Genomic DNA, 56,555 nt, shown 5'->3' on the forward strand with positions numbered 1-56,555 from the left:
AGGTCGGGCGGCCGATTCGCTACGGCTATGTCCCGCGCGCGTGGCCGTTGCCGAACTACCAGACTGTGTTCGCGCTCGACCCGGGTTCGGCGGAGATGCCGAGCGCGGCACGGCCGTTCACTGCGGAATTGGTCACACAACTCGTCTCGCGCGGCGTGTTGTTCGCGCCGATCTTGTTGCACACCGGCGTCTCGTCGCCGGAAGCCGGGGAACCGCCGTACGGTGAGCGATTTCGCGTTCCGGCGACGACTGCCGCGTTGGTCAATTGGGTGCGTGACCAGGGTGGACGCGTTATCGCAGTAGGGACAACGGCGGTGCGCGCGATCGAATCGGCCGCGAATCCCGGCGGGCTCGTCACCGCGGCGGCGGGCTGGACCGAACTGGTGCTCGGTCCGGACCGGCCGGCCCGCGCGGTCGACGGTTTGCTCACCGGCCTGCACGCGCCGCAGGCGTCTCACCTGCTGCTTCTCGAAGCGGTGGTGGGTCCGGAGCTGGTGCAACGGGCTTACGACGCGGCGGTGCGACGCGAGTATCTGTGGCACGAGTTCGGTGACGTCTCGCTCCTGACAAGCAGGTGAGGCCCACGCCTGTCAAGTAATCCCACACAATTTCCCGGGATGCGGATGCATATGCAGTCTCGCGGGTGAACGTGTCATTCTCGCCCCGTTCCGCTGACCGCGAAAGGGCCATTTGTGCGTACATTTCCGCGAACCCGATTGCTCGCTTCCGCACTCGCCGCGCTGACGGTGCTCGGGGCGCTCGCCGGGTGTTCCCGCGCGGACCGCACCGAGGCCGCGACCAACGAGGGCGCCGCCGGGGAGGTGCGCGTCGGCTTCTTCCCGAACGTGACGCACACGCCCGCGCTGATCGGGGTCAAGAAGAACTTCTTCGCGCAGAACCTCGGCAGCACGAAACTCACGACTCAGACTTTCAACGCCGGTCCGTCCGAAGTGAACGCGCTGCTCGGCGGTTCGCTCGACGTCGCGTTCATCGGCTCCGGACCGGCGATCAACGCTTTCACCAAGTCCAAGGGCGAGATCCAGCTCGTGTCCGGCGCGGTCACCGGCGGCGCGCAGCTGGTGGTGAAGCCCGGCATCACCTCGGTCGACCAGCTCAAGGGCAAGACGATCGCGACGCCGCAGCTGGCCAACACCCAGGACGTCGCGCTGAAGAAGTTCCTCGCCGAGAAGCATCTGACCGGCCAGGTGAACGTGACCAACCTGGACAACCCGAAGACCCTCGACGCGTTCCGCAAGGGCGAGGTCGACGGCGGCTGGCTGCCCGAACCGTGGTCGTCGCGGCTGGTGACCGACGCGGGCGCGAAGGTCCTGGTGGACGAGAAGTCGCTGTGGCCGCAAGGCCGGTTCCCGACCACCGTCGCGATCGTGCGCAGCGAGTTCCTCAAGCAGCACCCGGACACCGTGCGCGCGCTGCTGAAGGGCGAGCTGCAGGCGATCGACTGGGCGAAGAAGAACCCGGCCGAAGCGAAGACCGTGGTCAACGGCGCGCTCAAGGAGCTGTCCGGCAGTTCGCTCAGCCCGGCCGTGCTCGACCGCTCGTTCGCGAACATCGAACTGACCACCGACCCGGTGCCCGCGCAATTCCCGCAGCTGGCCAAGGACTCGGTGACCGCGGGCGTGGTCGACAAGGTGGTGGACCTGAAGGGGTTCGCCGACTTCGGCCCGCTCAACGAAGTCCTCAAGGCGCAGCAGCTGCCCGTCGTCAACGCGCCCGAACTGGCCAAGTGACCTCCCGACCGGAAGGCGATCCGCGATGACCACCACCCTGGCGCGACCAGTGACCGCCGCCGTCCACCTCGACCGCGTGGGCAAGGTGTTCGGCTCCGCCGGCAGCGCGGTGACCGCTCTCGACGGGGTCGACCTCACCGTCGAACCGGGCGAGTTCGTCTGCCTGCTCGGCGCGTCCGGCTGCGGTAAGAGCACGCTGCTGAACCTCGTCGCCGGTCTCGACCGGCCGTCCGCCGGTGAGATCACTCTCACCACTTCGCGGCCCGCGGTGATGTTCCAGGAAGCCGCGCTGATGCCGTGGCTGACCGCGTCCCGGAACGTGGAACTGCCGTTGCGGCTCGCCGGCTTCGGCCGCTCCGAGCGTCGGCAAAAAGCCGCTGAGCTGCTGGACCTGGTCCGGTTGAGCGACGCGGGGCGCAAGCGTCCGCACGAGCTGTCCGGCGGGATGCGGCAGCGGGTCGCGCTGGCCCGGGCGCTCGCCGCGACCCACCGCGTCGGCGGCGACGACGGCAACGCGTTGCTGCTCATGGACGAACCGTTCGCGGCGCTCGACGCGATCACCCGCGACGTGCTGCAGAGCGAGCTGCTGCGGGTGTGGCGCAGCACCGGCACCTCGGTGCTGTTCGTGACGCACGACGTGCGCGAGGCTGTCCGGCTTGGACAGCGAGTGGTGCTGCTGTCGTCGCGTCCGGGCCGCGTCGTGCGCGAATGGCACGACGTCCCGTCCGCCGACGCCGAACTGCTGGCCGACGAGATCACGGCCGATCTGCGAAAGGTGATCAGCACCCATGCCGCAGCCTGACCAGGCGGCCCCCGACCTCGACGAAGCCGTCGGCGCCGGCCTGGACCGGCTCGACACCCCCGCCGGCGCGCGACCGGCGTCGCTGCGCCGCCGGTTCGTGCGCGGATTCCTGCCGCCGCTCGGCGCGCTCGTGCTGCTGGTGATCCTCTGGCAGATCCTGTGGGCCGCCGCGTTCTGGCCGGAGACGACGCTGCCCGCGCCGCTGGACGTCTGGGCCGAGTTCTGGAGCACGGTCACCGACGGTTCGGTGTTCGGCTTCATCTGGACCTCCGTGCACCGCGCCGCGCTCGGCTTCGCCGCCGGGGTCGTGATCGGCACGCCGCTGGGCATCCTGGTGGCGAAGGTCCGCGTGGTGCGCGCCGCGATCGGCCCGCTGCTGAGCGGGTTGCAAAGCTTGCCGTCGGTGGCCTGGGTGCCCGCCGCGGTGATCTGGTTCGGCATCAACGACGCGGCGATCTACTTCGTCGTGCTGCTCGGTTCGGTCCCGTCGATCGCGAACGGCCTCGTGTCGGGCATCGACCAGATCCCGCCGATCCTGCCGCGCGTCGGCAAGGTGATGGGCGCCGGGCGGTTCGCCGCGGCCCGGCACATCCTGCTGCCCGCCGCGCTGCCCGGGTTCCTGGCCGGGCTGAAGCAGGGCTGGGCGTTCTCGTGGCGCTCGCTGATGGCCGCGGAACTGATCGCGCGCTCGCCGAGCCTCGGCGTCGGGCTGGGCACGTATTTGAACGACGGTTCGTCGTACAACTCGATGCCCAAGGTGATCGCGGCGATTTTCCTGATTCTGTTCGTCGGGGTGGCGATCGAGCTGATCGTGTTCCGTCCGCTGGAGCGGTCGGTGCTGCGCGCGCGGGGCCTGACGGCGTCACTCTGAGTACCTGCCCGCGCGACGCGCGGGCGTGCCCGACAGAATGCACGACCATGACCTCCGGGCTGTTCGCGCTGGTTTCCGTGCTCGTGTTCGCCGTACGGTTCGCGCGCGAGCCGCGGCGGGTCGGCAACGCGGTGTGGTTCCTGATCGCGCTCGGCTTCACCGGATTGTGGCTGCTGACGTTCTTCAAACACGTCGAATGGGCGCAGATCGCGATCATCGTGGTCGTGGCGCTCGTCGGCGGGCTCGGCGCTTTGGCGCTGCCGTGGGCACTGATCGCGAACGGCGTCGTGATGCTGCGCCGCGAGGGGCGGCGGCTGGCGAACCTGCTGTCGCTGCTGGCGGGGCTGGGACTGCTCGCCGTGTTCGCTCTCGCGGTGAGTTCGCTGGTCTTCGACGATCAGCCGTTGCTGCGGGTGGCCGCGATGGCCGTGCTGTTCGTGACCGGTTATCTGGCGTTTTTGTTCACCGCGCTGCTGCTGTACTCGATCCTCTACAGCCGGGTCACCCGCCGCGCCAGCGCCGGAGCGGTGGTCGTCCTCGGCTCCGGGCTGCAAGGCGACCGGGTTCCGCCGCTGCTGGCCAGCCGACTCGACCGCGCGGTGCAGGTGCAGCAGCGGTCGCCAGGGGCGTTGCTGGTGGTGTCCGGCGGGCAGGGCGCGGACGAGCTGACGTCTGAGGCGGACGCGATGGCGCGGTATCTCCGGGCGGCCGGGGTCCCGGCGGACCAGATCGTGCGGGAGGACCGGGCGACGGCCACCAGCGAAAACCTGCGATTCAGTGTCGCTTTGCTTGAGCAGCGCGGGTTTTCCGGGCCGATTCTGGCCGTGACGAACAACTACCACGTCTTTCGCACGGCGGTGCTGGCGCGGCAGTTGGGGTTGCGGCTCAACGTGATCGGGGCGAAGACGGCGTCGTACTTCGTGCCTAGCGCGTTCCTGCGGGAGTTCGTGGCGTTGCTGCTGCAGTACCGGAAGACGAACGCGGCTGTGGTGCTGTTTTTGGGCGTGGGCCCGTTTTTGCTTTTTCTGATCAGCTGATCAGAGGGAGTGCACCCGGATCGCGCGCCAGTGGCAGCCGTCCTGTTCGGCACGCTCGACGGTGAACCGCACGTCTTCCCCGGCGGTCAGCGACCGGAAGCCGTCGGCTTCGATCATCGAGAAATGCGCCCAGACCGGACCGTCGACGGCGGGTGATTCGAGGATTCCCCAGCCCTCGTCGACTTCCCAGCGCACGACTTTCCCGCGATGCTCCACGACGGCCAGCGTAAAGAGGGATCGCCGTGCCGCACAGCGAATTTCGGCACGACGATGCGATGCCGCCCTCGCCGATCACCGGGTCGTGGGTGTTGTTGCCGAGGAGAACCGGCGACAACACCCACTCCCGAAGGCCGCTCAGGACTCCGACTGCCGCCGTCCGCCGGAACCGTTCCTGCGGTTTCGCGACGGCTGGCTCGACCCGCGGCGGCCAGCGCCCTCCGCGCCTCGGCGACCGGCGCCCGTACCGCGGCGCTGGTCTTCCCGGCGGGCCTGCCCCGGCTGCCGCTCCGAACCGGAACCAGCCGGTGACCCAGCCCGAGCGGCGCGCGGTTCCGTGCCCTGCCGGGGACCGCCCCGGCCGCCACCGGAACGGCGGGGCTGCGAACCGGTCCGTGCCCCGAGCCCGCCTCGGTTCTCCGAGGGCGCGCGACGCCGTCCCGTGCCCGGTGCGGCACCGGAAGCGGTCACCGTCTTGGGACGGTTGTCCACCACCGGGCGACGCGGCGAAGCGGTGAACGACCGGTCTCCCGGAGCCAGTTCGGCCAGCAGCGGGTGCGAAGGCGAGATCCGCGTGGTGGTCGGCGAGATCCCCGCCTTCCGGGTCAGCGCGCGGACGTCCGAGACCTGCTCGTCGGTCATCAGGGTCACCACGGTGCCCGACGCGCCCGCCCGCGCGGTGCGGCCGGAACGGTGCAGGTACGCCTTGTGCTCGACCGGCGGGTCGGCGTGGATCACCAGCGTGACGTCGTCCACGTGGATGCCCCGGGCGGCGATGTCCGTGGCCACCAGGGTTTTCGCGGTGCCCGACGAGAACGCTTCCAGGTTGCGCGTGCGCGCGTTCTGGCCGAGGTTGCCGTGCAGTTCCACGGCCGGGACGCCGCTCGCGACGAGTTTGCGCGTGAGGGCCTTCGCGCGGTGCTTCGTGCGGGTGAAGACCAGGGTGCGGCCGGGAGCCGCGGTCAGGTCGACCAGGACTGGCAGCCGGTGGGTTTCCTTGAGGTGCAGCACGTGGTGCGTCATCGTCGAGACCGGGCTCTGCGCCGAGTCGACGCTGTGCAGCATCGGGTCGTTCATGAAGCGCTTCGCCAGCACGTCGATGCCGTTGTCGAGCGTCGCGGAGAACAGCATGCGCTGGCCGCGCTCGGGGGTGGCCGCCATGATGCGCCGGACCTCGGGCAGGAAGCCCAGGTCGGCCATGTGGTCGGCCTCGTCGAGCACGGTGATCTCGATCTTGTCCAGCTTCGCCTCGCCGGTGCGCATGTGGTCGGCGAGCCGTCCGGGACAGGCGACGACGATGTCGACGCCGTCGCGCAGGCGGGTGATCTGCGGGTTCGCGCTCACGCCGCCGAAAATCGTGGTGGCCTTGAGGCCCAGCGGACGCGCCAGCGGCACGATCGCGGCCTCGATCTGGGTGGCCAGTTCGCGGGTCGGGGCGAGGATCAGCGCCCGCGGACGGCCGGGGCGGCGCCGCGTCGGGCCGGCGGCGAGGCGGGCCAGCACGGGCAGGACGAAGCCGTAGGTCTTGCCGGAGCCGGTGCGGCCCCGGCCGAGCACGTCGCGGCCCGCGAGCGTGTGCGGGAGCGTGGCGGCCTGGATCGGGAAGGGCTCGGTGACGCCCTGCGCGGCGAGTGCGTCGACCAGGGGTTTGGGCAGGCCGAGTTCAGTGAAAGTCGTCATGGGCTGGTGCGGACGCGAAAGCGTCCCGTATCTCCGTACGTAGCGCGGTTGTCCTGCCCGGCGCGGCCTCGGGTGGCTGCGGCGCGTGGTCGTCGACAACAGTGAAACGCGGCCCGAGGCAGAACTGAGCGGACCGCATGGCCGACTATACCGTCCCAAGATCGAGCGGGCTACGTGATATCGCCCGCAGGCCGCCACGCGCGAACCGACGAAGCGCGTGCGCGAGGTTCGTTCGTTTCCACCACCGCCGCCGCGCCGGCGGGTGCGAGGCTGGCCGCATGAGCGCAGACGAACTCCGCGGACTGCTGGGCGAATGGGCGCGGGAGGCCGGGGTTCCCGGCGTCTCGGTCGGGATTTTCCACGAGGGCAAGGAAACCCTGCTGACCGCAGGAGTGTCCAGTGTGGACACGGGAACGCCGGTGGACGACGGCACGCTGTTCATGATCGGCTCCACCAGCAAGACGTTCGCCGCCACCGCGGTGCTCGTGCTGGTCGAGGACGGCGTGCTCGAACTGGACCGGCCGGTGGTCGAGTACCTCCCGGATCTGAGACTCGCCGACCCGCTCGCGCGCAAGACCGTGACGCTGCGCCACCTGCTCACGCACTCGCCCGGCTTCCTCGGCGACATCGAGGTCGACACCGGCTGGGGCGACGACGCGCTCGCCCGCGCGGTGGAGCAGTTCGACGAACTGCCGCAGGTGTTCCCGGTCGGCGAGGTGGCCTCCTACTGCAACGCCGGATTCCTGCTGGCCGGCCGGGTCGCCGAGGCGGTGTCCGGCGGCACCTACGAGGACCTGGTCCGCACCCGGCTGCTGGAGCCGCTCGGCATGACCGACTCGTGCTTCCAGCCCTGGGAGGTGCTGACCCGGCGGCACGCGGTCGGGCACGCGCTGCGCGAGGACGGCCCGGCGGTCGCGCACACCGTTGGCCTCGCCCGGGCGGACGCTCCGGCCGGCGGTCTCTGGTCGACTGCCCGTGACCAGCTGAAATGGGCTCGATTCCAGCTGTCCGGCGGGGAGGTGCTGAGCGACGAGACCCGCCGCCTGATGCACGCCGCGCAGCGCGAGGGCGCGCTGCCGTTCGAGGAAATCGGGCTGTCCTGGCTGCGGCTGAGCCACGGCGACGCACAGCTGGTGCGGCACGGCGGCAACGTCAGCAACCTGCAGCTGTCGGAGTTCGTCATGGTGCCGAGCGAGAACTTCGCGGTCACCGTGCTCACCAACAGCGCGGGCGGCGGCGCGCTCGGCCCGCGGGTCGTCGACTGGTGCCTGGAGAACGTGGCTGACCTGCCGAAACTGGGCAATCGTCCGATTCAGGCGATCGACCCGGGCGACTGCCCTGGACGGTATCGGACGGGCTCGCTCATCTTCGAATTCACCGAACGCGACGGCTCGCTCTGGGCGCAGATGATCCTCGACACCGATCAGCCGGACGTCCTCTCCGCGCCGCCGTTCGAGGTCGCGTTCGTCGCCGAGGACGTGCTCGCCCGTGCCTCCGACACCCGCAGGCCGAGCGCGCGTTTCCGGCGCGACAGCCTCGGCCGGGTGGACGCGGTGGAGTCCGGGGGCCGCACCGCGCTAAAGTTACCGGGCAGTAATATCGGCTGACCTGGAGATGCGATGAGCGAAACGGCGACAGCGCTGCTGAACCCGCGCGACTACGACGCCCGGAAGTTCGACCCGGAAACCCGGCGGCTCCTGCGGGCGACGATCGACTGGTTCGAAGCGCGCGGCAAACGCCGTCTCGCGCAGGCGTATCACGACCGCGAGTTCTACGCCGACTTCCTGGAGTTCGCGGGCAAGGAAGGCCTGTTCGCCACGTTCCTCACCCCCGCCGCGGATTCGGCCGGGGATCCGGATAAACGCTGGGACACCAGCCGGATCGCCGCGCTGGCGGAAATTCTCGGCTTCTACGGCCTCAACTATTGGTACCCGTTCCAGGTCACCGTTCTCGGCCTCGGACCGGTGTGGCAGAGCGGGAACGCGGCCGCCCGCAAGCGGGCCGCGGAAGCGCTCGCCGAGGGCGGCGTCGGCGCGTTCGGACTGTCCGAAAAGGAGCACGGGGCGGACATCTACTCGTCCGACCTCGTGCTCACCCCGGACGGCGAGGGCGGCTACCGCGCGAACGGGTCGAAGTACTATATCGGCAACGGGAACTGCGCGCGCACGGTTTCGGTGTTCGGCCGGATCGACGGCGTCGAAGGACCGGAGCAGTACGTGTTCTTCTACGCTGATTCCGAGCACCCGAACTACCACGTCGTCAAGAACATCGTGCCGTCGCAGATGTATGTCGCGGAGTTCCGGCTCGAGGACTACCCGGTGCGCGCCGAGGACATCCTCCACACTGGACCGGAAGCCTTCAGCGCCGCGCTGAACACGGTCAACATCGGCAAGTTCAACCTGTGCTTCGGCGGCATCGGAATGGCGACGCATTCGCTGTACGAGGCGATAACGCACGCGCAGAACCGGATCCTGCACGGCAACCCGGTCACCGATTTCCCGCACGTGCGCCGCGAATTCGTCGAAGCCTACGCGCGGCTCACCGGGATGAAGCTGTTCTCCGACCGCGCGATCGACTACTTCCGCTCGGCGAACCAGCAGGACCGCCGCTACCTGCTGTACAACCCGATCACCAAGATGAAGGTGACCACCGAGGCGCAGAAGGTGATCGGGCTGGTCGCGGATGTCGTGGCGGCCAAGGGTTTCGAGGCCGACACCTACCTCGCGATGGCCAAGAACGACATCGACGGCCTGCCCAAGCTGGAGGGCACGGTCGCGGTGAACCTCGCGCTGATCGCCAAGTTCATGCCCGCGTACCTCTTCGCGCCGCAGGAATACCCGGCGGTGCCGACCCGCGACGACGCCTCCGACGACGATTTCTTGTTCCGCCAAGGCCCGGCACGCGGGCTGTCGAAGATCCGGTTCCACGACTGGAAACCGGCGTACGAGAACGCGAAGCACCTGCCGAACGTCGCCCGGTTCACCGAACAGGCCGAAGTGCTGGTGCGGCTGCTTTCCGAGGCGACGCCGGACGAGGCGCAGCAGAAGGACCTGGACTTCGGGCTCGCGCTGACCGAACTGTTCACCCTCGTCGTGTACGGCCAGCTGATCCTGGAGCAGGCTGAGCTGACCGGCGTGTCAGACGATGTGCTGGACCAGCTGTTCGCGGTGCTGGTGCAGGACTTCAGCGTCGCGGCGGTCGAACTGCACGGGAAGCCGAGCTCCACCGAGAAGCAGCAGGAGCTGGCGCTGGCCGGACTGCGGAAGCCGGTGGTGGACCACGAACGGTTCACTCGCGTGTGGGGGACGGTGCGCGAGCTTTCCGGCGCGTACGAAATGAATCCCTGATACGCGCCGCTCGCTAGAGCCCCTCTGGCTCTCCGATTTCGCCGAGGTCCGTGAAGGGCTCCTTGCGGGAATCTGATTCCCTCAAGGAGCCCTTCACGGACGTTCGCTGCTACTTGCCGAATCCGGCCCGTCGGAGAGCGTCCGCCATCGCGCCGCCGCCTCCGGAGTCGCGACGGTCCCGGCCACCGCGCTGCTGCGGCTGGTTCCGGCGCTGACCGCCGCCGCCCTGACCGCCGCCCTGGCCGCGGTCCCGTCCGCCGCCACCGCCGCGGTTGGCGCCCGCGCCGGGCTCGTCGTCCAGGCGCAGCGTCAGCGAGATCCGCTTGCGCGGCACGTCGACGTCCAGCACCTTCACCTTGACGATGTCGCCCGGCTTCACGACGTCGCGCGGGTCCTTCACGAAGTTCTTCGACAGCGCCGAAACGTGCGCGAGGCCGTCCTGGTGCACGCCGACGTCGATGAACGCGCCGAACGCGGCCACGTTCGTCACCACGCCCTCCAGCCGCATGCCCGGCTTGAGGTCGGCGATCTTCTCGACGCCCTCGGCGAAGGTCGCGGTCTTGAACGCCGGACGCGGGTCGCGGCCCGGTTTCTCCAGTTCGGCCAGGATGTCGGTGACCGTCGGGAGCCCGAACGTATCGTCGACGAACTCGGCGGGCTTCAGCGCCTGCAGGGTCCGGGCGTTGCCGATCAGCTCGCGGATGCCGACGCCGGTGCGGTCGAGGATCCGCCGTACGACCGGATAGGCCTCCGGGTGCACCGAGGACGCGTCGAGCGGGTCGTCGCCGTCCGGGATGCGGAGGAAGCCCGCGCACTGCTCGAACGCCTTCGGGCCGAGCCGCGCGACCTCCTTGAGCGCGGTGCGGGTGCGGAACGGGCCGTGGGAGTCGCGGTGCGCCACGATGTTCTCCGCGAGCGACGTCGTGATGCCCGAAACCCGCGTCAGCAGCGGGGCGGACGCGGTGTTCACGTCCACGCCGACCGCGTTCACGCAGTCCTCGACCACCGCGTCCAGCGAACGCGACAGCGACACCTCGGACAGGTCGTGCTGGTACTGGCCGACGCCGATCGACTTCGGGTCGATCTTCACCAGTTCGGCCAGCGGGTCCTGCAGCCGGCGCGCGATCGAGACCGCGCCGCGCAGCGAGACGTCCATGCCCGGCAGCTCCTGCGAAGCGAACGCCGACGCCGAGTACACCGACGCGCCCGCCTCGGACACGACCGCCTTGGTGAGCTTCAGCTCCGGGTGCTTCTTGATCAGCTCGACCGCCAGCTTGTCGGTCTCTCGCGACGCGGTGCCGTTGCCGATCGAGATCAGGTCGACGTTGTGCTTCTTGGCCAGCACCGCCAGTTCGGCGATCGACTGGTCCCATTTGTTCGCCGGCTGGTGCGGGTAGATCACGTGGGTGTCGACGACCTTGCCGGTCGCGTCGACCACGGCCACCTTCACGCCGGTGCGGAAGCCCGGGTCGAGGCCCATCGTCGCGCGGGTGCCCGCCGGGGCGGCCAGCAGCAGGTCGCGCAGGTTCGCCGCGAACACGCGCACGGCGTCGTCCTCGGCCGACTGGCGCAGCCGCATCCGCAGGTCGATGCCCAGGTGCAGGAGGATCTTCGTGCGCCAGGCCCAGCGCACGGTGTCGCCGAGCCATTTGTCCGCCGGGCGGTCCTGCTGGCTGATCCCGAACCGGGCGGCGATGCGCTGTTCGTACTCGGTCGGCCCGACGCGGGGCGGAGCGTCCTCGGCGGGCGGCTCGGAAGGCTCCATCGTGAGGTCGAGGATCTCTTCCTTCTCGCCGCGCAGCATCGCGAGGATCCGGTGCGAGGGGAGTTTGGTGTAGGGCTCGGAGAAGTCGAAGTAGTCGGAGAATTTGGCCCCGTCGGTCTCCTTGCCCGCGCGGACCTTCGACACGAGGTGGCCCTCGGCCCACATCTTCTCGCGCAGCTCGCCGATCAGGTCGGCGTCCTCGGCGAAGCGCTCGACCAGGATGGCGCGCGCGCCGTCGAGGGCGGCCTGCGCGTCGGCGACGCCCTTGTCCGCGTCGACGAACACCGCGGCGGCCGCCTGCGGGTCGGTCGACGGGTCGTTCAGCAGGCCGTCGGCCAGCGGCTCCAGACCGGCCTCGCGGGCGATCTGCGCCTTGGTCCGCCGCTTCGGCTTGTACGGCAGGTAGATGTCCTCCAGCCGCGACTTCGTGTCCGCGGCGAGGATCTGCGCCTCGAGCGCTTCGTCCAGTTTGCCCTGGCTCCGGATGGACTCCAGGACCGCGGCGCGGCGTTCGTCCAGCTCGCGCAGGTAGCGCAGCCGCTCCTCGAGCGTGCGCAGCTGGGCGTCGTCCAGCTCTCCGGTGACTTCCTTGCGGTACCGGGCGATGAACGGCACCGTGGACCCCTCGTCGAGGAGGGTCACGGCGGCCTTGACCTGCCCTTCGCGCACCCCCAGCTCTTCGGCGATCCGCTGCTCGACCGACTGCACGCTCAAAACCAGGCTCCTGCTTCGTCTCGGGTTGCTCCGAGCCTGCATTCTGCCGCTGCCCGCCCGGCCCGCTGCGGATGGCCCGCCGAAGCACCTCCGGAAGTTCCTTGACATCCGTATTGGTCTAGTCCATTTTGAGGTGATCTGGCTCACTGCCCCTGCGGAGGTCTGCCCGTGTCCCCACACCCGTCCCCCCGGCGGCTGCCTGCCCTGGTGTCCTTGCTGGCCTCGGTCGCGCTCGCGCTCGGAGTCACGCTCGCCCTCGGCACCACCAGCGCGTCGGCCGCGAACATCCTCGCCAACCCCGGCTTCGAGAGCGGCTCGCTCTCCGGCTGGACCTGCACCGGCACCGCGTCGGTCGTCTCGACCCAGGCGCACGGCGGCAGCCATTCGCTGAGCGCGGTGCCCTCCAGCTCCGACACCGCGCAGTGCTCCCAGCAGGTCACCGTGCAGCCCAACACCGCGTACCAGCTGTCCGCGTGGGTCCAGGGCAGCTACGTCTACCTCGGCGTTTCCGGCTCGGCCTCGCAGAACACCTGGACGCCCGGCACGACCGGCTGGCAGCAGCTCAGCCTGAGCTTCACTACTGGCGCGTCCACGAGCCTCACGGTGTACCTGCACGGCTGGTACGGCCAGCCCGCCTACCTCGCCGACGACGTGAACCTCGACGGCCCGGGCACCCCGCCCACGACGTCCACGAACCCAACGACGCTGACGACGCCCACCACTTCGACCACGACACCGACGACGACCACCAGCACGCCGCCGCACAACGGCGACCTGCCGAAGCACATCCTCACCGGCTACTGGCAGAACTTCGACAACGGCGCGAAGACGCTGAAGCTCGCTGACGTGCCCACGACGTACAACGTCATCGCGGTCGCCTTCGCCGACGCCACCACCACGCCCGGCGCGGTGAGCTTCACGCTCGACCCGGACCTGTCGGCGAAGCTCGGCGGCTACACCGACGCGCAGTTCCGCGCGGACATCAAGACCGTGCAGGCGCGCGGCCAGAAGGTGATCATCTCGGTCGGCGGCGAGAAGGGCACGATCAGCGTCGGTGACAGCCAGTCGGCGAGCAACTTCGCCAACTCGGTGAAGCAGCTGATCTCGACGTACGGCTTCGACGGCGTCGACATCGACCTGGAGAACGGCATCAACGCCACCTACATGGGACAAGCGCTGCGCAGCATTCACGACGGCGGCGGTTCGGTGCTCACCATGGCACCGCAGACCATCGACATGCAGTCCACCCAGGGTGGCTACTTCCAGCTGGCGCTGAACGTCAAGGACATCCTCACCGTCGTCAACATGCAGTACTACAACTCGGGCGCGATGAACGGCTGCAACGGAAACGTCTACTCCCAGGGCACGGTCGACTTCCTCACCGCGCTCTCGTGCATCCAGCTGCAGGGCGGCCTGCGAGCCGACCAGGTCGCGTTCGGGCTGCCTGCTTCAGGCTCGGCGGCCGGCGGCGGGTACCAATCGCCGTCGAACGTCGTTTCGGCGATGAACTGCATGGCGAAGGGCACCGACTGCGCGTCCTTCAAGCCGTCGGCGACGTACCCGGAGTTCCGCGGCGCGATGACCTGGTCCATCAACTGGGACGCGTCGAACGGCGACTCCTTCGCCAACACGGTCAGCGCGGGGCTGAAGAACCTGCCCTGACCGAACGCACCAGGTAGTCGGCCGGGTCGAGTGCCCTGGTCCGGCGGTCGTATTCGGTGACCAGCCCGGGCCAGTTGGTGCTCACCCGGCCGTTTTCCTGCCGGTACCAGCTGGTGCACCCGCTCCAGACGCTGTGCGAGAGCCGCGCTTGCACCTCGCGGTCGTAACGCTCCTCGACCTCGGCGCGCACCTCCAGCGACGCCACGTCCGGCCGCGCGAGGTGCTCGACGGCCTGGCGGAGATAGCGCGCTTGCCGTTCGATCATGTAGATGATCGAACCGGCCCCGAGGTTGGTGTTGGGACCGTAGACGCAGAACATGTTCGGGAATCCCGGCACTGTCATGCCGAGATACGCTCGCGCGCCGCCGCGCCACGCCTCGGCCAGCGACTGGCCGTCGCGGCCGAGCACCTTCATCGGGCCGAGGAATTCCGTCGCTTTGAACCCGGTGCCGTAGATCAGCACGTCCGCCTCGTGCTCCACGCCGTCCGCGGTGCGCACGCCGCGCGGGGTGATCTCCTCGATCGAGGACGTTTCGACCGAGACGTTCGGCTGGGCGAGTGCGGGCAGGTAGTCGTTGGTGAACAGGATCCGCTTGCAGCCCAACGGATAGTCCGGCTTGACCTTGCGGCGCAGCGCGCGGTCCCTGAGATGACGACGGCGCAATTGGGCGGCGCGCAGTTCGAACATCTTGGTCAGCAACGGATGCCGCGTCATGCCGTAGGTCGCGTACTCTGCGAGCAGGAAGATCCGCGCGCGGCCGAAGAGCTGCGTCTTCGGCAGGCGGCGGAAAAGCCGCTTCTGCCAGTCCGCGTAGCGGCCGTCGTTCTTGGCCAGGATGTACGGCGGGGTGCGCTGGAAGACGGTGACGTGCGCGGCTTCCTTGCGGATCTCCGGCACGAACTGGATCGCGCTCGCGCCGGTGCCGATCACCGCGATCCGCTTGCCCGCCAACGGGACTTCGTGGTTCCACTCGGCGGAGTGGAACGCCGCGCCGGCGAAGGTTTCGCGGCCGGGGATCGACGGCCGCGCCGGCCGGGAAAGCTGGCCGACGGCGGGCACGAAGACGTCTGCCTCGAAGGTTTCGCCTTGTGCGGTCTCGATCCGCCACCGGCCGTTGTCGTAGGTCGCGGACGTGACCTCGCGGCCGTACCGGATGTGCGGTTCGATGCCGTATTTCGCGACCACGCGCTTGAGGTAGGCGTGGATGTCGGGCTGCATCGCGTACCGCTTCGGCCAGTCCGGATTCGGCTCGAAGGAGAACGAGTACAGCGGCGACGGGATGTCGCAGGCCGCGCCGGGGTAGGTGTTCTCGCGCCACACGCCGCCCGGTTCGGCCGCCCGCTCCAGGATCGTGATGTTCGGGAAACCGGCGCGCTTCAGCTCGATCGCGGCGCCGATTCCGCCGAACCCGGTGCCCACGATCAGCACCGACGGGGTGTCGTCCATAGCCCGAAGCTACGCAGGCGGCCGCCAGTGCGGAAGGGCACGAACGGCCACTCGATCGAGAATTCCGGCCACCCGGGCGTCGTGCGCGGCAATCGCGGTTCTAACCGGGATCGCCGCTCACGACCTCGTGGGTCTTGCCGGGCTCGGCCCACGCGAGCAGCTTCCGCCCGGCGCTCTCCACCGCGGCGGTGTCGCGTTTCGGGAGGCGTTCGAACGGCGTGAGGACCAGCGTCGCCGACTCGCGGGTGCTCGTGGTTTCCCAGATCCCGCGGACTCGGCCGTCGACCAGCAGGGTGCCTTTCACCAGGCCGTTGACGGTGATCACGCGTTTGCGGTGCTCGCCGCTGAGCATCCGGGTGCGGTCGGCGTACGACAGCAGTGTCTGGTCGAACGGGCCCAACAGCCGCGGCGGGGCGGGCGTGTCCTCGTCGGGCAGCGTGGCGTCCGGCAGGTCGTAGAGCGTGCGGCCTTCGGGGTCGAGGTAGGTGCGCAGGTCCATCTGCTCGACCACCTCGCCGAGCTTCGTGATGCCAGCCCAGGTCTGCATGTCCGCCACCGTCGCCGGACCGAACGCGGCGAGATAGCGGCGGATCAGTTCGGCGGCGGACGGTTCGGGCGCGGCGACGCCTTCGAGCCAGTGGTGCGCGACCTGGTACGTCGGCTGCCCGGCCTTGCCCCACACTCCGCGCGGCGGGATCTGCACGAGCGGCAGAATCGCGCGGACCAGGAACATCAGCGAAGCGGCCGGGGTCTCCGGATAGTGCTCGACCAGCGCCTTGCCGAGCTGATCGCTCGAGTACGGCCGTTCGCGCAGCAGCTCGCGGGTCGTCTTCGCCACCGCGTCGTGGTCGAGTTTGGCCAGCGGCTCCCGGTGCTGGTTGGCCGCGGTCAAAGCGCGGTCCATGACGATCTGCACCAGCGGCCGCCAAGCGAGCGCGTCGGCGGCGGGGACGAGGTGCACCGTGCCGCGCATCAGCACCATTCGCACGACGCTGCGATCGAGCAGCAGGCTCGAGAGATCGTCTGGCTGGAAACGCTGAAGGCGGCACCACAGCGCGTAATACGGCGGGAACGGCGCTTGCGCTTGCAGCCCCGCGAGATGCGCGACGGCGTCGAGAACCGGCATTTTCGCGGGCTTCAGGAGCAACTGCCGGTCCAGGGTCGCGCGGTTGAGGACGCGGTGGGAAAGGTGCACGGCGGGAGCTTAACGAGCAACCCGGACAGTTTTGGCCCTCGATCGGCACGCGGACGGCCGGTTGATCCATAATTTCGGCCATGGCCGAGCTAGCGGCACCCGCCATCCGCGACTGGGACTTCCCGCGCGGCACCGCGAGTGTGCTGCTCATGCACCGCTTCGCCGAGGAACACGGCGTCTCGCTGCCCGGGGTGCCGGTCGAGGAACTGCGCGCGCCGGACCGCCAGCTCGACGCTCGGCAGGAGCTGGCTGTCGTCCGCGCGTTGCTGTCGACGGTCGGCTCGGGCGACGACGTCGCGCTCAGCCTCGGCTGCCGGTACCGCGTGACGACGTTCGGCATCTTCGGTTTCGCCTGCATCAGCAGCCCGACGATGCGCGACGCGATGGTGTTCGCCTTGCGCTACTTGGATTTGTCCTTCACCTTCTGCATTCCGCACGTCGAGCTGGACTCGGCCGGACTCCGTCTGGTGCTGGACGATTCGCGGGTGCCGGACGACGTCGCCCGGTTCCTCGCCTTGCGCGACCTGTCCGCGATCTGCACCGTCATGCGGGATCTTCTGCCGGAAATCTCCTTGGCGCGGACGGAGTTCCGCTTCCCGTCGTCGTCCTTTGTGGACGCTTACCGGACTGCTTTCGGCGTCGACCCGGTTTTCGGTGCGGCCGAGCACCGGGTCACCCTCGATCCGGCGCTGGTGAATCTTCCGTTGCCGCAAGCCAACGAGCAAACCGTCGCGCTGTGCGCCGCGCAGTGCGACGCCCTGGTCGCCCGCCGCCGTACGCGCTCGGGAGTCCCGCAGCTGGTGCGGGAACGGCTGGTGCGGCTCGGCGGGGCAGACGCCGGGATGGACGAGATCGCCCGCCAGCTCACCCTCAGCACGCGAACGCTGCGACGGCGGCTGACCGAGGCGGGCACCGGCTACCGGCAGCTGCTCGACGAGGTGCGCCAGACGCTCGCGGAAGAAATGCTCGACACCGGCGCGCTGTCCGTCGACGACGTAGCCCTGCGCCTGGGCTACGCCGAAGCGTCGAGCTTCATCTACGCCTTCAAGCGCTGGACCGGTACGACACCCGCGGCGTACGCGAGGCGCAAGCGCTAGGGGTTATGGGCACTTCGTTGCACAATTCCGAAGGCTCCCCGCATGGCTCGACCGCGCGCCTTCGGTCGCGAGCAGGTGCTCACTGCCGCCACTGACCTGTTCTGGCGGCGGGGCTTTCACGCGACCAGCGCCGAAGAGCAGTGCCAGGCAACGGCCGCAGCAGCCTGTACAACACCTTCGGCAGCAAGGGTGCTCTATTCGCCGAATGCCTCGCCCGTCATCTCGACGCCACCGCGCAGGCGATCGTTACAGGAGCGGTCCTCCCATGCCCACGCCCCCTGGTGCCGCCCGCGGTCTATGTGCTGGCCGCCAGCGTCGCCGTGTTCTTGGCTGGCAACGTGCTTGCCGCGCTCGCGACGACGTGCTCGGCGATGGTGGTCGCGCGGGGTGATCAGCGGCGTCGCCTCGCAAGCCTTCTTCGGCATCGCGATTTCCCTGTGCGGGCAACTGGTCGAAGAACGCGTGCGCGGCCGAACGGCCTGATGCTCGGCACTTTGCTCGGGCTGCCGTTGGCGACCTTCGCGGGCGGACATTACGGCTGGCGGGCGGCATTTGGGACAATCACCCTGCTGACCGTGCTCGCCGCGCCGCTGACTCAGTACCCGGTGCGCGACCCGGTCCCGTCCGGCAGGCCCAGCCGCGGGAAACCGCCGACCTCGTGGTCGGCACCGTCCTGAATGCGGCGTTCATCACGCTCGGGGTCATGCTCGGCTCGTCCGGCGGAGCGAGCCTGATCGAGCCGTACGGCCTGCGCGCGCCGATCGTGCTCGGCGCCGCGATGGCCGTGGCTGCAATCCTGACCATTTTGCCCGCCTTGCGCCGGGGTGCGGCTCAGCCGGTGCCGCGTGCTCCGGAGGTCTGCTGCGCCAGCACGGCCGGATAGGTGGTTTCCAGCAGCTGCACCAGCGATTCCACCAGGAAGGCGCGCAGTTCGGCCCGGTCCAGCGTGCCGCGGACCAGCCATTCCCGGGACGCGGCGCGCAACATCCCGCCGTACGCGCGGATCATCGCCCGCAGCTGCGGATGTCCGTGGGCGGGCAGCAGGGCCGCGGCGAGCACGCGGTCGGCGGCGATCTCGTCCGCTTCCCGCAGGATCTGCTCGACCTCCGGGTCGTGCGCCGCGTCGATCACGGTGAGCCAGGCGTCGCGATTGCGTTCCACGACGTCGATCCACCGGTCGATGCCGATCTCCAGCCGCAGCCGGGGCGGACCGTCCGGAAGCGCGTCGACCACCGGGGCGGGCACGATCGTCATTTGGCGCACCACTTCGAGATACAACTCGCGTTTGCCGCCGAAATAGTGGTTGATCAGCGGACGGGCGACCCCCGCGGCGGCCGCGATGTCCGAAGTGGACACCGAAGAGTAGCTGCCCGCGCCGAAGCACCGCCGGGCCGCGGCGAGGATCTCGGCGCGCCGCTGCTCGGGGTCCAGCCGCCGCCGGGGTCCGCTGCTCACCGGGCCAGCCTCTCCGCCGGGCAAGGTCGTTGTCAACACGTTGCGAAGCAGGCGTACGTGTCGTCACCGAATGCCGTTACCCAACCGGAACAACCGGCTGGTAACTCGAGCCGCCCCGGCCGCGACCCTTCAGCCGGGGGGACCTGGGGCGAGCGGAGCGGGCGATGGACGGCACGGACCAGCCTGAGCCGCCCGGCCGGTGGGTCGGGGTGCGCCTGCACCACCGGCACGTCCGGATGGACGACCGGCCCTGCGCGACCGGCTGCCCGGAGGACGAGCTGACGGTGTCGTACCCGGGGATACTGATCAGCAGCTACGACAACGGCGAGCTGGTGGAGGAGCGCTGGATCCCGTTGGGAGCCGAGCCGAGCGAGGAAGACGACGAAGCGCTGATCGACCAGCTGCGCGAGGCGCTGTGGTGGCAGCTCGGCGATAGTCAGGACAGCTGAAGCACGCCAGCGGTCCGTGAGGGGAACTCTCCCGGAATCAGGGTTCCCCTCACGGACTTTTCCGCCGTCGTGAGCAGTCCACTGTGGACGGGCGGGCTTACGTTCCTGACCCGGTGACCGCCCGGTCGACGGGCTCCGTCTTCTCCCTCAGGTCGACGCCCCGGGTCTCCGGAAGCGTGAACGTGACCAGCGCGCTGATCACCATCAGCACGATCCCGTAAATGATGAACAGCGACGGATGTCCGTTCCCGGCGAACAACGTCTGCAGGTACGGCGCCGTGCCACCGAAGGCCGCGACTGCGATCGAGTACGGCACGCCGACGCCGACCGCTCGGATGCGGGTAGGGAAGATTTCCGCGTAGACGGCCGGACCGATGGACGAGAACCCGGCCATGAAGAGCAGCGCGATCGACATCGCCACGAACAGCTGCCACGGCTCGTGCCCGACCATCGCGTTCAGCGGGAAGCTCAGCAGGAGCAGGCCGGCGATCGCGATGAACAACACCGGCTTGCGGCCGATGCGGTCGGACACGATGCCCCACAACGGCAAGGCGATCAGGAAGACCACGTTCGCGAACACGCCCGCCCAGAGCGCGCCGGTAGGGGGAACGCCCCGCACGGTGATCGCGTACGACGGCGCGGCGACGGCCCACATGTAGTAGATGACCGTCGCGCCGACGGTCAGCCCGACGACCTGCGCGAGCAGCTTCGGGTTCTTCTTGATCGTCTGCCAGATCTGGCCCTTTTCCTTCGCGGCATTGTTCTTCGAAGCCTGGAACACCTCGGTCTCGCGCATGCGCAGCCGCACGTAGAGCGAGTAGAGCCCGAAGACGCCGCCGAGGATGAACGGGATCCGCCAGCCGAAGGAGAGCATCTGCTGGTGGCTCAGCACCCCGGAGAGAACCGCGCCCAGCAGGGTGCCGACAAGCACGCCGCAGGTGCCGGAGAAGTAGATGAGGCTCGACCACAGCCCGCGGCGGGCGGGCGGCGCGACCTCGGCGATGTAGGTCTGCGCGGACGGCAGTTCACCGCCGTGCGCGAGGCCCTGGGCCAGCCGCGCGACCACGAGGATCACCGACGCCCACACGCCGATTTGGCCGTACGTCGGGGAAAGGCCGATGACCAGGCTGCCCGCGGCGGCGATCGCGACAGTCAGCGCCATCGCCAGCTGACGGCCCTTGCGGTCGGCGACCCAGCCGAACACCCAGCCGCCGATCGGCCGTGCGGCGAATCCGACCGCGAACACCGCCAGCGTGCTCAGCAGCGCCGAAACCGCACTGTGGGCGTTGAAGAACTGCGACGCGAAGAACGACGCGAACGTCGCGTAGACGTTCCAGTCGAACCATTCCATCGCGTTGCCGGCGCCGAGCCCGAACAGGGTGCGGCGACGGTCTGGGACCACAGTTGTCATCGCAGTGCTCCTTCGGCGAAACGGTCGAGACGGCGGACGGCGAGTTCGGCGTAGACGGTGGCGGCGCGCGACAGCACGGACGGGTCGAAATCGGCGTACGGGCTGTGGTTGTTGGGCGCGGTGTGCGGTTCGAGGCCCGGCATCAGCGCGCCGAGACCGAGGAACGTGCCGGGCACCGCGGCGAGCACGCGGGAGAAGTCCTCGGAACCGGCGACCGGATTGGGCAGTTCGGTGTAGTACTGCTCGCCGATCGTCTCGCGGACGACCTCGGCCCCGAACGCTGTCTCGTCGACATCCGTGACAGTCACCGGGTATTCGTTCTCGAACACGACGTCCGCGGTGACGCCGTTCGCCCGCGCGACACCGTCGATGGTCTCGCGAATGGTGGTGTCGAGCAGGGCGGCAGTGTCGTCGGAGAAGCAGCGGACGGTCGCTTCGAACTCTGCCGTCGCGGGGATGACGTTGCGCTTGGTGCCACCGCGGATGACGCCGACGGTGAGCACCGCCGGGTCGAAGATGTCCAACCGGCGCGTGATCATGGTCTGGAGGGCGGTGATCATCGCCGCGGCGGCGGAGATCGGGTCCTTGGCGCGGTGCGGCATCGACCCGTGCCCGCCTTCGCCGTGCACCGTCACGAGCAGCTTGTGCGAGGCCGACATCAGCGTCCCGGGACGGCTGGCGAACTGGCCGCTGGGGAGCATCGACGAGAAGACATGGAGCCCGTATGCGGCGTCGACGCGTCGGCCAGCGGCGTCGAGCACGCCTTCCTTCAGCATCACGCCCGCGCCGTCCCAGCCTTCCTCGCCGGGCTGGAACATCAGCACGACGTCGCCGTTGAGCCGGTCGCGGTGCGTGTGGAGCAGCCGGGCCGCGCCGACCAGCGACGTGGTGTGCAAATCGTGGCCGCACGCGTGCATCGCGCCGTTGGTAGCGGCGAAATCGAGCCCGGTCGCCTCCTGGACCGGGAGCGCGTCCATGTCTGCTCGCAACAGGACCGTGCGCGGCTCGGCCGAATCGCGGGCGGAGCCCTCGCCGCGGAGCACCGCGGTGACCGACGTCGTGTCGGTTCCGGTGGAGATCTCCAGCCCGAGCCCGTCGAGTTCGCGCAGGACCCGTTCCTGGGTGCGCGGCAGGTCGAGACCGATCTCGGGCTCGCGGTGCAGATCCTGGCGCAGCCGCGCCAGGTCGTCCTGCTGGCTGCGGGCGTCTTCGTGGAGATCCACCGGCTCGGCTCCTCTTCGTTGGGGAACGGCGTCTTGGTGGTCGAGTGTGCGAACTCACGTCCGATATCGCGTTAGAGTTGTCGGAATCGCTCGCGAACCGGCCTTATGGAGAAGAAACAGTGATCGACTCGCTGGAGGAGGAAGATTTTTCGCTCATCCACGCGCTGCAACTGCGCCCTCGCGCCACCTGGACGCAGCTGGCCGCGGCGCTCGACTCGTCGCCGGTGACGCTGGCCCGGCGCTGGGAGCGCCTGCGCGACGGGGGAGCGGCCTGGGTGACGGCGTATCCGCACGTGCCCGGGCTATACCAGGTGCAGGCCGCGTACGTGGAAATCCGCTGCGCGAGCGGCCAGGTGCGAGAGCTGACCCGTGAGCTCGCGACGTGGTCTTCGGTGGCCAGTATCGAGGAAGCTTCGCGCGAGTACAGCCTGGTGCTGACGGTTTTCGGCCTCGGCCTGCGCGACCTGTCGGCACTGCTGCTGGACGCGATCCCCAGCCTGCCCGGAGTGCTCAACACGCGCTCGCACCTGGCGTCGCGGCTGCACGTCGAGGGCAGCTCGTGGCGAGTAGGCGCGCTCGACCGGCGGCGCGTGCAGGCAGTGTCGCAACTCCCGTCAATCGGCGGCGGGCGGATGGCCAAACTGCAGCCGTGGGAGGAGCCTTACGCCCCGCTGACCGTCGCGCTGGGCGAGGACGGCCGGCGCAGCGCCGCGGACCTCGCGCGGATCACCGGACGTCCGGTCTCGACTGTGCGCCGCCAGCTCGGACACCTGCTGAGCGCCGATGCGCTGATGTTCCGCTGCGAGATCGCGCAGGGGCTGACGCCGTCGCCGGTCGTGGTCAACTGGTGGTGCCAGGTGCCGGTGGCGCACGTGTCGACGTGCGTGGACCGGTTGCGTGCCAACCCGACTGTGCGGCAGATCGCGAGTTTGCCCGGTCCGGCGAATCTTCTCGTGACCACGTGGATGCGGTCGATCGAGGAATCGATGCGGATGCAGGAGCATCTGGAGCAGGATCTCGCGCCGCTGTCGGTGGTGGACTCGGCACTGGTCCTGCGGACGGTCAAGCGGATGGGGTGGCTGCTGGACGATTTGGGGCGCAGCAAGGGATTCGTGGTGACCATGCCCGCTCCTTCTCCGGAGAAAGCGCCTTAGGCCAGCCGGAACGTCGCACGGTATTCGGACGGCGAGACGCCGAGCGCGTCGCGGAAGTGCCGGCGCAGGGTGGCTGCACTGCCCATTCCGCAGCTCGCGGCGATCTGGTCGACCGAGGAATCCGTGCGCTCCAGCAGTTCCTGTGCCCGGGCGAGGCGTTGCTGGTGCAGCCAGCTCAGCGGTGCGGAACCGAATTCGGCGCGCATCCGGCGGGCGAGTTGCCGGGAGCTGAGCCCGGCGTGGCGGGCGAGGTCGACGACCGTGAGGGGTTGGTCCAGCCGGGAGCGCGCCCACTCCGCGGTGCGCGCCAGGCCGGAACCGTCGGGAGAAGGCGGCGGGGACACGAATTGCGCTTGGCCGCCGTGCCGGTGCGGCGGGACGACCAGCCGGCGGCCGAGGTCGTTGGCGACCGCCGCGCCCAGGTCGCGCCGCACCAGGTGCAGGCACAGGTCGAGGGCCGCCGTCTTGCCCGCCGAGGTGAGGATGTCGCCCTCGTCGACGTAAAGCACATCGGCGCGCACTTTCACCCGCGGATAGCGGCGAGCCAGTTCGTCGGCGTGCATCCAGTGCGTCGTCGCGATCCGGTCGTCCAGCAGTCCCGCCTCGGCCAGGACGAACGAGCCGGTGCACAGCGCCGCGATCCGGACCCCGCTCGCGTGCGCCTCCCGAAGAGCGGCCGCGAGCGCCGGATCGATCTCCTCGCCAGGGGAATCCGTCGACGGGACCACGATCAGGTCGGCGGCGGCTTCGCCGATCTCCGAGACGCCGATCGCGGGCAGATGCGGCAGCCAGTGCCGTGGCGAACGGTCAAGGCAGGCCACGACGACGTCGTACCAGGCGCCGGTGGGGGAGAGGTCCGAACGGTCGACGCCGAAGACCTCGGCCGCGATCGCGACCTCGTACAGCATCGCGTGCTCGTGCAGGACCAGCACCAGACGGGGCATGTCCGATACTGTACGCAACTCGTCCTTTCAGACACTCACCAGTCGCGCGGGAGAGTCGCCAGAATCAGCGTCATGGCAGATTCCCAGCGTGTTCTGGTCTACGGCGCCAGCGGGCACACCGGACGGTTCGTGGTCGACGAGTTGCTGCGACGCGGTCTTCGGCCGGTCGTCGCGGGGCGCAGTCAGTCGCCGCGGTTCGCCGAGTTGGATCAGCGCACGGCAAGCGTCGACGACGGCCCCGGTTTGCGGGCGCTCCTGCATGACGTCGCGGTGGTGATCAATTGCGCCGGTCCGTTCCTGGACACCGCGCTGCCGCTCGCGACCGCAGCCGTCGAGACCGGCACCCACTACCTGGACGTCACCGCTGAACAGCCAGCCGTCCAGCAGCTCTACCGCGAACTCGACGCGCCCGCCCGCTCGGCCGGGACAGCCGTGGTGCCCGCCATGGCGTTCTACGGCGGGCTGGCCGATGTGCTGCTCACCGCTGTGCTCGGGCCCGAGACGTCCGCCGCCGAGGTCGAGATCGCCATCGGACTGGACCGGTGGTGGCCCACGGAGGGAACCCGGGCCACCGGCGCCCGCAACACCGCGACCCGGCTGGTGATCCGCGACGGCCTCCTCGTCCCGATCTCCGCCCCGGCACCGGCCGGCAAATGGGACTTCCCGGAGCCGATCGGCGCACAGTCCACTGTGGAGCTTCCGTTCTCCGAGGTCGTCACCATCGACCGGCACCTCAAGGTGGGAACACTGCGCTCCTGGCTGAACACCGCCCCGCTCGAAGACCTTCGCGACCCGGACACCCCGGCCCCGCAAGCCCACGACGAGCACGGACGTTCGGCTCAACGCTTCGCCGTCGAAGTCGCTGTCGGCTCCGGGAGCCAGACTCGCCGCGGCACCGCGACCGGGCGCGACATCTACGCCACGACCGCCCCGCTCCTGGTCGAAGCCGCCGTCCGGCTCCTCGATGGCCGGTACCAAGGCTCGGGCGCACTGGCACCGGGCGAGGCGTTCGCCGCCGCCGACTTCCTGGCAGCGATCCAGCAGTCCGACGCCGATTTCGAAGCTGTCTGGCGATGACCCGCTAGGCGCGCAACCCGTCGAACGCCATCTTGCACACTGCGTCCGCCAGCTCCTCCGGCGACGACCCGCGCCGCGGCCGGTACCACTCGATCAGCGAGTTGACCGTGCCGAACAGCAACCGTGCCACGATAGCCGGGTCGATGTCCGGCCGGACATCCCCTTCGGCCTCGGCCTGCTTCACCAGATCCGTCACCAAATGATCGAACTCGCGCCGCCGCGCCAACGCCGCCCGCTCGGCCTTCGTATTGCCCCGCACCCGAAGCAGCAACGTCACGAACGGCAGGCGATCCGCCAGCACCAGCACGCTTCCGCGCACCAGATGCTCCAAGCGGTCGATCGCGCGCCCGTCGAGCGCCTCCGTCGACTCCGCGACCTCGAACAGCCCGTCCAGCGCCCGGTCCACCGCCAGCCGCAGCAGTTCTTCCTTGCTCGGCACGTGGTGGTAGATCGCGGATTTCGTGATGCCGAGCTTGCGCGACAGGTCCTCCATGCTGGTCCCGTCGTAGCCGCGGTCGTTGAAAAGCTTGACCGCGACCTGGAGCAGCGACTCCAGGTCGTAGCCGGGCCGGCCGCGGCGGGCGGGGGCGGTCACGAGCGTTCGTCCAGCACGCGGCGCATTTTACCGAGCGAGCGCTCCAGCGTGTCCGGGTCCACGACCTCCACCGAAACGCTCACGCCGACGCCGTCCTTCACCCCGGCGGCCACCATCGCGGCGGCGGCGGTCCGGGCCTCGGCGGTGGCGTCCGCGCGGGCTTCGACGCGCACCGTGAGATGGTCCAGGCGGCCGCGGGTCGTGCGGACCAGCTGGAAATGCGGGCTCAATCCCTCGGTGCGCAGCACGATTTCCTCGATCTGCGTGGGGAAGACGTTGACCCCGCGCAAGATGATGAGGTCGTCGCTGCGGCCGGTCACCTTCTCCATCCGGCGGAAGGCCGGGCGCGCGGTGCCGGGCAGCAGACGGGTCAGGTCGCGGGTGCGGTAGCGGATGATCGGCAGCGCCTGTTTGGTCAGCGACGTGAACAGCAGTTCGCCGCGTTCGCCCTCGGGCAGCACCTGCTCGGTGAACGGGTCGATCACCTCGGGGAAGAAGTGGTCCTCCCAGATGTGCAGGCCGTCCTTGGTTTCCACGCATTCCTGCGCGACACCGGGACCCATCACCTCGGACAGGCCGTAGATGTCGACCGCGTCCAGCGCGAACCGTTCTTCGATCTCGCCGCGCATCTGCTCGGTCCACGGCTCCGCGCCGAAAATGCCGACCTTCAGCGAGCTGGCCCGCGGATCCACGCCCTGGCGCTCGAATTCGTCGAGCAGCGTCAGCATGTACGACGGCGTGATCATGATGATTTCCGGCTCGAAGTCCGTGATCAGCTGGACCTGCCGGGCCGTCATCCCGCCGGACGCCGGGATCACCGTGCAGCCGAGCTTTTCCGCGCCGTAGTGCGCGCCGAGCCCGCCGGTGAACAGGCCGTAGCCGTACGCCACGTGCACCTTGTGCCCCGGCCGCCCGCCCGCGGCGCGGATCGAGCGCGCCATCACCGTGGCCCAGGTGTCGAGATCGTCCTCGGTGTAGCCCACGACGGTCGGCTTTCCGGTGGTGCCGCTGGACGCGTGCAGCCGGCGGATCTTCTCCTGCGGCACGGCGAACATCCCGAACGGGTAGCTCTCGCGCAGGTCGGCCTTGGTGGTGAAGGGGAACTTCGCCAGGTCGCCCAGTTCGCGGCAGTCGTCGGGGTGCACGCCGGCTTCGGTGAACTTCTTGCGGTACAGCGGGACGTTCTCGTACGCGTGCCGCAGGGTCCACTGCAGCCGCTCCAGCTGGAGCGACGCCAGCTCGTCGGCGCTGAGGGTTTCGGCGAGGTCTGCAGTCTCGGCAGTCACTGTGTTTCCCGGGTTTTCTCGATGACGCGGCTGCGGCCGCGGAATTCGGCGACGACCTCGGGCCCCTCGGGGGTCTCCCGGTGCACCGTGACGTCGTAGATGCCGTTGCGGCCGTAGCGGGTGCGCTCGGCGGCCGTCGCGACGAGGTGGTCGCCCAGTTTCCCGGCGGCGACGAACGAGATCTCCGCGCCCGCGGCGACGGTGACCGGCCCGTGCGTGTTGCAGGCGAGGGCGAAAGCGGTGTCGGCGAGCAGGAACACGTAACCGCCGTGGGCGATGTCGTGCCCGTTGACCATCGTGTCGGTGACCTTCATGGTGGCCACCGCCCTGCCGTCGGCCGCCTCGACGAGTTCGATGCCGAGGGCACGGGACGCCTCGTCGGTGTCGAACATGGCGTGCGCGGCGTTGCGGGTCACGAGCTAGCCCTCCGGGACGGTGACTTACTGACCGAATGGCCGGTAATCCCGGCTGGAGCACAGTAAAGGCCGCGACTCGGGCGGTGTCAAGCAATGCGGGGCTTCCGATCAGTGCGGAGAACGGCTATCCTGCGAATTACTGAACGTCCGGTTGGTAATTCGGCGAGAGGGTCGGCATGGTTCTGCTCCGCAGCTACGTCTCCGGGGGATGGCACACGGCGCCTGGCGAGGGCGTCCCGTTGCACGACGCGGCGACCGGGGAGGAAGTGGCCCGGATTTCGTCGGAGGGGATCGACTTCGCGGCCGCGCTGGAGTACGGCCGCAGTGTCGGCGGTCCGGCGCTGCGGAAGCTGACGTTCCATCAGCGGGCGGCGCTGCTGAAGGCGCTCGCTTCGCACCTGCGTGAGCACCGCGAAGAGCTGTACGCGCTGTCGGCGCGCACGGGTGCGACGCTCGGTGATTCGAAGTTCGACATCGACGGCGGCATCGGCGTCCTGTTCAGCTACGGCTCGAAGGGCAAGCGCGAACTGCCGAACGACACCGTGTACGTCGAAGGCGCGGTGGAGCCGCTGTCGCGCGGTGGCACGTTCGTCGCGCAGCACATCGCGACGCCGCTGCAGGGTGTCGCGATCCAGATCAACGCGTTCAACTTCCCGGTGTGGGGTCCGCTGGAGAAGTTCGCGCCCGCGTTCCTCGCCGGGGTGCCGAGCCTGATCAAGCCGGCCAGCCAGACCGCGTACCTGACCGCGCGGCTGGTGGAGCTGATCGTCGAATCCGGCATCCTGCCCGAGGGCACGGTGCAGTTCGTCGCGGGCAGTGTCGGCGATCTGCTCGACCACGTCACCGCACAGGATCTGGTGTCGTTCACCGGTTCGGCGTCGACCGCGCAGAAGCTGCGCGCGCATCCGGCGATCGTGCGGAACTCGGTGCGGTTCAATGCCGAAGCCGACTCGCTGAACTGCTCGATCCTCGCCCCGGACGCCCGGCCGTCCACGCCGGAGTTCGACCTGTTCGTCAAGCAGCTGACCACGGAGATGACGGTGAAGGCGGGGCAGAAGTGCACCGCGATCCGTCGCGCGTTCGTCCCGGCGGAGATGCTGGACGACGTCGCCGAAGCGGTCAGCGCCCGGCTCGCGAAGGTGACCGTCGGCAACCCGAGTGCTGAGGGTGTGCGGATGGGCGCGCTGGCCAGCCTGGAGCAGCGCGAGGAGGTGCGCCGTTCGCTGAAGGCGCTGCTCGACGCGGGCAGCATCGTGTTCGGCGACCCGGAGCATGTCGATGTCGTGGACGGCGACGAGGCGACCGGCGCGTTCATGTCGCCGATCCTGCTCAAGGCGGATCCGGAGCGCGCGGAGCCGCACGAGGTCGAGGCGTTCGGGCCGGTGTCCACGTTGATGCCGTACACGTCGGTCAAGCAGGTGATCGAGTTCGCGGCGCGCGGCGGCGGCAGCTTGGCCGGGTCGGTCGTGACCGGCGACCCGGTGTTCGCCCGCGAGATCGTGCTGGGCGTCGCGCCGTATCACGGCCGGCTGCTGGTGCTCGACAGCGACGACGCGAAGGAATCCACCGGGCACGGTTCGCCGATGCCGCAGCTGGTGCACGGCGGTCCCGGTCGCGCGGGCGGCGGCGAGGAGATGGGCGGCATCCGCGGAGTGCTGCACCACATGCAGCGCACGGCCGTGCAGGCCAGCCCGAAGGTGCTCGGCGCGGTCACCGGCCGCTGGGTCGAGGGCGGACCGCGCGTCGAAGGCGAGCATCCGTTCCGGAAGTCGCTGGCGGAGCTGAGCATCGGCGACACTGTGGTGGCCGGTCCGCGCACCGTCACCCGCGCGGACATCGACCACTTTGCCGAGTTCACCGGCGACACGTTCTACGCGCACACCGACGAGGCGGCGGCCGCGGCGAATCCGCTGTTCGGCGGCATCGTGGCGCACGGATACCTGGTCGTGTCGTTCGCGGCGGGCCTGTTCGTCTCGCCCGAGCCGGGTCCGGTGCTGGCCAACTACGGCCTGGAGAACCTGCGCTTCCTCACGCCGGTGAAGGCGGGCGATTCCCTGACGGTCACCTTGACCGCCAAGCAGATCACGCCGCGGATCGACCAGGAGTACGGCGAAGTCCGCTGGGACGCCGACGTCACCAACCAGGACGGCGACTCGGTCGCGAAGTACGACGTGCTCACCCTCGTCTCGAAGGAGCAGCCGTGACTGAGACAGTGGAAAGCGCCGAACCTTTGGAGGAACTGGAAGCCCAGTTCGAGCACACCATCGAACGGGACCAGCGCATCGAACCGCGCGACTGGATTCCCGAGGGCTACCGCAAGACGATGATCCGCCAGATCGCGCAGCACGCGCATTCGGAGATCATCGGCATGCAGCCGGAGGGCAACTGGATCACGCGCGCGCCGTCGTTGCGGCGCAAGGCGATCCTGCTCGCGAAGGTGCAGGACGAAGCGGGCCATGGGCTGTACCTGTACTCCGCGGCGGCGACGCTCGGCGCGGACCGCGCGGACCTCACCGACAAGCTCATCACCGGCAAGCAGAAGTACTCGTCGATCTTCAACTACCCGACGCTGACCTTCGCCGACGTCGGCGTGATCGGCTGGCTGGTGGACGGCGCGGCGATCTGCAACCAGGTGCCGCTGTGCCGGTCGTCGTACGGGCCGTACGCGCGGGCGATGATCCGGATCTGCAAGGAGGAGTCCTTCCACCAGCGGCAGGGCTACGAGCTGCTGATGACCATGATGAAGGGCACGCAGCAGCAGCGGGACATGGTGCAGGAGGCGGTGAACCGCTGGTGGTGGCCGTCGCTGATGATGTTCGGCCCGCCGGACGCGGATTCGCCGAACACCGCGCAGTCGATGGCGTGGAAGATCAAGCGGCACACCAATGACGAGCTGCGGCAGCGCTTTGTCGACATGTCCGTGCCGCAGGCCGAGGCACTCGGCGTGACGTTCCCGGACCCCGAGCTGCGGTGGAACGAAGAACGCCAGCATTACGACTTCGGCGCGGTGGACTGGGACGAGTTCAAGAACGTGCTCAAGGGCAACGGCCCGTGCAACGCGGACCGGATCGCGCACCGCCGGCGCGCCCACGAAGAAGGCACCTGGGTCAGGGAGGCCGCTGCGGCGCACGCGGCCAAACTGCAGTCGGGGGGTCCAGGGGGGCTTGCCCACCGGCCGGGGTCTGGGGCTCGGCCCCAGAAAGCGCAGAAAGAGGTTTCGGCATGAAGCACGACTGGCCGCTGTACGAGGTGTTCGTCCGCGGGAAGCGGGGACTGAACCACGTGCACGTGGGTTCGCTGCACGCGGCGGACGACGAGATGGCGCTGCACCACGCGCGCGATCTCTACACCCGCCGCAACGAAGGAGTGTCGATCTGGGTCGTCCGCGCCTCGGACATCACCGCGTCGTCGCCGGATGAGAAGGACCCGTTCTTCGCGCCCAGCGGGGACAAGGTGTACCGGCACCCGACGTTCTACGACATTCCCGACAACGTTCCCCACATGTGAGGTCTGGGATGTCTTTTGACAACGTCTACGAAGCCATCACCGAAGACAATGATGCCCGGTGGGCCTTCGGTACCGGGTTCGCCGATCCGCTGTCCGGTGTGGACACTTCGGTGCCGTCCGGAGTGGACGGAGCGCAGCTGGCCGCGTACTGCCTGATGCTGGGCGACGACGCGCTGATCTTCTCGCACCGGCTGCAGGAGTGGGTCGCAGGCGCGCCGGAGCTGGAGGACGAGGTCGCGCTGGCGAACATCGGGCTCGACCTGCTCGGTCAGGCCCGGTTGCTGCTGGCGCGTTCCGGCAAGGCGGACGGTACTGATCGGTCCGAGGACACGTTCGCGTTCTTGCGCGCCGAGAACGAGTTCCGGAACGTGCGGCTGGCCGAGTTGGGCAGCGCGCATTTCGGGCACTTGATCGCGCAGCTGTTCGTGTTCTCGACCTGGCGGCTCGCGCTGTTCCAGCAGCTGGAGTCCAGTGTGGACCCGGTGCTGGCGGCGATCGCGGCCAAGGGCGTGAAGGAATTGGCCTACCACCGGGACTATGCCGCGCAGTGGCTGGTGCGGTTGGGCGACGGGACGCCGTTGTCGCACGAGCGGATGGCCGAGGGGCTGGCCGCGGTGTGGCCGTATGTCGAGGAGCTGTTCGCGACGCATCCGGACGAGCTGGTGGATGCTGCTTCGTTGCGGCCGGAGTTCGACGCGGTTCTGGATCAGGCGTTGGCGGCGGCTACGTTGGAGCGTCCGGAAACCGGTGCCATCGCCGGGGTTTCCGGTCGGACCGGGCGCGACGGCGTGCACACGGAACAGATGGGCTTCCTGCTCGCCGAGATGCAAAGCGTCGCTCGGGCCATGCCGGGGGCGTCGTGGTGACCGCCGACGTGTTCTTTCCCGCGGAGGCGGCATCCACTACCGCGGTCGCGGTGGCTTCCACGGTCACGGATCCCGAGCTGCCGATGCTGACGCTCGCGGATCTGGGCGTGCTGCGCGAGGTGTCCGAAGAGGACGGTCGGGTCACCGTGTCGATCACGCCGACGTACACCGGTTGTCCGGCCATGGACACCATGCGCGACGACCTGGAGCACGCGCTGCGCGATGCGGGATACACCGAGATCGACATCCGCACGGTACTGGAACCGGCCTGGACATCGGACTGGATCAGCGAGGACGGGCGGCGGAAGCTGGCCGAAGCCGGGATCGCGCCGCCGGGGTCCGCGCCTCGTCGGGCGGCCGGACCGATTCCGTTGACGCTCGGGCCTTCCGTGCGGCGGGTCGCTTGTCCGCATTGCGGGTCGCTCGACACTGAGGAGCAGTCCCGGTTCAGCGCGACCGCGTGCAAGGCGTTGCGGCGGTGCCGGTCTTGCTGGGAACCGTTCGAACACGTCAAGGAGATTTGAGTGACTGCCACCGTTTCCCGCCGTGCCGGGTTCCATCCGCTGCGGGTGGCCGAGGTCGAGCGGCTCTGCGACGACGCTGTGGCCGTGACCTTCGACGTGCCTGACGAACTGGCCTCGGTTTACGCCTTCGCGCCTGGGCAGTCGCTTACCCTGCGCCGTCTCGTCGACGGGCGGGACGAACGGCGGTCGTACTCCATCTGCGCCCCGGTCGGGGAGCGGCCGCGCGTCGGCGTGCGGTTGGTGCCGGACGGGGTGTTCTCGTCGTGGCTGGTCAACGAGGTGCGTCCCGGGGATACGGTTGAAGTTTCCGCGCCGACCGGGTCGTTCACGCCAGATCTCACCGCGGGCGGCCACCACGTGCTGATCGCCGCCGGTTCCGGGATCACGCCGGTGCTGTCGATCGCGGCTTCGTTGCTGGCCACGCCGGACGCCACGGTGACTGTGCTGTACGGGAATCGGCGTACGGACACGGTGATGTTCGCTGACGAGCTGGCTGATTTGAAGGACCGTTATCCGGCTCGGCTGGAGCTTGTGCATGTGCTGTCCCGGGAGCCTCGTGAGGCTGAGCTGTTCACGGGGCGGTTGGACGCGGACAAGCTGCGCGCCCTGTTCGAATCGATCGTGCCGGTCGAGGACGTCGACCACTTCTGGTTGTGCGGACCGTTCGGAATGGTGACTTCGGCGCAGGATCTTCTGGCGTCGCTGGGGGTTCCGGGCGAGCGGATTCATCAGGAACTGTTCTATGTGGACGATGTGCCGCCGGAGCCGGTGAAGCATGTCGATCCCGCGGTTGCCGGGGCTTCGTCCGAGGTGACGTTGGTGCTGGACGGCCGGTCCACGACGATGAATCTGCCTCGGGAATCGTCCGTGCTGGACGGGGCGCAGCGGTTCCGGCCGGATTTGCCGTTCGCGTGCAAGGGCGGGGTTTGCGGGACTTGCCGGGCGCGGGTCACTGAGGGTTCGGTGGATATGCGGCGGAATTTCGCGTTGGAGAAGGCTGAGGTGGAGGCTGGCTTTGTGTTGACGTGCCAGTCTCATCCGGTTTCTGAGCGGGTTACGGTGGATTTCGATGCGTGATCGTTCCGGTTCGCAGGTCGGGTGGTTGCGTGGGGCACCCCGAAGTTGAGTGTGACTACGGCGCGGGGGTGCTTGTCAAGGCGGGAAAGATGCCTTGACAAGCACCCCCGCGCCGTGTTCTGGCTTCGTATCGGGGTGCGGGGGTGGTGTGGGTGCTTGGTGAGTTGGGTGCATCGACGCCCCGCTACGGCCGTGGCGCACCCAATGTGGCGTTCGGTGCGTCCCTCTCACCCCATGCCACATTGGGGCGCTAGCCGCGAACCGCAGCCTGCACACCCCGCCCGAACCGCCCCGGGAACCGGAGTCCGTGAAGGAGCCCCTCACGGACGGTCTCAGCGGCGTCGGCGGCGTTTGCGCGGCGCGGTGGGAGCGGGGAAGTCGTCCGGTTCGGGGGTTTCGGGCGGGGCGGGGTCGCCTAGGCCGAGCATTTCCGCGGCCAGTTGCTGGGACGACGCGAAGCGCCCGGTGGGCTTGTCTTTCGCCCGGCGCAGGGCGGAGGGGCGGAGCCGGTTGTAGCCGCGGACCGCGATCGGGCGGCGGGTGCGGAGGTCGAACTGCGGCAACGGTTCCAGTTCCCCGGCCAGTTCCCGGTCGACCAGTACGGTCCCGGGCCGGGCGGCTGAGGTGAGCCGCGCGGCCAGGTTCACCACCGAGCCGTAGACGTCGCCGAAGCGGGACAGGACCCGGCCGGAGGCCATGCCGGCTCGGACCGGGGGCAGACCGCCGTCTTCGCCGGTGCGTTCGGCCAGCGTCAGGGCGATTTCCGCGCCGTCGGCGGGGGAGTCGGTGACGAACAGGACCTCGTCGCCGATCATTTTCACGACGCGGCCGTGGTGTTCGGCGATGACCTCGGTGGCCAGGGATTCGAAACCGTCCAGGACCTGGGTCAGTTCTTCCTCGTCGGCTTCCCTCGTGAAACGGGTGTAGCCGACCATGTCCACGAAGCCGACGACCAGGGCGCGAGTTTCCAGGTCTTCGTCGGGGCTGGCGAACGCGCGCCCGGCGAAAGCGGCCAGGTGGCGACGCCAGACGTAGCTTTGCACCTGCTCCAGTTCGGGGAGCAGACGCTCGACCAGACGGGTGACCTGGCGGTCGCTGCGGGCCAGCTCCGGGCTTTCGGTGATCAGCTCCCACAGCATGTGCACCTGCCACTCGGCCAGCCGGGACAGATGCTGGCCGAGGGCACGGGTCACCGCGACTTCCATCCCGGGCGCGACGAGCCCGGAACTCACCAACCCGTCGGCGATGCGCATCGCTTCGACGTCCGCGTCGGTGAACACCACCTCGTCGTCTTCGACGGTGGCGAAACCGAGCGCCCGCCACAGCCGGCGCGAGCGTTCCTCGGGCACCTCGGCCCGGTGCGCGACGTCGAGCCGGGTGTAGCGGCGGGGCCCGCCCAGCAGGGCGCGTTCCAGCCGCTGCTGCAGGTCCCGGGAAGAATCCGCCACGGCCTCAGGTGGTGTGCACGATCAGCACGTCGACGCCCGACTTCCGGGCCACCTCCGACGGCACCGAGCCCAGGATCCGCCCGGCCAGCGTGTTGAGGCCGCGGTTGCCGACCACCAGCAGATCGGCCGAACGGTCCTTCACGACCTTCCGCAGCATGTCGACCGGCTGGCCCTCCAGCGCGACCGTCTCGATGTCCGTGGCCCCGGCCTTCGCCGCGCGGTCCCGCGCGGACTGCAGCGTGTCCTCAGCGGGCGCGGACCCGACCACCTGGTAGGCCTCGTCGCCCAGCTCGTCCTGCGCGCGTTCCACGTCTTGGCGGCTGGCGGGGTGGTACGCGCAGACGACGACGAGCGTCGCCCCGGCGTCGGCAGCCACCCCGGCGGCCTTGTCCACCGCGGCGAAGGACGAGTCGGACCCGTCCGTGCCCACCACCACAGTCCGATAGACAGCCATCCACAACCTCCCGGCGATCGGTCAGCGGGGCGGCGCGGCCCCTTCGCGGGGGAAGGTTACTCGCCAGTCGGTTTTCCCGCCGGGCGCGGTTGCGGCTGCGGCTTGGGCACGTCGGAGGTCCGCAGCCGGACGGTCTGCTCGACGTCGCCGCCCGCCGCGGGCTTTCCGCTGTTCGCCGGGGCGTTCTTGCCGCTCTGACCAGCGGAATTCTGCCCGGCCGGAGCGTTGGCCGGGCCGCCTTGGGCCGCCTTGCCGCTCTGCGCGGCCGTCGCGCCGCCACTGCCCTGAGCGGCAGGCTTGCCGCCGCTCTGCGGACCGGAAGCGGTGCTGCCGTTCGTGCCGGACTTCGGCCCGGAGCCGTTGGCCGTCTCGACCGCGGCCTTGATGTCCGCGGGCACCTCGCCGTCCATCTCGCCGAGCACGTGCTGCGCCTCGGCCAACACCGTGCGCGCCGCCCGGACCTGCTCGGCCAGGCCCGCCCGGACCGCGCGCAGGGCCTCGACCCGCTCGTTGGCCTGGGTGATCCGGCGGTTGGACTCGTCGGTGGCGGTGCGGACGCGACGGCGGGCCTCGTCGGCGGCCTCCGCGAGCCTCGCGTTGGCCTCGGTGATCGAGTCCTGGCGGCGCTTGTTCGCGTCGGCGACCGATTCGCGCTGGCGACGGTCGATGTCGGCCTTGGCCGCCGTCTCCTCCTCGAGCACCTTCGCGCGGATCGCGGCCGCGTCCTCGGCGGCCTCGCGGACCCGGCGCTCGGCTTCCGCTTTGCTGGCCGCCTCCTGCTCGGCCAGCACGCGCATCGCCTCGGCACGGCGGGTCGCCATCGCGATCTCGAAGTCTTCCTCGACCTGCGTGCGGCGGGCCTCGGACTCCGCGTCGAGCTTCTTGCGCTCGGCCTCGGCCTCGTCGGTGATCCGCTTGGCCTCGGCGCGCGCGTCCTCGAGCACCTTCCGGTGCTCGGCTTCCATCTCCTTGCGGCGCAGGTCGAGCTCGGTGAGCAGCTGCTCGTACCGGGCGCGCATGGCGCTGGCATCGGTCTCCGCCTTGGCCCGGATGTGGCCCGCCTCGGCCTCGGCGCGGGCCCGCGTGTCCGCGGCCTCGTCCTGCGCCAGCCGCAGCATCCGCTGGAGGCGCTCGGACAAGCCCTCGACGCTCGTCGGCGGCTGCGCGAGCCGGTCGACCTGACCGCGCAGGTCGGCGATCTCGCCGCGCGCGACTTCCAGCTGACGGGCCAAATCGCCGGCTTGGGCGATGGCGGCGTCGCGGTCGGCGGTGAGCATCTTCAGGTCGCCGTCGAGCCGTTCCAGGTGTTCGTCGACCTGGGCCCGGCTGTATCCCCGCTTCGCTACGTCGAAGCCGGCTCCCAGCGGCACGAGTTCGCGTTCATCGCCAAGACTCATGACACCACCGTAGTCGCTCCGCGGTCACGGACGGGTGAGCACCCACGGGGTCCGGCCGCCCGTGCGCCGAGCGGCCGGACCGCTGGGGCCGGTGGTCCGCCTTCACGCACCGCGGAAGGCGTTGATGCCGTCGAGGTGTTTCGCGCGCAGCTCCTCGTCGCGCACGCCGAGTCCTTCTTCGGGCGCGAGCGCGAGCACGCCGACCTTGCCCTGGTGCGCGTTGCGGTGCACGTCAAGGGCCGCTTGGCCGGTTTCTTCGAGCGAGTAAGTCTTCGACAGCGTCGGGTGGATGAGGCCCTTCGCGATGAGCCGGTTGGCCTCCCACGATTCGCGGTAGTTCGCGAAGTGCGAGCCGATGATCCGCTTGAGGTTCATCCACAGGTACCGGTTGTCGTACTGGTGCATGTAGCCCGAGGTGGACGCGCAGGTGACGATGGTGCCGCCCTTGCGCGCGGCGTAGACGGACGCGCCGAAGGTCTCGCGGCCCGGGTGCTCGAACACGATGTCCGGGTCCTCGCCGCCGGTCAGCTCGCGGATCTTCGCGCCGAACCGCTGCCATTCCTTCGGGTCCTGCTCGTTCTCGTTCTTCCAGAACTGGTAGCCCTCGGCGGTGCGGTCGATGATCAGCTCCGCGCCGAGCTTCTGGCAGATCTTCGCCTTCTCCGGGCTGGACACGACGCACACCGGGATCGCGCCGCCGTTGAGCGCGTACTGCGTCGCGTACGAGCCGAGCCCGCCCGACGCGCCCCAGATCAGCACGACGTCGCCCTGCTTCATGTCCGCGCCGTTGCGCGACACCAGCTGCCGGTACGCGGTCGAGTTCACCAGCCCGGGGGAGGCGGCTTCCTCCCAGGTGAGGTGCCCCGGCTTCGGCATCAGCTGGTTCGCCTTGACCAGCGCGATCTCGGCGAGCCCGCCGAAGTTCGTCTCGAAGCCCCAGATCCGCTGCTCGGTGTCGAGCATCGTGTCGTTGTGCCCGTCCGGGCCTTCCAGCTCCACGTTCAGGCAGTGCGCGACGACCTCGTCGCCGGGCTTCCAGTTGTGCACGCCCGCGCCGGTGCGCAGCACGACGCCGGACAGGTCGGAGCCGACGACGTGGTACGGCAGGTCGTGCCGCTTGGCCAGCGGCGAGAGCTTCCCGTACTTGCGGAGGAACTTGAACGTCGGGATCGGCTCGAAGATCGACGTCCAGACGGTGTTGTAGTTGATCGCGCTCGCCATCACCGCGACCAGCGCCTCGCCCGGGCCCAGTTCCGGCGTCGGCACGTCGTCGACGTGCAGCGAGCGGCGCGGGTCCTTGTCGCGGCTTTCGAGGCCTTCGAACATGTCGACCTCGTCGGCGTGCACGGTGACGCCCCGGTAGCTCTCGGGCACGGGCAGCTCGGCGATCGCGTCGAGGCGGTCGTTCAGGATCGCCTGCTGGATCTCGTCGAGGTGCGTCATCGGGAACCTCCAGGGGTCGGTCGCGGCGCGACTGGACGAAATTACTCGTCGGTAACCGGGGGCCTCACTGTACGAGACAGGGGCCGGGTAGACGAGTCGAAGTGTGACGCACGGATCTTGACCGGCTGGCCAGTCAAGGCGCATAGTCGGAAGTGGGAAATCTCCCTGAACGGCTCTTTTCCGGCGGAGGTGAGCACGAATGAGTGAAGTCTCGACGCGCGCCTGGACGCGGCCCTACGACTGGGCCGAGGTCGTCATTGGCGTTGTCGCCGCTCTTTCACCCCTTTGGCTGAGCACGAACACCACGATGGTGTGGACGATGGTGGTCCTCGGTGCGCTGATCGCGATCGACGGCCTGGTGTCGCTCGCGGCGCCGAGCATGGTTTACGGCGAGGGCGTGCAGATCGTCCTCGGCGCGTTGCTGTTCATCGCGCCGTGGGTGATGGGGTATACGGAATTCAACGGGGCGTCGTGGACGTCCTGGGTCGGCGGAGCGCTGACGATCATCGCCGGCGCGGCCGCGATGCCGGAGGCCAACGCCGCCCACCGGATGGCGGGCCAGCACTGACGGGGCAGCGAAGCCCTGGTTGGGAAAGGTGACATGACCGACGACTCGGCGAAAGAACGGATCCTGTGCGCGGCGGAGGAACTGTTCGCCGAGTCCGGCTTCGAAGCGACCCCGACGTCCCGCATCGCGGAGCGCGCCGGGGTCCCGAAGGGCCTGGTCCACTATTACTTCCGCCGCAAGTCCGACCTGCTGGCCGCTCTGGTCGACCGGCTGCCGGACGAACGCATCGAACCCGCCGCGGTCGTCGTTCCCGGCGACCTGGCGGGTTCTTTGCGCAGGCTGGTCGGCGAACTCGACCGCCGGTTTTCCGGCTCCCTCGGGCTCTCGCACCTGCTGTGGCGCGAGGCCGACACCCATCACGTCGTCCGCGACGCGCTGTCCGAACGGTTCCAGCAACTGGTCCGGCTGATGCGGTCGGTGATCGTGGCCGCGACCGGCGGACGGCTCCCCGGAGCGGACATCGACAACGCGTCCGGACTGCTGGCCCGAGCGGTCACCCACCGGCACGCGACGGCCCGGCACACCGGGGACGACCGCCCGGCGGAGTTCGACGGGGAGCTGACGTTCGTGGCGAACGCGCTGTCGGCTCGGGTGCCGAAGGGGACGCCGCCTGCTTCCGCGGTGTGACGGCGCTCGTGCGTGCTTAGGCCGGGGGAGAACCCACGACCCCACCGCCGTGCCTGGACGCGACTAGCCCTGTCGGCAACTCGCGTCGGCCCGCTGCGGTCCCGCGGCAGAAGCACCCGCCATCCCCGCGCTCCGGTCGCGCGCCCCAACGCCGCATGGGGTGCGCTCAACGCGCCGAACGCCGCATTGGGTGCGTCGCATGCACCCAATGCGGCATTCGAGTCGGTCAGTGCGCGGAGGCGGCGGGCTCCACCAGCTCGACCAGAACCCCGCCCGCGTCCTTCGGGTGCACGAAGTTCACCCGGCTGTTCGAGGTCCCGCGCTTGGCCGCGTCGTAGAGCAGCCGCAGTCCCTTTTCCCGCAGCGCCGCCGCGGCAGCGTCCACATCGGACACTCGCAGGGCGAGCTGCTGGAGACCCGGTCCGTTGCGGCCGATGAACTTGGCGATCGTCGAATCGTCCCGGGACGGGGCGAGCAGCTGGATCATCGTCTCGGTGCCCGCGGTACCCGGGGCGCGCAGCATCGCCTCGCGCACGCCCTGCTCGTCGTTCACCTCCTCGTGCGCGACCTCCAGGCCGAAGTGGTCGCGGTGGAAGGCGATGGCCGCGTCGAGGTCGGGCACGGCGATCCCGACGTGGTCGATCGCGGTCACGAACGGCTTGAGCACGGATGCGCTGGGCTCGGTGTCCATACCGGGGAGGATAAGCCTCGAAGCGGCGGGCGGAACCCCGCGTGCGCCCCCTCACACTGGCTCCATCAAGACGAGCCGGGAACCCGGCGAAGGCCGTATCGTGGGAACACTGCCAGTGCACCGATGCTTTGGAGGACGTCGTGTCCGGTTCCGTGATCCTGGGCGCTGCCCGTACCCCGATCGGGCGACTGCTCGGCTCGTTGAAGGACTTCTCCGGGGCCCAGCTGGGCGGGATCGCGATCAAGGCCGCGCTCGAACGGGCCGGCGTCTCCCCGGACCAGGTCCAGTACACGATCATGGGCCAGGTGCTCACCGCAGGCGCGGGCCAGATCCCGGCGCGCCAGGCCGCGGTCGCCGCGGGCATTCCGATGGACGTCCCGGCGCTGACGATCAACAAGGTCTGCCTGTCCGGCCTCGACGCGATCGCGCTCGCCGACCAGCTGATCCGCGCGGGCGAGTTCGACCTCGTCGTCGCGGGCGGCCAGGAGTCGATGACGCAGGCGCCGCACCTGCTGCCGAAGTCCCGTTCCGGCTTCAAATACGGCGACACCACGCTGGTCGACCACATGGCCTACGACGGCCTGTTCTGCGCGTTCGACCAGGTCGCGATGGGCTCGTCGACGGAGAAGTACAACAGCCGTTACGGCGTGACGCGCGAGCAGCAGGACGCGTTCTCCGCGCGGTCGCACCAGCGCGCCGCGGCGGCGATCGAGGCCGGATTCTTCCGCGAGGAGATCGCGCCGGTGTCGATCCCGCAGCGCAAGGGCGACCCGGTCGTGTTTTCCACTGACGAGGGCGTGCGGGCCGACACCACCGGCGAGAGCCTCGCGAAGCTGCGTCCGGCGTTCGCCTCGGACGGCACCATCACCGCGGGGTCGGCGTCGCAGATTTCCGACGGCGCGGCCGCGGTGATCGTGGCCAGCCCGGAGAAGGCGGCCGAACTGGGCATCACGCCGCTGGCCGAGATCGGCGCGCACGGGGTCGTCGCCGGTCCGGACGCGAGCCTGCACGAGCAGCCGTCGAACGCGATCCGCGCCGCGCTGAAGAAGGCGAAGCTGGACGTGGGCGACCTGGACCTGGTGGAGATCAACGAGGCGTTCGCCGCGGTCGGTCTCGTGTCGAGCGAGAAGCTCGGCCTGGACGAGTCGAAGGTGAACGTCAACGGCGGCGCGATCGCGCTCGGCCACCCGATCGGCGCTTCCGGTGCGCGGCTGGCCGTGCACCTGGTGCACGAGCTGCGCCGTCGCGGCGGCGGTCTTGGCGCGGCGGCGCTGTGCGGTGGCGGCGGTCAGGGCGACGCGCTGCTGATCCGCGTTCCGTCGGCGTAAGGTGCCCGGCCCGGACCTCGATGAGCTTGTCGGCCGCGCGCGGGAAGGACAACCGCGCGCGGTCGCCCGGCTCATTTCGCTTGTCGAGGACTCCTCGCCGCGAGTGGCGGACATCGCCCGCGCGTTGACGCCCTACACCGGGGGCGCCCGCGTAGTCGGGCTCACCGGTCCGCCGGGGGTCGGCAAGTCGACGTCGACCTCCGCGCTGCTCACTGCCTTGCGCGGCGAGGGTTTGCGCGTCGGGGTGCTGGCGATCGACCCCTCGTCGCCGTTCTCCGGCGGCGCGCTGCTCGGCGACCGGATCCGGATGACCGAGCACGCCACCGATCCCGGCGTTTTCATCCGCTCGATGGCCACCAGGGGACACCTCGGCGGCCTTTCGTGGGCGACCCCGCAGGCGGTGCGGGTGCTGGACGCCGCGGGATTCGACGTGGTGCTGATCGAGACTGTCGGGGTTGGACAGTCCGAAGTGGACGTCGTGAAACTGGCCGACACCACGGTGGTGCTGCTGGCCCCGGGGATGGGCGACGGGATCCAGGCGGCGAAAGCGGGCGTGCTGGAGATCGCGGACGTGTTCGTGGTCAACAAAGCCGACCGCGACGGCGCCGACGCGACGGTGCACGACCTCAAGCAGATGATCGCCTTGGCCCGCCGGGAACTGCGCGGGCCAAGCTGGCGGCAGCCGATCGTCCGTACGGTCGCGGCGAAGGGCGAGGGCATCGACGAGGTGGTGTCGGCGTTGCGCACGCACCATGAATGGCTTGTCGCGCACGGGGAACTGGACCGCCGACGCGCCGCTCGCGCCCGGGAGGAAGTCGCCGCGATCGCGTTGCGGAGGCTGCACGCGGAGCTGGCGGATCTCCGGGACGGCGACCGGCTGGGCGAGTTGGCGGCGCGAGTCGTGGCCCGCGAACTGGACCCGTTCGCGGCGGCGGACCAGCTGATCGCGGAGCTGAAGGGCTAGCGACCTCGCCACCCCAAGCTCACCACCGGCCAGGACGCGACTTTCGCCGGAAGCGCGGGCAGTTTCCCGAACCTATACTGCGATCTTCCGTGCACTGGGAGGGGAACCGGGATGAAGAGACTGCTCGTGTCCGTGCTGACCGCGTTGTCGCTGGTCGCCGTGGCAGCACCGGCGTCGGCGGCGGAAGCGGCGCCGCCGAAGGTCACGTCGGGGCCGTGCCAGTACACCGAAACTCCGGACGATCCCGCGGTCCGCCCGGTGTCCCTTCCTCGCGATCCGAAGCACACACCGGACCACGGCAGCGTCGATGTCGCCGTGTTCTCCAACCAAGGCCCGCTCCCGCTGCGGCTCGACCGCGCGGAGGCACCCTGCACCGTGCAGAGCTTCCTGCACCTGGCGGCCAGCGGCTTCTACAACCAGACGACCTGCCACCGGCTCACCGCGTACCCGACGCTGAAGGTCCTGCAGTGCGGCGATCCGTCCGGCACCGGCGAGGGCGGGCCGGGCTACAAGTTCCGCGACGAACTTCCGACGACGCTCCCGCCCGCCCCGTCCGACCCGACCGGCAAGCGCCGGACGTACGCGCGCGGCCTGCTGGCGATGGCAAACGCCGGGCCGGACACGAACGGGTCGCAGTTCTTCGTGGTGTACGGGGATTCCAGCCTGCTGCCGAACTACACGGTCTTCGGCACGGTCGGCCCGGCCGGGCTGCGCACGCTGGACCGCGTCGCGGCGGGCGGCATCCAGCCGGACGCGGACACCCCGCCAGGGAAGACGCCGGTGGACGGGAAGCCGGTGCGGAAGACGGACCTCGAACTGGTCCTGCCGCTCTGCCTGTTCTGCGGCCGCTGACTGGCCCACGCCACCCACGCCGAACTGGACCACCCGGCTAGGCCACTCCCGATTAGCGTGGGTGGCATGACGAAGCGAATCGCGCTCGCCACGGGCGGGTTGTACCAAGCGATGTCCCACCTGCAGGGCGAGGTGAAGAAGGCCAGCGCGAACGCCGGGCTCGACGACAAGCTCATCGAGCTGGTCAAGATGCGCGCGTCGCAGATCAACGGATGCGCCTACTGCCTCGACATGCACGCGGCGGAGGCCGTCGCGGCCGGGGAATCGCCGCGGCGGCTGTACGTGCTCGAGGGGTGGCGCGAGACGGAGCTGTTCACCGAACAGGAACGCGCCGCGCTCGCCTACACCGAGGCGATGACCCTGATTTCGGACCACAAAGATGTCCCGGAAGACGTCTACGCCGAGGCGGTCCGCGTGTTCACCGAGGACCAGTACCGTGCGCTGGCCTGGTGCGTTGTCGCCATCAACACCTGGAACCGGCTCATGGTCGCGAGCCACGCCCCGTTGCCGGAGCGTGCGGAGTGACCGCCGGGACGCTGCGGGCGCTGCATGTGCCCGGGAAGCCGTTGGTCCTGCCGAACGCTTGGGACGCGGATACTGCGAAGGCGGTAGAAGCGGCGGGATTCCCCGTGGTGGCAACGAGTTCCGCCGCGGTAGCGGCGGCGCTCGGGCGAGCGGACCACGAAGGTGCATCGGCGGACGAGATGCTCGCGGCGGCCAAGCGGATCGTGGACGCGGTGTCGGTGCCAGTGACCGTCGACGCTGAGGCCGGATACGGCTTGGCTCCAGCGGATCTCGCTGCCCGGCTGAAGGAAATCGGCGCGGCCGGCTGCAACATCGAGGACACCGACCACGGCAAGGGCAGCCAGCGACCGGCAGCGGAACAAGCGGAGTGGCTCGCCGGGTTGCGTAGCGCGGCTGGCGATGGGCTAGTGGTCAACGCACGCGTGGATTCGTTCCTCGGGGCACCGGACGAGCAGGCGGTGCTGGACGACGCCGTGGCTCGCGGCCGCGCGTATCTCGAAGCCGGCGCCGACTGCGTGTACCCGATTCTCGTGCGTTCGCCGGAAGTGCTGGCCGAATTCGTCCGTCAGGTGGGCGGCCCGGTCAACGCTTCGGCGCTTCCCGGCGGTCCGGGGCTGGCCGGGCTTGCCGAACTGGGGGTAGCCCGGATTTCGCTCGGCGCCGGGTTGTGGCGGTATCTGCGCGGGGTGCTGGAAGGCACGCTCGGCGAAATCGCGCAGGGGAAGCTGCCGTATTGAAAAAACCGCTGGGTGCCGCGGCGAAGCGGCACCCAGCGGTTTCAGCGGGCAAAACTCAGTGCTGCACGGCCTTTTCCGCGCCCGCACCGGTCAGCGCCCGGACCTCCATTTCGACGTACTTCGCCTGGTCGTGTTCCTTCGACAGGATCGTGCCCAGCCAGCCGAGGACGAAGGCGATCGGAATCGACACGAGACCCGGGTTGTCGAGCGGGAACCAGTGGAAGTCGACGCCCTGCAGCATCGACGCGCTCTTGCCCGTCTTCGGGTCGACCGGTTTCCCGGAAACGGCGGGCGAGAACACGATGAGCACGATCGTCACGAACAGCCCGCCGTAAATGCTCCACAGCGCGCCCTGGGTGTTGAACCGTTTCCAGAACAGCGAGTAGAGAATCGTCGGCAGGTTCGCCGAAGCAGCCACCGCGAAAGCCAGCGCCACCAGGAACGCGACGTTCTGCCCATTCGCCAGGATGCCGCCGAGAATCGCGACGACGCCGATCACCACGGCGGTGATCCGCGCGACGCGGACCTCCGAACCGGTCGTGGCCTTGCCCTTCTTCAGCACGTTCGCGTAGACGTCGTGCGCGAACGAGGCGGACGCGGTGATCGTCAAACCCGCGACCACGGCGAGGATCGTGGCGAACGCGATCGCCGAGATCAACCCCAGCAGCACGGGTCCGCCGAGGTTCAGCGCCAGCAACGGAGCCGCGGAGTTCACGCCGCCCGGTGCCTTCTTGATCGCATCCGGGCCGACCAGCGCGCCCGCGCCGTAGCCGAGCACGAGGGTGAACAGGTAGAACACGCCGATCAGCACGATCGCCCACACCACCGAACGACGCGCCTCGCGTGCGGTCGGCACCGTGTAGAAGCGCATCAGCACGTGCGGCAGGCCCGCGGTGCCCAGCACCAGCGCGATGCCGAGGGAGAAGAAGTCCAGCTTCGTCGTGCCGTCCTTGCCGTACTGCTTGCCCGGCCCGAGCAATGCTTCGCCGGCCTTGCCCGCCTTGTCGACCGCGCCCTGCAGCAGCGAGGAGAAGTTGAAGCCGTACTTGCCGAGCACCCACAGCGTCATCGCCAGCGCGCCGACGATCAGCAGCGCCGCCTTGATGATCTGCACCCAGGTGGTGCCCTTCATGCCGCCGATGAGGACGTAGGCGATCATGATCACGCCGACCACCGCGATCACCAGTGACTGCGCGGCTTTGCCCTCGATGCCCAGCAGCAGCGCGACCAAACCGCCCGCACCCGCCATCTGCGCCAGCAGGTAGAAGAACGACACCACGAGCGTCGAAATCGCCGCCGCCGCGCGCACCGGACGCTGCTTCATCCGGAACGCGAGCACGTCGCCCATGGTGAACTTGCCGGTGTTGCGCAGCAGTTCCGCCACCAGCAGCAGCGCGACCAGCCACGCCACCAGGAAGCCGATCGAGTACAGGAACCCGTCGTAGCCGTACACCGCGATGGCGCCGGCGATGCCGAGGAACGACGCCGCCGACAGGTAGTCGCCGGAGATCGCGATGCCGTTCTGCGGGCCGGTGAACGCGCGGCCGGCCGCGTAGTAGTCGGACGCGGTCTTCGTGTTGCGGCTCGCGCGGAACACGATCACCAGGGTGATGACCACGAACAGCGCGAAGATCGTGATGTTGAGCGCCGGGTTGCTGCCCTCGACGCTCGCGGCGAGAGTCTTCACTGCGTCTCCTGTGTCTTGCGGGATACCCGCAGCCAGTCGGTGGCACGAGCAAGCTGTCGCGGTTGTGTGCTCATGCCCCCTCCTTCGCCGGGTTCTCGATGTCGTCCCTGATCCGCTCGGCCAGCGGGTCGAGGTTCTTGTTGGCGTAGCGCACGTACAGCCACGTGATGAGGAACGTGGACACGAACTGCAGCAGCCCGAAGAGGAGGCCGACGGTGAAGTTGCCGGAGATCTTCGTGCTCATGAAGCCGTGCGCGTAGTCGGCGAGCAGGACGTAGAGCAGGTACCAGGCGAGGAAGAGTCCGGCCATCGGGAACACGAACCGGCGGAGCCTGCCGCGGAGTTGGCGGAACTCGGCGCTGTCGTGCACCTGCTCCCAGGTCGAGTCCGGCGGCGCGCCGGACGGGTCGCCTGCGCTCATGGGAACTCCCTTGTGCGACGCTGCGGATGTGGTCCGCGACACAGTAGGGAGGGCGGCGGGGCGAGGGAACCGTCAGCGGCTCAAACGCCTCGCGGCACGACGAACGGTTGACGAACGGTCACCGGGAGCGGACGAAGGGCGTTCGTCGAGGTGCAGCCGCAACATCGCGGCTCCGGCCCAGGACGGCGGGCGCCCGCGCAGCGACACCGCGAGCATTACGCCGAATGCCAGCGGTACCGACCAGGGTGCCGGTTGCGAGACCAAGATCGCCACCCAGCCTCGCATCGGCGGCCCGGCCAGTGCGAACAGGATTGACCCGGACGAGGCAGCCAGGCCGGTCAGCACTCCGGCGATCGCGCCCGCCGCGGTGAGCCGCTGCCACCAGATGCCGAGCACGAGCAGCGGGCAGAACGTGGACGCGGCGACGGTGAACCCCCACGTCACGAGCACTCCGGCGTCGAGCCGCGCGGACGGCAGCGCGAGCAGCACCATCGCGATCGCGGCGAACACGACTGTCACCCGCAGACGGCGCAGGCCGCCGGGCATCAGGTCGTAGGCCAGCGCGCCGGACATTACGAGCAGCAACCCCAGCGAGGTCGCCAAAAACGCGGCGAACGCGCCCGCGGTGAGCAACGCGGTGAACAACTGCCCGGCCCAGCTGTGGTCGACTTGGGAGGGCAATGCGACGACCACGGTGTCGGTGTTGCCGGAGAGGTACAGCTGCGGCACCAGCACACGCCCGAGAACGCCGTAGACGCCAGGGAAGAGGTAGAAGACTCCGAGCAGCGCCACGGTGATCGCGGCGGTGCGGCGCGCGGCGCGGCCGTCCGGGCTGGTGTGGAAGCGCATGAGGACGTGCGGGAGGCCCATCGTGCCGAGGACAGTCGCGATGAGGACCGCCCAGGTGCCGAGCAGCGGGTAGCCCTTGTCGATTTCCAGCAGCGGACGCTGCCAGTCCGGCCCGCCGAGCGCGACCTCTCCGCTGACGCCGGGGACCTGCGCGCCGGCGGCGAAGGTGAGCTGTTCTCCCTTGTGCACCACCAGTTGCCCGGGCGGCAGCGTGCCGCGGTCCTCGGTCGCGGTGGGCTCGCGGAAGGTGAGGGTGACGTCGTGGTCGAACTGCACCGGGGTGGCGTGCGAGAAGCGGGTGAACTCGACCGGAGTGAGGCTCGCGTCGCGGGTTTCGGTGCCGATGTGGAGCACCAGCCACAGCGCGGGGACGAGGAACAGCACGAGCTTCAGGAAGAACTGGAACGCCTGGACGTACGTCGCCGCGCGCATTCCGCCGAGCGCGAGCGTGACGCTGACCGCCGTGCCCGCGATGACCACGCCGACCCAGTACGGAGTTCCGCCGACCGCGGTGAGCACCAGCCCGGCCGTACGGAATTGGGGGACTACGTAAATGGTCCCGATCACGAGTACGACAACCGCGGCCAGACGACGCAGTGCGGGAGAGGCGAGCCGCGCTTCGGCGAAGTCGGGGACGGTGAGCGCGCCGGATCTGCGCATGGGCGCGGCGACGAGCACCAGCATCGCGACGTATCCCGCGGTGAAGCCGACTGGGTACCAGAGCGCGCCGACGCCGTCCTTCACCATCAGTCCGGCGACACCGAGGAACGACGCCGCGGACAGGTATTCGCCGGAGACCGCGGCGGAGTTGACGAAGGGCGAGATTCGCCGGGACGCCACGAGGAAGTCGGACGTCGTACGCATGGCGGCGACCCCGCGCACGCCGATGAGCAGCGTGACGAGGACGACCGGGGCTACCGCGAGCGCGACGTCCATCTCACCGATCGTCCTCGATCTTCTCCGCGCGGCGCAGCTGCCACCACGAGAGCCCGGCCAGCACCGGGTACGGCAGGACCGCGATCAGCAGCCAGGACAGCGGAATTCCCCACAGCCGCACGCTGTCCAGCGACGGGGCGAGGGAGAACAGCACCGGCAAACCCAGCACCAGCACGAACATCGCCACCAGCGCGGGGATTCCGCGGCGGCACTGGATCCGGTACAGCACGGCCGCGCGTTCCGCTTCCGGCGCGCGCAGGCGGGGCATCCGCCACCGGCCGCGTTCGAGCCGCCGCGACCGGGCGAGCCTCGTCTGCGGACTGGTGACGGCGACGCGTTTGGTGCGGCTCACCGGACGTCCTGCGCAACCCTCGTGCGCGGCGATCCCGGTTCTAACCGGGATAACCGCGCACGAGACGTGAAGAGCGGCGGGTGCGGCTCGATCCTCGTGGTGCCCCTCACCGGGCGCTCCCGAGCTGCCCGCGCTGCGCTGCCTCCAGCAAGCGGTCCCGGAGATCCCGCGCATGCCGTCGGCTTACCGGCACGTCGCCAACCTCGGTGTGTGCCAGCAGCCCGCCCGTCGTGTCGCTTCGCAGTTCCAGCACCGCGCTGACCGCGAGCAGGAATCCGCGGTGCACCCGGGTGAAACCGGTGCCTTCCCAATATTCTTCGAGCCGCGAGATCGGCATCCGCACCGGATGCACGCCGCTGCGGGTGTGCAGCCGGACGTAGTCGCCGTTGGCTTCGGCGAACAGCACGTCGTCGCGGCGGACATACCGCGTGCGGCCGCCGGAATCGACTGGCAGCGCGGCCATCGCGTCCGGTGCGGCCTGTCGCCGTCCGCTCGGCACCAGACGGGTCACCTTCGCCAGCGCGGCCGAAAGCCGTTCCGTGCGCACCGGTTTGAGCAGATAGTCCACCGCGCCGATGCCGTACGCGGTCACCGCGTGCCCGTCGTGTGCGGTGACGAACACGATCACCGGCGGTTCGGACAGTTTCGCCAGCAGCGACGCGAGTTCCAGCCCGTCCAAGCCCGGCATGGAAATGTCGAGGAAGACCGCGTCGAAATGGTCTGCCTGCAACAGTTTCAGTGCCTTCAACGCATCGCTCGCGCCGACGACCTCGCCGACTTCCGGCGCTTCGCGCAGCATCCGGCACAGTTCGTCCAAGGCCGGCGCGAGGTCGTCGACCGCCAGCACCCGCAGCCCGCTCACGGCAGCACCCCCGGCTGGAACCGCGGCACCCGCAGGACGACCCGGGTGCCCTCGCCGACCGCCGTTTCCACCGTCAGCCCGTACCAGGCCCCGTACACCGTGCGCAATCGTCTGTCCACATTGGCCAGTCCGAGCCCGGTGCCGTCGCCGCTGCCCGCGAGGATGGCGGCGGCGCGTTCGGGCTCCATGCCGACCCCGTCGTCCTCGACGCTGATCACGCAGTCGTTCCCTTCCGCCTGTCCGTGCACCTGGACGAGCCCGGTGCCCGACCGCGGCTCGATGCCGTGCCGGATCGCGTTCTCCACGAGGGGTTCGAGTACCAGGTACGGCACCGCCACCGCAAGCACTTCCGGCGCGACCCGCACCTGGACCTTCAGTCTTTCGCCCAGCACCGCCCGCTGCAGCGCGAGGTACGTTTCCACCGCGCGGAACTCCTCGGCGACGACGGTGTACTCGCCGTGCCGCGACAGGCTGTAGCGGGTGTAGTCGGCGAAATCGAGCATCAAGTCGCGGGCGCGGTCCGGTTCCGACCGGACGAACGACGCGATCACGGTGAGCGCGTTGTAGACGAAGTGCGGCGACATCTCCGCCCGCAGCGCCCGTAGCTCGGCTTGCGCGGCCTGGTCCGCCGAAGCTTCGAGCCGACCCCGTTCCAGGGCCTGCACCACGAGGTCGGCCGCTTGCCGGGTGACCGCGCCGGGGACCTCGCCGACCAGCAGCAACGCGCCCGCCAGCTCGTCATGGACGTGCAGCGGAACCGCCGTCACGCCGCCCGCGGTGATCGGCTCTTCCTGGTGCAGCACGTCGTCCAGGATCTGGGACACCGCGTCGTCGGCACCGGGGCGGCCGGACCACATCAGCGAGCCGGAGAGATCCGCGAGACCCAATCCGGCCACGTCGAACAGCCGTCGCAGTCCGTGTGCGGCCCGTCGGGCGCGGACTCCGGACAGGCCGTCTTTCAGGTCGTCGGCGACCTTCCGCGCCGCGCTGAGCACGCCGACCGCATCCGGGCGGGAGCGCCGCGGCAGCCGGGCACTCTCGGTCATCGACGGCCTCCCCTCGGGTACCTGGGGAAAATAATGCAGTCTAGCGAAGCTTGTCCGTTGAGGGTGGAGGTGGGAAGAAGGTTGGGCCTAGCGGGGAACACGGCGAAGGGGACTTTCCGTGCGGAAAGTCCCCTTCGGCCGGCCCGGCGGCTAGCAGCTCTGCTTGTAGAAGTACTGCGAATTGGCGTCCAGGTCGTCCTTGGTGATCGAGTGCAGCTGCGCGGTCAAGTTCCGCTCGGTCGGCTTGCCCTCGAGCGCGGCCACCGCCTGGTCGACGCCCTTCGTGCCGATCTGCGCCGGGTCCTGTGCGATGAGCGCCTGGTACTCGCCCTTCTTCAGACCGTCCACTTCGGACGGGCTGGCGTCGAAGCCGACCAGGTTGACCTTGCCGATCTTGCCGGCGTTGCGCAGGCCGGTCGCCGCGCCCTCGCCGGTGTTGAGGTTGGTGGCGAAGATCCCGACGAGGTCCGGCGTCGAGACCAGCGCCGCGGTCACCTTCGACGCGGCCTGCTCCGGTTCGTTCTGGGTGAACTGGATGCCCGCCGACTTGAGGTTCGGGTGGTTCTTCAGCTCGTCCTCGAAGCCCTTCGCCCGGGCCGCGGTGGTGGACGTGCCCGCGATGGTGTCGAGGATCAGCACCGACCCCGGTTTGTCGCCGACGAGCTTCGCCATCGTTTGCGCGGCCAGCTTGCCGCCCTCGGCGTTGTCCGAGGAAACCGACGACACCGCGACGCTCTTGTCCTTGAGCGAGGTGTCGACCTCGACGATCTTCGCGCCGCGGTTTTTCACCTGCTCGATCGGCGCGAGCATCGCCTGGTCGTCGGTCGGGGCGATGAGCAGCGCGGCGGGCGGGTTGGAACCCATCGCGTTGACGATCGACGTCTGCATGGCCGCGTCGAACTTCTGCGGGGCCTGCGTGGTCAGCTCGTAACCGAGCTTCTTCGCTTCCGCCTCCGCGCCGCACTGCATCGAGATGTAGAAGGGCTCCGCCTGCACGCCCGGCACCAGTGCCAGCTTCTTGCTGTTCGCGGAGTTGCCGCCGGGCTTGTCCCCGGACCCGCTCTGGCCCACCTGGCCGGAGCCGCACGCGGCCACCAGCATCGCCGCGGACGCGAGCGTCCCCGCGGCGAGGACGGTTTTGCTGAATTTCATCGTAAGCACCTCTTTGTACTCGGGGACCGATTCAGCGGGAGTTGCGCTTGCGACGGCGGCGCTGGTCGAACCACACCGCCGCGATCAGGACCGCGCCGACCGCGATCATCTGCCAGAAGTCCTGCACGTGCGTGATGTTGAAGCCCTTGTTCAGCACCGCCGGGATGAACACCCCGATCACCGTGCCGAGCATCGAGCCGACGCCGCCGAAGAGGCTGGTGCCGCCCATCACCGTCGCGGAGATGGCATTGAGATTGTCGGTGGTGTGTGCCGAGATCGTGGTCGACGCGTAGTAGGCGAGCGACATGAAACCCGCGATCCCGGCGAGGAAACCGGTGAGCAGGTACACCTTCAGCAGGTGCGCGGTCACGCCGATGCCCGACCGTCGCGCCGCTTCGGCGTTCGAGCCGACAGCGAACGTGTAGCGGCCGAACCGCGTGGTGTGCAGCAGCCACGCGCCGATCAGCGTGATCACCACGGCCACCAGCACGAGGTTCGGGATCCCGCCGAACGACGTGCCGTAACCGAGGACCTTGTTCAGTTCGGTCGGCACGCTGCGCACGTCCGACCCGCCGTTGAGCAGGAGCGACACGCCGAGCGCGGCGCCCATGGTGCCGAGCGTGACGATCAGCGGCGGGATGCCCGCCACCGCGATGAGGAACCCGTTGATCAGGCCCCAGACCGCTCCCGCGAGCACCGCCGCGACCAGCCCGGCGGTGATCACGCCCCAGCCGGCGTGCGAGGCGTCGCCGCCGCTGAGCGCTTCCATGGTCTTGCCCGCGACCATGCCGGCGAAGATCAGCACCGATCCGACGGACAGGTCGATGCCGGAGGTGATGATCACGAACGTCATGCCGACCGAAAGCACCAGCAGCACGGACGTTTCGATCAGCAGCGTCTGGAAGGTGAACAGGGTCGCGAACTCGGCCGGTGCGATGGCGGTGAACACCGCGATCAGCGCGATCAGCACCAGCGCGATCCAGAATGTGTTGGCCCCGACGAGCCGTTTCCCCAGCGGAGGCTTGGCGAACTCGCCGTCCACAGTGGTCTGGATGTCCTTCGCCGGAGCACTCATCAGGCCGCCTCCTCCTGGACGAGGGCACCGGTCATGGCGGCGACCAGATCCTCGAGTTTCGTGTCCGCACCGGCGAACCGGGCGACGCGCTTGCCCTGCAGCAGCACCTCGATCCGGTCAGACACCGACAGCACCTCGGGCATGTTGTGGCTGATCAGCACCACCGCGATGCCCTTGTCCCGCACTTTCTTGATCACGTCCAGCACGCGTCCGCGCTGCCGCACGCCCAGCGCCGCGGTCGGCTCGTCCATGAACACGACCTTCGACGCCCACGCCACCGACCGGGCCACCGCGACGCTTTGCCGTTGCCCGCCGGACAACGAGCCGATCGACACTTCGGTGCTCTGCAGCGTGACGCCGAGCTTCTCGAACTCGGTGACCGCCTGCCGCCGCATCTCCGCTTTGTCGAGCATGCCGAGCTTGCCCAGCAGGCCCTTGCGCGGGATTTCCCGGCCGAGGAACAGGTTCGCCGCCGGATCGAGGTCCGGCGCGACCGCGAGGTCCTGGTACACGGTCTCGATGCCGAGACGCCGCGCGGCCACCGGCGAGTCCAGGTGGACTTCCGTGCCGTCGAGCAGGATCCGGCCCGACGTCGGCTGTTCGGCCCCGGACAGGCATTTGACCAGCGTCGACTTGCCCGCGCCGTTGTCGCCGATCAACGCCGTGACCTCGCCCGCGCGCGCCTGGAAAGACGCGCCGCGCAAGGCTTCCACCGAACCGTAGTGCTTGGTCAGGTCCACCGCGTCGAGCAGGATTTCGCTCATCCGGCATGGCTCCTTTCCGGGGAAGGCGGACGGCACCGGACCACGGTGAGCGAGCCGGACAGTTCCGTCTGGCCCGCGGAGAACGGCACCGCGTAGGTGTCGCCCTTGGCCACCGGGAACTCGCCGCCGTGCTCGGTGCGCAGGGTGCCCTCGCCGTCGAGCGCGACGAGCACGCTGAACGACGGTTCGAGGGAGAAGGCGTTGCCGGACAGCTGAATCCGGTCGGCGCGGAAGAACTCCGCCGAGTCCGGCGCGAGCAAGTCCACTGTGGTCGCTTCGTCGCCGGAGGTGTGCTTCACGATCGTCTTGAGCCGGTCGTCGTCCCAGCCCGACGTGTCGAGCGTTTCGAGCGCGGTGTCGAAGCCGATCCCGAGATGGCCCTTTTCCGGCGAGGCAAGGAAATCACGCCACTCCAGAGTCAGCGAGAAGTCCGTCGGCTGCTGAAGCTCGACCACGAACACGCCCTCGCCGATCGCGTGCGGCAGCCCGGCTGGGATGTAGACCGTGTCCCCGGCCCGCACCGGGATGCTGTTGAGCGCCCCCAGCATGCTCGGTGCGTCCTGTTCGCGAGTCCACTCGGCGACGGTTTCCTTGCTCAGCGTCTCCCGGAAACCCGGGTACACGCGCGGGTCGTCGCCGTAGGTGCCGACCACGATCCACGCCTCGGTCTTGCCGAAGTGCGAGTCGAAGTGCTTGCGGGCAAAGGAATCCGACGGGTGGAAGTGCACCGGAAGCCGCTGTCCGGCGTCGAGCAGCTTGACCAGCAGGCCGGTCGAGTCGCCGAGCTTCGCGACGTGCGCCGCGCCCAGCCACGCCTCGGCGTCCGCGCGGACCGCGTCGCGCAGCCAGATCCCGCTGGGCAGCTTGGTGAGACCGTTCGTTTCCTGGCCGAACATGGTGGTGACGGAACCGACCCAGTCCTCCGGCCCGAACTTCGAGTCGGTGCCGCTGGCCCCGCGCAGGGCGGCGATCGCGTCGCCGCCCCGGTAGAACTGCGGCGGCTGGTTGGCCGGGAGCGCGACCGGTTCGAGGTGCTTGGTCACGGGGCGGCCTCACCGGAACCGCGGGCGACGAGGTGCACAGGCAGAACTACCTTTCTCGGGGCGGATTGATCGCCTTGGATGCGGGCGAACAGCAGCTCGGCCGCTGCGTGCCCGAGGGCGCTGACGTCGTGGGCGATCACGGTGACCGGCGGGTCGAGCAGGTCCGCCAGTTCGAAATCGTCGAAGCTCACCAGCGCGGGCCGGTGCTCGGCGTGCGCGAGCGCGCGCAGCAGGTGCACCGCGACCCGGTTGTTGCCCGCGATCACGGCGGTGGCCGGATTCGGCCCGCCGATCAGCTTGCGCACGGCCTGGCCCACGGTTTCCGGCGTCGGCGTCTGCATCGCCACGAGGCTCTCGTCGTAGGAGATCCCGTTGCGCACACAGCCTTCCCGGAACCCGCGGAGGCGTTCGGCGGCGGTGAAGATGTCCGGGCTGTCGCCGAGGAACGCGATCCGGCGGTGGCCGTGCCGCACCAGGTGGCTGACCGCCTCGATGGTGCCGCCGAGGTTGTCCACGAGCACGGTGTCGGCCACGATGTCGCCGGCCGGGCGGTCGAGGAACACCACCGGCGTGCCCGCGCGCATCTCCGGCACCAGATAGCCGTGCTGCAGCCCGGCGGGCACGATCAGCAGCCCGTCCACGCGCCGCGCGCAGAATTCCAGCGACAGCTCGCGTTCGCGGTCGGAATTCTCGCCGGACGACCCGGTCAGCACGTGCCTGCCGAAGGACGTCGCGATCCGTTCCACCGCGCGGTTCAGCTCGGAGTAGAAGGGGTTGCCGACGTCCTCGACGACCAGGCCGATGGTGCCGGTGGTCGAGCCGCGGCGCAGGTTGCGGGCGCCGAGGTTGCGGCGGAACCCCAGCTGTTCGATCGCGGCCACCACGCGTTCGGCGGTGTCCGGATGCACCGCGGGCTCGTCGTTGACGACCCGCGACACCGTTTTGATGCTGACGCCGGCCAGCCGGGCCACATCGCTCATCGTGGCCCGCCTGCTGGCGGGGCGGGGAAGCCCGTCCGCGTCCCGGCCCGAGTGAGACAACGTTGTCATAATGCGGGGGATTGGACACCATCCGCCGGTGCGCTGTCAATGCCCGCCGATCCGCGCTGCCCGCTTCGACGAATCCGCTGGTGCGGATGGTGGACATCGTTGTCTCGAATCGGACAGGCTCTCACCGCGGTCTTGACGATCCGGTGAGTCATTGCCCAAGGTGGCCCGCATCGACGGTGCGCGACAAGGTTGTCATCGATGCCTCGAAGGCCGGTGACGGCGGGTTCGCGCCGGACAACTGGAGAGGCGATGGCGATGGCGCGAGCGCGCTGGAGAGCCGGACTGATCTTCCTGACCTCGGCGGTCGTGGCGACAGGGGCGTCCCTGGCCCCCGCCGCCCCCGCACTGGCCGATCCCGCGGCGAGCGCCGCGAAACCCGCTGACCTGGCGAAGTGGGTGAACCCGTTCGTCGGCACCCGGCCCGGCGGCGCCGACCACGGAACCGGCGGCGGCGCGGGCAACACCTTCCCCGGCGCGGTGGTGCCGTTCGGGATGGTGCAGTGGAGCCCGGACACGAAGAAATCCCAGCCGGGCGGGTATTTCTACGACGACAACACGATCACCGGGTTCAGCCTCACGCACCTTTCCGGCGCGGGCTGCACCACGTATCAGGACCTGCCGTTCATGCCGTACGTCGGCGAGATCAGCACGTCGCCCGCGACCGATCCGGGCCACTACACCTCGACCTTCGACCACAAGAACGAGCACGCGACCGCCGGC

General features: G+C 69.4%; 56 protein-coding genes (2 of these 56 cut by a window edge). 28 read left to right on the top strand and 28 right to left on the bottom strand.

What is annotated here, in order from left to right; translation table 11 throughout:
• The 5 genes from H5411_RS13775 to H5411_RS13795 all read left to right on the top strand — a co-directional run.
• Positions 1-578, top strand: partial view of an S-adenosylmethionine:tRNA ribosyltransferase-isomerase gene (locus H5411_RS13775; RefSeq protein WP_183123983.1) — the 3' portion only. Its footprint begins 448 nt before the window's first position; only the last 578 of its 1,026 coding nucleotides appear in the window; its start codon lies off the left edge, out of view; the stop codon is at positions 576-578.
• A 114-nt stretch (positions 579-692) separates the two neighbouring features.
• Positions 693-1,748 (top strand): ABC transporter substrate-binding protein, encoded by a 1,056-nt coding sequence (locus H5411_RS13780; protein ID WP_101435422.1) that lies wholly within the window; start codon positions 693-695, stop codon positions 1,746-1,748.
• Between the two features lie 25 nt (positions 1,749-1,773).
• Positions 1,774-2,550, top strand: coding sequence for an ABC transporter ATP-binding protein (locus tag H5411_RS13785; RefSeq protein ID WP_101435421.1), 777 nt, complete (start codon positions 1,774-1,776; stop codon positions 2,548-2,550).
• The gene (locus H5411_RS13790) at positions 2,537-3,421 is read left to right on the top strand and encodes an ABC transporter permease (protein ID WP_101435420.1); all 885 of its coding nucleotides are present in this window, start codon (positions 2,537-2,539) and stop codon (positions 3,419-3,421) included. Before H5411_RS13785 ends, H5411_RS13790 begins: the two co-directional genes overlap by 14 nt.
• 47 nt (positions 3,422-3,468) lie before the next feature.
• A complete protein-coding gene (locus H5411_RS13795) occupies positions 3,469-4,458 on the top strand; it encodes a YdcF family protein (RefSeq protein WP_183123984.1) in 990 nt (329 codons plus the stop codon).
• On the opposite strand, the gene H5411_RS13800 is transcribed toward H5411_RS13795, so the two are convergent.
• Positions 4,459-4,674, bottom strand: a complete 216-nt coding sequence (locus H5411_RS13800) for a cold-shock protein (protein ID WP_183123985.1) — start codon at positions 4,672-4,674, stop codon at positions 4,459-4,461.
• A gap of 138 nt (positions 4,675-4,812) precedes the next feature.
• Entirely contained in the window at positions 4,813-6,354 is a 1,542-nt protein-coding gene (locus tag H5411_RS13805; protein ID WP_183123986.1) for a DEAD/DEAH box helicase, read from the bottom strand.
• Positions 6,355-6,632: 278 nt separating this feature from the next.
• Between H5411_RS13805 and H5411_RS13810 the strand changes: the two genes are divergently transcribed.
• Together H5411_RS13810 and H5411_RS13815 are read left to right on the top strand one after the other, a co-directional pair.
• Complete coding sequence (locus tag H5411_RS13810; protein WP_101435414.1) at positions 6,633-7,961, top strand: serine hydrolase domain-containing protein; 1,329 nt, start codon at positions 6,633-6,635, stop codon at positions 7,959-7,961.
• A gap of 12 nt (positions 7,962-7,973) precedes the next feature.
• Positions 7,974-9,701, top strand: coding sequence for an acyl-CoA dehydrogenase (locus H5411_RS13815; protein ID WP_183123987.1), 1,728 nt, complete (start codon positions 7,974-7,976; stop codon positions 9,699-9,701).
• A gap of 109 nt (positions 9,702-9,810) precedes the next feature.
• On the opposite strand, the gene H5411_RS13820 is transcribed toward H5411_RS13815, so the two are convergent.
• Entirely contained in the window at positions 9,811-12,180 is a 2,370-nt protein-coding gene (locus H5411_RS13820) for a Tex family protein (protein WP_101435412.1), read from the bottom strand.
• 168 nt (positions 12,181-12,348) lie between these two features.
• Here H5411_RS13820 and H5411_RS13825 point away from each other — a divergent pair, with 168 nt between their 5' ends.
• A complete protein-coding gene (locus H5411_RS13825; protein WP_312878223.1) occupies positions 12,349-13,842 on the top strand; it encodes a chitinase in 1,494 nt (497 codons plus the stop codon).
• On the opposite strand, the gene H5411_RS13830 is transcribed toward H5411_RS13825, so the two are convergent.
• Both H5411_RS13830 and H5411_RS13835 read right to left on the bottom strand, forming a co-directional pair.
• Complete coding sequence (locus H5411_RS13830) at positions 13,814-15,289, bottom strand: flavin-containing monooxygenase (protein ID WP_183123988.1); 1,476 nt, start codon at positions 15,287-15,289, stop codon at positions 13,814-13,816. The two genes, H5411_RS13825 and H5411_RS13830, sit on opposite strands and share 29 nt — an antisense overlap.
• Positions 15,290-15,389: 100 nt before the next feature.
• The gene (locus H5411_RS13835) at positions 15,390-16,484 is read right to left on the bottom strand and encodes a winged helix DNA-binding domain-containing protein (protein WP_183123989.1); all 1,095 of its coding nucleotides are present in this window, start codon (positions 16,482-16,484) and stop codon (positions 15,390-15,392) included.
• Between the two features lie 80 nt (positions 16,485-16,564).
• Here H5411_RS13835 and H5411_RS13840 point away from each other — a divergent pair, with 80 nt between their 5' ends.
• The 3 genes from H5411_RS13840 (at position 16,565) to H5411_RS13850 (ending at position 18,464) form a co-directional block, all read left to right on the top strand.
• Entirely contained in the window at positions 16,565-17,581 is a 1,017-nt protein-coding gene (locus H5411_RS13840; RefSeq protein WP_183123990.1) for an AraC family transcriptional regulator, read from the top strand.
• A gap of 140 nt (positions 17,582-17,721) precedes the next feature.
• Positions 17,722-18,258: a hypothetical protein gene (locus tag H5411_RS13845; protein WP_183123991.1), complete on the top strand. Its 537-nt coding sequence runs from the start codon at positions 17,722-17,724 to the stop codon at positions 18,256-18,258.
• Positions 18,240-18,464 (top strand): hypothetical protein, encoded by a 225-nt coding sequence (locus H5411_RS13850; RefSeq protein ID WP_183123992.1) that lies wholly within the window; start codon positions 18,240-18,242, stop codon positions 18,462-18,464. Before H5411_RS13845 ends, H5411_RS13850 begins: the two co-directional genes overlap by 19 nt.
• Here the strand turns inward: H5411_RS13850 and H5411_RS13855 are convergent.
• The gene (locus tag H5411_RS13855) at positions 18,413-19,036 is read right to left on the bottom strand and encodes a TetR/AcrR family transcriptional regulator (protein WP_183123993.1); all 624 of its coding nucleotides are present in this window, start codon (positions 19,034-19,036) and stop codon (positions 18,413-18,415) included. The genes H5411_RS13850 and H5411_RS13855 overlap by 52 nt on opposite strands.
• A 164-nt stretch (positions 19,037-19,200) precedes the next feature.
• Between H5411_RS13855 and H5411_RS13860 the strand changes: the two genes are divergently transcribed.
• On the top strand, positions 19,201-19,485 hold the full coding sequence (locus H5411_RS13860) for a hypothetical protein (protein ID WP_183123994.1): 285 nt from the start codon (positions 19,201-19,203) through the stop codon (positions 19,483-19,485).
• A 97-nt stretch (positions 19,486-19,582) separates the two neighbouring features.
• Here H5411_RS13860 and H5411_RS13865 read toward each other — a convergent pair whose 3' ends face one another.
• Together H5411_RS13865 and H5411_RS13870 are read right to left on the bottom strand one after the other, a co-directional pair.
• Positions 19,583-20,896, bottom strand: a complete 1,314-nt coding sequence (locus tag H5411_RS13865; RefSeq protein ID WP_101435405.1) for an MFS transporter — start codon at positions 20,894-20,896, stop codon at positions 19,583-19,585.
• A complete protein-coding gene (locus H5411_RS13870) occupies positions 20,893-22,119 on the bottom strand; it encodes a M20 metallopeptidase family protein (protein WP_101435404.1) in 1,227 nt (408 codons plus the stop codon). Before H5411_RS13870 ends, H5411_RS13865 begins: the two co-directional genes overlap by 4 nt.
• A 119-nt stretch (positions 22,120-22,238) precedes the next feature.
• Between H5411_RS13870 and H5411_RS13875 the strand changes: the two genes are divergently transcribed.
• Entirely contained in the window at positions 22,239-23,273 is a 1,035-nt protein-coding gene (locus H5411_RS13875; protein ID WP_183123995.1) for an Lrp/AsnC family transcriptional regulator, read from the top strand.
• On the opposite strand, the gene H5411_RS13880 is transcribed toward H5411_RS13875, so the two are convergent.
• Positions 23,270-24,217: a GlxA family transcriptional regulator gene (locus tag H5411_RS13880; RefSeq protein ID WP_183123996.1), complete on the bottom strand. Its 948-nt coding sequence runs from the start codon at positions 24,215-24,217 to the stop codon at positions 23,270-23,272. The two genes, H5411_RS13875 and H5411_RS13880, sit on opposite strands and share 4 nt — an antisense overlap.
• A gap of 72 nt (positions 24,218-24,289) precedes the next feature.
• On the opposite strand from H5411_RS13880, the gene H5411_RS13885 reads away from it, so the two are divergent.
• Complete coding sequence (locus tag H5411_RS13885; protein ID WP_183123997.1) at positions 24,290-25,294, top strand: saccharopine dehydrogenase family protein; 1,005 nt, start codon at positions 24,290-24,292, stop codon at positions 25,292-25,294.
• A 4-nt stretch (positions 25,295-25,298) separates the two neighbouring features.
• On the opposite strand, the gene H5411_RS13890 is transcribed toward H5411_RS13885, so the two are convergent.
• The 3 genes from H5411_RS13890 to paaI are packed head-to-tail and all read right to left on the bottom strand — an operon-like array spanning position 25,299 to position 27,567.
• Positions 25,299-25,889, bottom strand: coding sequence for a TetR/AcrR family transcriptional regulator (locus H5411_RS13890; protein ID WP_183123998.1), 591 nt, complete (start codon positions 25,887-25,889; stop codon positions 25,299-25,301).
• Positions 25,886-27,175, bottom strand: a complete 1,290-nt coding sequence (gene paaK / locus H5411_RS13895; RefSeq protein WP_183123999.1) for a phenylacetate--CoA ligase PaaK — start codon at positions 27,173-27,175, stop codon at positions 25,886-25,888. Before paaK ends, H5411_RS13890 begins: the two co-directional genes overlap by 4 nt.
• A complete protein-coding gene (paaI, locus tag H5411_RS13900) occupies positions 27,172-27,567 on the bottom strand; it encodes a hydroxyphenylacetyl-CoA thioesterase PaaI (protein WP_101440737.1) in 396 nt (131 codons plus the stop codon). Before paaI ends, paaK begins: the two co-directional genes overlap by 4 nt.
• A 200-nt stretch (positions 27,568-27,767) precedes the next feature.
• On the opposite strand from paaI, the gene paaZ reads away from it, so the two are divergent.
• From paaZ to paaE, 6 genes are read left to right on the top strand one after another with little or no spacing between them, the layout of a single operon-like run.
• On the top strand, positions 27,768-29,795 hold the full coding sequence (gene paaZ / locus H5411_RS13905; RefSeq protein WP_183124000.1) for a phenylacetic acid degradation bifunctional protein PaaZ: 2,028 nt from the start codon (positions 27,768-27,770) through the stop codon (positions 29,793-29,795).
• Entirely contained in the window at positions 29,792-30,817 is a 1,026-nt protein-coding gene (paaA, locus tag H5411_RS13910) for a 1,2-phenylacetyl-CoA epoxidase subunit PaaA (protein ID WP_312878227.1), read from the top strand. The genes paaZ and paaA overlap by 4 nt, the downstream gene beginning before the upstream one ends.
• Positions 30,814-31,098: a 1,2-phenylacetyl-CoA epoxidase subunit PaaB gene (gene paaB / locus H5411_RS13915; RefSeq protein ID WP_009073848.1), complete on the top strand. Its 285-nt coding sequence runs from the start codon at positions 30,814-30,816 to the stop codon at positions 31,096-31,098. Before paaA ends, paaB begins: the two co-directional genes overlap by 4 nt.
• A gap of 8 nt (positions 31,099-31,106) precedes the next feature.
• The gene (gene paaC, locus H5411_RS13920) at positions 31,107-31,964 is read left to right on the top strand and encodes a 1,2-phenylacetyl-CoA epoxidase subunit PaaC (RefSeq protein WP_183124001.1); all 858 of its coding nucleotides are present in this window, start codon (positions 31,107-31,109) and stop codon (positions 31,962-31,964) included.
• Complete coding sequence (gene paaD, locus H5411_RS13925; RefSeq protein WP_183124002.1) at positions 31,961-32,488, top strand: 1,2-phenylacetyl-CoA epoxidase subunit PaaD; 528 nt, start codon at positions 31,961-31,963, stop codon at positions 32,486-32,488. Before paaC ends, paaD begins: the two co-directional genes overlap by 4 nt.
• A complete protein-coding gene (gene paaE, locus H5411_RS13930; RefSeq protein WP_183124003.1) occupies positions 32,489-33,565 on the top strand; it encodes a 1,2-phenylacetyl-CoA epoxidase subunit PaaE in 1,077 nt (358 codons plus the stop codon).
• Positions 33,566-33,897: 332 nt separating this feature from the next.
• On the opposite strand, the gene H5411_RS13935 is transcribed toward paaE, so the two are convergent.
• From H5411_RS13935 to ccrA, 4 genes are all read right to left on the bottom strand, one after another.
• Entirely contained in the window at positions 33,898-35,013 is a 1,116-nt protein-coding gene (locus H5411_RS13935; protein WP_183124004.1) for an adenylate/guanylate cyclase domain-containing protein, read from the bottom strand.
• Between the two features lie 4 nt (positions 35,014-35,017).
• Positions 35,018-35,467, bottom strand: a complete 450-nt coding sequence (locus H5411_RS13940) for a universal stress protein (RefSeq protein WP_101435394.1) — start codon at positions 35,465-35,467, stop codon at positions 35,018-35,020.
• A gap of 56 nt (positions 35,468-35,523) precedes the next feature.
• Positions 35,524-36,837 (bottom strand): chromosome segregation protein, encoded by a 1,314-nt coding sequence (locus tag H5411_RS13945; RefSeq protein ID WP_312878235.1) that lies wholly within the window; start codon positions 36,835-36,837, stop codon positions 35,524-35,526.
• A 129-nt stretch (positions 36,838-36,966) separates the two neighbouring features.
• Entirely contained in the window at positions 36,967-38,307 is a 1,341-nt protein-coding gene (gene ccrA / locus H5411_RS13950; protein ID WP_183124005.1) for a crotonyl-CoA carboxylase/reductase, read from the bottom strand.
• Between the two features lie 199 nt (positions 38,308-38,506).
• Here ccrA and H5411_RS13955 point away from each other — a divergent pair, with 199 nt between their 5' ends.
• Together H5411_RS13955 and H5411_RS13960 are read left to right on the top strand one after the other, a co-directional pair.
• Positions 38,507-38,875 (top strand): SPW repeat domain-containing protein, encoded by a 369-nt coding sequence (locus H5411_RS13955; RefSeq protein ID WP_101435391.1) that lies wholly within the window; start codon positions 38,507-38,509, stop codon positions 38,873-38,875.
• A gap of 33 nt (positions 38,876-38,908) precedes the next feature.
• Positions 38,909-39,502, top strand: a complete 594-nt coding sequence (locus H5411_RS13960; protein WP_101435390.1) for a TetR/AcrR family transcriptional regulator — start codon at positions 38,909-38,911, stop codon at positions 39,500-39,502.
• 226 nt (positions 39,503-39,728) lie between these two features.
• On the opposite strand, the gene mce is transcribed toward H5411_RS13960, so the two are convergent.
• A complete protein-coding gene (mce, locus tag H5411_RS13965; protein WP_009073871.1) occupies positions 39,729-40,193 on the bottom strand; it encodes a methylmalonyl-CoA epimerase in 465 nt (154 codons plus the stop codon).
• A gap of 140 nt (positions 40,194-40,333) precedes the next feature.
• Here mce and H5411_RS13970 point away from each other — a divergent pair, with 140 nt between their 5' ends.
• From H5411_RS13970 to H5411_RS13990, 5 genes are all read left to right on the top strand, one after another.
• The gene (locus tag H5411_RS13970; RefSeq protein ID WP_183124006.1) at positions 40,334-41,521 is read left to right on the top strand and encodes an acetyl-CoA C-acetyltransferase; all 1,188 of its coding nucleotides are present in this window, start codon (positions 40,334-40,336) and stop codon (positions 41,519-41,521) included.
• Position 41,522: 1 nt separating this feature from the next.
• A complete protein-coding gene (gene meaB, locus H5411_RS13975) occupies positions 41,523-42,485 on the top strand; it encodes a methylmalonyl Co-A mutase-associated GTPase MeaB (protein ID WP_183124007.1) in 963 nt (320 codons plus the stop codon).
• 111 nt (positions 42,486-42,596) lie between these two features.
• Entirely contained in the window at positions 42,597-43,337 is a 741-nt protein-coding gene (locus H5411_RS13980) for a peptidylprolyl isomerase (RefSeq protein WP_183124008.1), read from the top strand.
• 66 nt (positions 43,338-43,403) lie between these two features.
• On the top strand, positions 43,404-43,862 hold the full coding sequence (locus tag H5411_RS13985; protein WP_183124009.1) for a carboxymuconolactone decarboxylase family protein: 459 nt from the start codon (positions 43,404-43,406) through the stop codon (positions 43,860-43,862).
• Positions 43,859-44,599, top strand: coding sequence for an isocitrate lyase/PEP mutase family protein (locus H5411_RS13990; protein WP_183124010.1), 741 nt, complete (start codon positions 43,859-43,861; stop codon positions 44,597-44,599). Before H5411_RS13985 ends, H5411_RS13990 begins: the two co-directional genes overlap by 4 nt.
• A gap of 55 nt (positions 44,600-44,654) precedes the next feature.
• Here H5411_RS13990 and H5411_RS13995 read toward each other — a convergent pair whose 3' ends face one another.
• The 11 genes from H5411_RS13995 to H5411_RS14045 form a co-directional block, all read right to left on the bottom strand.
• Entirely contained in the window at positions 44,655-46,286 is a 1,632-nt protein-coding gene (locus tag H5411_RS13995) for a solute symporter family protein (protein ID WP_183124011.1), read from the bottom strand.
• 70 nt (positions 46,287-46,356) lie between these two features.
• Positions 46,357-46,707: a DUF485 domain-containing protein gene (locus H5411_RS14000; protein WP_101435383.1), complete on the bottom strand. Its 351-nt coding sequence runs from the start codon at positions 46,705-46,707 to the stop codon at positions 46,357-46,359.
• A 72-nt stretch (positions 46,708-46,779) separates the two neighbouring features.
• Entirely contained in the window at positions 46,780-48,492 is a 1,713-nt protein-coding gene (locus H5411_RS14005; RefSeq protein WP_183124012.1) for a sodium/solute symporter, read from the bottom strand.
• Between the two features lies 1 nt (position 48,493).
• A complete protein-coding gene (locus H5411_RS14010) occupies positions 48,494-48,844 on the bottom strand; it encodes a DUF485 domain-containing protein (protein WP_183124013.1) in 351 nt (116 codons plus the stop codon).
• A gap of 106 nt (positions 48,845-48,950) precedes the next feature.
• Positions 48,951-49,706, bottom strand: a complete 756-nt coding sequence (locus H5411_RS14015; RefSeq protein ID WP_183124014.1) for a LytR/AlgR family response regulator transcription factor — start codon at positions 49,704-49,706, stop codon at positions 48,951-48,953.
• Positions 49,703-50,752: a sensor histidine kinase gene (locus H5411_RS14020; RefSeq protein ID WP_183124015.1), complete on the bottom strand. Its 1,050-nt coding sequence runs from the start codon at positions 50,750-50,752 to the stop codon at positions 49,703-49,705. The genes H5411_RS14015 and H5411_RS14020 overlap by 4 nt, the downstream gene beginning before the upstream one ends.
• 150 nt (positions 50,753-50,902) lie before the next feature.
• Complete coding sequence (locus H5411_RS14025) at positions 50,903-51,904, bottom strand: ABC transporter substrate-binding protein (RefSeq protein ID WP_101435378.1); 1,002 nt, start codon at positions 51,902-51,904, stop codon at positions 50,903-50,905.
• 31 nt (positions 51,905-51,935) lie between these two features.
• Positions 51,936-52,979, bottom strand: coding sequence for an ABC transporter permease (locus H5411_RS14030; protein WP_101435377.1), 1,044 nt, complete (start codon positions 52,977-52,979; stop codon positions 51,936-51,938).
• Positions 52,979-53,743, bottom strand: a complete 765-nt coding sequence (locus H5411_RS14035) for an ATP-binding cassette domain-containing protein (protein ID WP_101435376.1) — start codon at positions 53,741-53,743, stop codon at positions 52,979-52,981. The genes H5411_RS14030 and H5411_RS14035 overlap by 1 nt, the downstream gene beginning before the upstream one ends.
• Positions 53,740-54,786, bottom strand: a complete 1,047-nt coding sequence (locus tag H5411_RS14040) for a class I mannose-6-phosphate isomerase (RefSeq protein ID WP_101435375.1) — start codon at positions 54,784-54,786, stop codon at positions 53,740-53,742. The genes H5411_RS14035 and H5411_RS14040 overlap by 4 nt, the downstream gene beginning before the upstream one ends.
• On the bottom strand, positions 54,783-55,766 hold the full coding sequence (locus H5411_RS14045; protein WP_101435374.1) for a LacI family DNA-binding transcriptional regulator: 984 nt from the start codon (positions 55,764-55,766) through the stop codon (positions 54,783-54,785). Before H5411_RS14045 ends, H5411_RS14040 begins: the two co-directional genes overlap by 4 nt.
• Before the next feature lie 318 nt (positions 55,767-56,084).
• On the opposite strand from H5411_RS14045, the gene H5411_RS14050 reads away from it, so the two are divergent.
• Positions 56,085-56,555, top strand: the start of a protein-coding gene (locus H5411_RS14050) for a GH92 family glycosyl hydrolase (RefSeq protein ID WP_183124016.1). It continues 2,787 nt past the right edge of the window; 471 of the gene's 3,258 nt are visible here — the first part of the coding sequence; its start codon is at positions 56,085-56,087; its stop codon lies beyond the right edge, outside the window.

It is taken from the genome of Amycolatopsis echigonensis, from assembly GCF_014174495.1.
GTDB classification, from domain to species: Bacteria; Actinomycetota; Actinomycetes; order Mycobacteriales; family Pseudonocardiaceae; genus Amycolatopsis; species Amycolatopsis echigonensis.

What these genes read in the sequence shown, in the direction of transcription:
- H5411_RS13810 (WP_101435414.1), top strand. Translation starts at nt 6,633, where the DNA reads ATGAGCGCAGACGAACTCCGCGGACTGCTGGGCGAATGGGCGCGGGAG.
- H5411_RS13785 (WP_101435421.1), top strand. Translation starts at nt 1,774, where the DNA reads ATGACCACCACCCTGGCGCGACCAGTGACCGCCGCCGTCCACCTCGAC.
- H5411_RS13865 (WP_101435405.1), bottom strand. Translation starts at nt 20,896, where the DNA reads ATGACAACTGTGGTCCCAGACCGTCGCCGCACCCTGTTCGGGCTCGGC.
- ccrA (WP_183124005.1), bottom strand. Translation starts at nt 38,307, where the DNA reads ATGACGCACCTCGACGAGATCCAGCAGGCGATCCTGAACGACCGCCTC.
- paaI (WP_101440737.1), bottom strand. Translation starts at nt 27,567, where the DNA reads ATGTTCGACACCGACGAGGCGTCCCGTGCCCTCGGCATCGAACTCGTC.
- H5411_RS14005 (WP_183124012.1), bottom strand. Translation starts at nt 48,492, where the DNA reads ATGGACGTCGCGCTCGCGGTAGCCCCGGTCGTCCTCGTCACGCTGCTC.
- H5411_RS13885 (WP_183123997.1), top strand. Translation starts at nt 24,290, where the DNA reads ATGGCAGATTCCCAGCGTGTTCTGGTCTACGGCGCCAGCGGGCACACC.
- H5411_RS14025 (WP_101435378.1), bottom strand. Translation starts at nt 51,904, where the DNA reads ATGAAATTCAGCAAAACCGTCCTCGCCGCGGGGACGCTCGCGTCCGCG.
- H5411_RS13955 (WP_101435391.1), top strand. Translation starts at nt 38,507, where the DNA reads ATGAGTGAAGTCTCGACGCGCGCCTGGACGCGGCCCTACGACTGGGCC.
- H5411_RS13830 (WP_183123988.1), bottom strand. Translation starts at nt 15,289, where the DNA reads ATGGACGACACCCCGTCGGTGCTGATCGTGGGCACCGGGTTCGGCGGA.
- H5411_RS13880 (WP_183123996.1), bottom strand. Translation starts at nt 24,217, where the DNA reads ATGCCCCGTCTGGTGCTGGTCCTGCACGAGCACGCGATGCTGTACGAG.
- H5411_RS13840 (WP_183123990.1), top strand. Translation starts at nt 16,565, where the DNA reads ATGGCCGAGCTAGCGGCACCCGCCATCCGCGACTGGGACTTCCCGCGC.
- H5411_RS13805 (WP_183123986.1), bottom strand. Translation starts at nt 6,354, where the DNA reads ATGACGACTTTCACTGAACTCGGCCTGCCCAAACCCCTGGTCGACGCA.
- H5411_RS13860 (WP_183123994.1), top strand. Translation starts at nt 19,201, where the DNA reads ATGGACGGCACGGACCAGCCTGAGCCGCCCGGCCGGTGGGTCGGGGTG.
- H5411_RS14035 (WP_101435376.1), bottom strand. Translation starts at nt 53,743, where the DNA reads ATGAGCGAAATCCTGCTCGACGCGGTGGACCTGACCAAGCACTACGGT.
- mce (WP_009073871.1), bottom strand. Translation starts at nt 40,193, where the DNA reads ATGGACACCGAGCCCAGCGCATCCGTGCTCAAGCCGTTCGTGACCGCG.
- paaB (WP_009073848.1), top strand. Translation starts at nt 30,814, where the DNA reads ATGAAGCACGACTGGCCGCTGTACGAGGTGTTCGTCCGCGGGAAGCGG.
- H5411_RS13940 (WP_101435394.1), bottom strand. Translation starts at nt 35,467, where the DNA reads ATGGCTGTCTATCGGACTGTGGTGGTGGGCACGGACGGGTCCGACTCG.
- H5411_RS14030 (WP_101435377.1), bottom strand. Translation starts at nt 52,979, where the DNA reads ATGAGTGCTCCGGCGAAGGACATCCAGACCACTGTGGACGGCGAGTTC.
- H5411_RS13795 (WP_183123984.1), top strand. Translation starts at nt 3,469, where the DNA reads ATGACCTCCGGGCTGTTCGCGCTGGTTTCCGTGCTCGTGTTCGCCGTA.
- H5411_RS13985 (WP_183124009.1), top strand. Translation starts at nt 43,404, where the DNA reads ATGACGAAGCGAATCGCGCTCGCCACGGGCGGGTTGTACCAAGCGATG.
- paaC (WP_183124001.1), top strand. Translation starts at nt 31,107, where the DNA reads ATGTCTTTTGACAACGTCTACGAAGCCATCACCGAAGACAATGATGCC.
- paaZ (WP_183124000.1), top strand. Translation starts at nt 27,768, where the DNA reads ATGGTTCTGCTCCGCAGCTACGTCTCCGGGGGATGGCACACGGCGCCT.
- H5411_RS13790 (WP_101435420.1), top strand. Translation starts at nt 2,537, where the DNA reads ATGCCGCAGCCTGACCAGGCGGCCCCCGACCTCGACGAAGCCGTCGGC.
- H5411_RS14045 (WP_101435374.1), bottom strand. Translation starts at nt 55,766, where the DNA reads ATGAGCGATGTGGCCCGGCTGGCCGGCGTCAGCATCAAAACGGTGTCG.
- H5411_RS13815 (WP_183123987.1), top strand. Translation starts at nt 7,974, where the DNA reads ATGAGCGAAACGGCGACAGCGCTGCTGAACCCGCGCGACTACGACGCC.
- H5411_RS13980 (WP_183124008.1), top strand. Translation starts at nt 42,597, where the DNA reads ATGAAGAGACTGCTCGTGTCCGTGCTGACCGCGTTGTCGCTGGTCGCC.
- H5411_RS13960 (WP_101435390.1), top strand. Translation starts at nt 38,909, where the DNA reads ATGACCGACGACTCGGCGAAAGAACGGATCCTGTGCGCGGCGGAGGAA.
- H5411_RS14020 (WP_183124015.1), bottom strand. Translation starts at nt 50,752, where the DNA reads ATGACCGAGAGTGCCCGGCTGCCGCGGCGCTCCCGCCCGGATGCGGTC.
- H5411_RS14000 (WP_101435383.1), bottom strand. Translation starts at nt 46,707, where the DNA reads ATGAGCGCAGGCGACCCGTCCGGCGCGCCGCCGGACTCGACCTGGGAG.